Raw genomic sequence first — 49,071 nt, 5'->3', positions numbered from 1 at the left:
GGCTCACACCGCCCACCCCCGGCTCACACCGCCCGGCCCAGCCGCGCCAGCAGCCGCGTCCAGTCGTCCGCGCCGGGCGGCGCCGGAACCGGGGCCGCGAACAGACCGGTGGGCGACAGATCCTCGCCGTACGCGCCGAACGCCCGCTCCGCCGCCCTGACCAGCGGCTCCGGCGGACGCTCCGCCGCCGCTCCGACGGCACGCGCCAGGTCCCAGGCGTGCACCACCGCGTCGGCCGTCATCTCCGCGCAGTAGTCCTCCGCGCTCGTCTCGCCGTAGGACAGCCGCACCGTGCGCCCCAGCGCGCCCCGCGCCCCGAACGCCGCGACGGCGGCCTCCGCCGCCGCGTCCCACACGGCCGGCGGATCGTCGCCGAGCACGTCACCGTCCAGCTCGTCGCCGACGTCCTCGACCGACGCGCCGTCCAGCAGGCGCGGCACCCACAGCTGCTCGGCCGTGAGGTGGTTCACCAGGTCCCGCACCGTCCACTCCGAGCACGGCGTCGGCGCGTCCCACTGGCGCGGCCGGACCGCGTGCACCCGCTCCCCGAACCGTTCAAGCGCCTGCCGGTGCCGGGCCCGCAGCGCGCTCTTCGCCTCGTTCGTCATCCCTCCATGCTCGGCGCGCCCGCCGCTCCGCGCGAGCCCGCCCCCCGGGTCGGCCGAACGGCCCAGCCGCCGCTCGCGCCCAACCCCCGGCGGTGCGAGGGTGCGGAAAAGGGGTGCCGGAGCGCGGACCGCGCGGTGCGGAGGTGACGGACGGTGGAGCTCCCCCTGGTCGTGGGCGTCGACGGATCCACGGGCAGCCTGCGGGCCCTGGACTGGGCCGTGGACGAGGCGGCCCGCCACGACGCGCGGCTGCGCGTGCTGTACGCGTCACTGTGGGAGCGCTACGAAGGACGCCTCCCGCCCCCGGACGGACCCTCCCCCGAAGCGCGCGCCGAGGAGGCCGTCGCCCCCGCCGCGGCCCGGCACGCCCAGGAGCGCGACCCGTCCGTGCGCGTGCACGCCGAGACCGTCCCCGAGGAGGCCGTCAACGCCCTCGTCGAGGCGAGCCGGCACGCCGCCGCGGTGATCACCGGCCCCTCCGGCCGGGGCACCCTCACCGGACTGCTGCTCGGCTCGGTCAGTCTCGCGGTGGCGGCCCGTGCCCACTGCCCGGTGATCGTCGTGCGCGGCTCCGAGGACGGCCTGCGCGGCTCCCGGGGCCGGGTCCTGGTCGGCGTCGGGGACAGCGAGGAGGCGCCCGCCGCCGTCCGCTTCGCCTTCCGCGAGGCCGCCGCCCGGGGCTGCGAGCTGTACGCCGTCCACTCCTGGCGGCACCCCGCCCGGCAGTCCGTGACCCACTACCCGCTGCCCAGCGACGAGCCCCTCGACCACGAGGAGCGGGCCGGCCGGGAGCTGCACGAGGCGCTGCGCGCGGCCGAGGCCGCGTACCCGGACGTCACCGTACGCGCCGTGACCGTCGAGGGCCCGGCCCACCGGACCCTCGTCGCCGCCTCCGACGAGGCCGACCTGCTGGTGGTCGGCGCCGTCCGGCGGCACCACGGGCGCGGCCTCCAGCTCGGGCGGGTCAGCCACACCGCGCTGCACCGGGCGGACTGCCCGGTCGCGGTGGTCCCGGCGGACCCGCAGCCGGCCGGCGGCTCCTGACCGTCCGCGCGGGACCACCCGCCCGTACGCCCGGGGCCGTGGGGCGGCGATCCGTCCGGCCCTCAGTCCGGCGTCCGCCAGTCCAGCCGGAGGATCGCCAGGTCGTCGGCGTGCCGCTCGGCGTTGAGCTCCCGCACGGTCGTGACGAGCCGGTCGAGCTGACGCTCCGGCGGCTCCCACGACGGCACCCCGTTGACCAGGTCCACGAGGCCCTCCGTGCCCAGCCGGTCCGAGCCCGGCCCGGCGTGCCCCTCGATCAGCCCGTCCGTGTACAGCGTCAGCGCCCCGGAGCGCGGCAGCGCGAGCCGGGTGGCCGGCCAGTGGCACAGGCCCGGCGCGAGGCCGAGGGCCACCCCGTGCTCCGCCACCACCGGCCGGGTCGTCCCCTCCGCCGTGAGCAGCGGCTCGTGGTGCCCGGCCAAGTGCAGGACGGCGGTGGGCTCCCGCAGGTCCAGCGTCAGCAGTGAGCACGTGGCGAACATCTCCTGCCGCGTGCGCTCGGCCACCAGCATGCGCTCCAGCAGGTCCAGCAGCCGCTCGCCCCGGTGCCCGGCCAGGGTCAGGGCCCGCCATGTGATGCGCAGCGCGACGCCGAGCGCGGCCTCGTCGGGGCCGTGCCCGCTCACATCGCCTATCAGCGCGTGCACGACGTGGTCGTCGGTCTGGACGACGTCCAGGAAGTCACCGGCCAGCAGGGCGCTCTCACGGCCCGGCAGATAGCGGGTGGTGGCCGTCACGGCGGGCGACTCCAGCAGTGGCGTCGGCAGCAGGCCGCGCTCCAGCCGGGTGTTCTCCTGCGCCCGCAACTGGGTCGCCTGGAGCTCCGCCTTGGCCCGCTCGGCCTGCTTGCGGTGCACCGCGTAGTGCACGGCGCGCTGCAGCAGCTCCGGCTCCACCTGCCCCTTGACGAGGTAGTCCTGGGCGCCCGCGGTCACCGCCCGTACCCCGGCGTGCGACTCCGCGAGACCGGTCAGCACGATGACCGCCACGTGCGGGTCCGCGTGCTGCACGGCGGTGACCGCCGCCGTGCCGGAGGCGTCCGGCAGGTGCAGGTCCAGCAGCACGCAGTCGGCGCCGTCCGTGACCAGCTCCGCGCGGGCCTCGGCCAGCGTCTTGCGCCAGACCAGCGTGTGGTCCAGCCCGGTGTCGGCCAGCAACTCCTCCACCAGGAGGGCGTCCCCCGCGTCGTCCTCGACGAGCAGGACGCGGTAGCGCGGCGGCACGGCGGACCCCGGCCCCGGGAGGACGCCGCCGGTCAGACGCCCGGGGACGTCGGAAGTCTGCGCGGTCACGAGGCGGGCCGTCCGTTCCCCGCCGCGGCGCCCTCCAGGGCGCTCCGCGCGGCAGCGGCGGCCGGCCGGTCCGGCCCGGCCTCCTCCGCCCCCGCCGCGCCGTCCGCCGGCACCGCGTCGGCGGACCCGGAGGCCGGCAGCGTGAAGACGACGCGGGCGCCGCCCTCGTGCTCCGGATCGACGGCGATCGTGCCCCCGTGGAACTCGACGATCTTGCGGCACATCGCCAGGCCGATGCCGGTGCCCGGATAGGCCTCCCGGGTGTGCAGCCGCTGGAAGAGGGCGAACACCTTCTCCGTGTACTCCGGGCCGATCCCGATGCCGTTGTCGGTGACGGCGAACCGCCAGACGTCACCGTCCCGCTCGGCCGACACGTGGACGGCCGGACGGCGGTCCGGCGAACGGAACTTCACCGCGTTCGAGACCAGGTTCTGCCAGAGCATGCCCAACTGCGTCCGGTCGCCCACCACCGTGGGCAGCGGATCGTGGGTGACCTCCGCCCCGGACTCCTCCAGCGGCACGCTCAGCGCGTCCAGCGTGGTCTCCAGGACGGCCTCCAGGTCCACGGTGTCGTGGTCGTTGTGCACCCGGCCGACGCGCGAGAAGGCCAGCAGGTCGTTGATGAGCACCTGCATGCGGTTGGCGCCGTCCACCGCGAAGCCGATGTACTGATGCGCCCGCTCGTCCAGGCCGTCGCCGTACCGGCGTTGGAGGAGCTGGCAGAAGCTCGCCACCTTCCGCAGCGGCTCCTGGAGGTCGTGCGAGGCGACGTAAGCGAACTGCTCCAGCTCGGCGTTGGAACGGCGCAGGTCGGCGGCCTGCTCGTCGAGCAGGGTACGGGCCTTCTCGCTGAACTCCAGCTGCCCCACCATCCGCCGGCGCATCGCCTCCACGTCGCCGCTCAGCCGGCGCAGGTCGGCGGGGCCGGTCGCCGCGATGGAGTGCCCGAAGTGCCCCTGGGCCACCAGCCGGGCGTCCGCGCCCAGCCGCTCCAGCGGGCCGGTGACGCCCCGCCGCAGTCCCTCGAAGACCAGGACCGCCACCAGGACGATCACCACCGCGATGGCCGCGAAGACCCCGTTGCGGAGCCGACGGGTATCGGCCAGGTCGGCACTCGTCCCGGCCCGCTCCTCCGCGAGGTGCCGCTGCTGCTCGCGGAGCGCCTCGCGGACGGAGTCGAAGGCGCTCTTCCCGGCGCCCACCCGTTCGACGGCGCGGGCCGCCTCCGGGCCCGGGGCCGCCGCGACCGGCCGGGCGATCCGCGCCTGCCACGCCTCGGCCCGCTCCCGTACCTGGTCCAGATCCGCACGGGCGGCCGGCTCGTCGCCGACCAGTCCGCGCAGCCGCGCGACGGCCTTCTTCTCGTCCGCGAGGCCCCGCGTATAGGGCTCCAGGAAGTCCTGACGGCCGGTGAGGCCGTAACCCCGCACGCCCGTCTCCTGGTTGACCAGCGCGTTCTCCAGCCGCACCGCCTCGACGAGCGCCGGGGACCGGACGTCCACCAGATGGTCGCTGATCGACGCGGTCCGGGCGAGCGCCCACGCCCCCAGGGCGCCGAGCACGGTGAGCACGACGAGCGTCGTGCTCACGCCGACGCGCAGCCACTGACGCGTCGTCCAGCCCTGCCGGCCGGCCGCGCCCGGCGTCCCGCCGGCCCGTCCCGTCCCGGTGGGGTCCCCGGACGGGGATCTCCCGGAACCGCCCTGTCGAGGAGCAGTCTCGACCACCACGTTGCCCGCCTTCCGTCTCCGTTCCCCCGGGCTGCTTCCCCGGCACCTCGGCAACCACACCGTACTGGTGGCATACCGGTGCCGTGACAACCGTAGTTGTCGGGAGGGAGGCGTAGCACCTAGGGTGGGCGCCATGCCCGGCACCCACTTCTCCCCGCGCTTCGCCGAGGGCGAGATCTCCGCGATGGTGGAGGGAGCGCTCGCCGGCCTGGCCCACCGCCTGGCCCACCGGTCGTTCCGCCTGCTGCCCGCCGCCGGCGGGCCCGCGGACCCGGACGGCGCCCGGGCGGAGGCCCTGGCCTACCTCCACATGCTGATCCACATGCAACGGGCGGTACAGCGCCTCACGGACGCCGCGGCCGAGGAGGCCGCGCGGACCGGGGCCGGATACCCCCAGATCGGGCGGGCCTGCGAGATGAGCCGCCAGGGGGCCCGCAACCGCTGGCCCGGCATCGTGCACGGCACCACCCACCGTCCCCCGAAGCACACCGAGCGGAGCCGATGATGATGGCCGCCCCCGCGCGCCCCTACGACGTCCTTCTGGTCGAGGACGATCCGGCGGACGCGATGCTCATCAAGGAGGCGCTCCTGGAACACGGAGCCGCCCGCAATCTCACCCAGGTCCAGGACGGCATCGCCGCGCTGGACCACCTGCGCGACCCGGACCTGCCGCGGCCGGACCTGATCGTGCTGGACCTCAACATGCCGCGGATGAACGGCCGGGAGCTGCTGGCCGTCCTCAAGGGGGACGAGGCGCTGCGCACCATCCCGGTCGTCGTGCTGACCACGTCCTCGGCCCCGGACGATGTGACCGACGCCTACCGGCGGTACGCGAACGCGTACGTCACGAAGCCCGTCAACCTCGACGACTTCACCCGCGCCGTGCGCAGCATCGACGCCTTCTACCTGGACACGGCCACCAAACTGCCGCGGGAGTAGGCCGGTCCGGGCGGTGGCACCTTCCCGGCTTCCGGGGCGGGTGCCGCCGCTCCGTCGTTTCCGGGGGACGGTCCGTCTCCGCGTTGACGCCGGCTCCGGGAAGGCTCCGGGAAGGGGGCCCGGACCGCCGGCCGGGAGGCGCGGGGACGACACCGTTCGGGAGTCGCGGGGGACGCCCGCCGGGAGCCGTGCGGGACGCCGGCCGGATCGTCCGCGCGATTCCCGCACAAATATCGTTTTTCCCAGGAACCGCGGCGGTGCCCACGTCATCTGTACAGAGTGGCGGGGGGGTTGTTCGACTTGCTTGGCTTTCTCGGACCGGCAGCGGAGCCGGGCCCGCCGCGGACACGCTGTCTTTGGAGGTTTTCACGTGCACGTCGGGAAGGGCCGTCGCCCCGTCCTGCTGATATCCGCCCTCATGGGGTCGCTGGTGCTGTCCGCCTGTTCCGGGGGGTCCGACGGAGGGTCCTCGGACGAAGCGGGCCCCGCGGCCAAGGTGACCGTGAGCCCGGCGGCCGGCACCAAGGAGGTCAAGCTGGGCTCGCCGATCTCGGTCAAGGCCGACGGCGGCAAGCTGACCTCGGTGGAGGTGAAGGACGACAAGGGGGAGAAGGTCGAGGGGAAGCTGTCCGGTGACGGGGTCACCTGGCAGTCGGCCGGCAAGGTCAAGCCGAAGACCACCTACACGGTGAAGACCGCGGCCGAGTCGGCCAAGGGCCGGAAGTCCACCGCGACCGCGACCTTCAGCACCCAGCAGGCGCCGAAGGTGAACAAGCTGACCAACACCCCGCAGAACGGGCAGACCGTCGGCACGGGCATGCCCGTCTCGATCCTCTTCGACCACAAGATAGACAAGGACAAGCGGGCCGAGATCGAGAAGAACTTCAAGGTCACCTCCACTCCGCAGGTCGAGGGGGCCTGGGGCTGGGTGACCGACTACTCCGGCCAGGACCGGCTGGACTGGCGGCCCAAGACGTACTGGCCCAGCGGCACCAAGGTGTCCGTCAAGGGCTCGCTCGCCGGTGTGGACAGCGGCGAGGGCGGCTGGTTCGTCCGGGACTACGACTACGGCTTCACCATAGGCGCCGACCACAAGGCCGTCATCGACGTCCCCGGTCACACGCTGACCATGTACGAGAACGGCAAGCCGGTCGGCAGCGTCAAGGGCTCCGCCGGTTCCCCGGAGGCCCCGACGCGCGGCGGCATCCACACGGTCCGCAGCAAGAACGCGGACGAGACCATGGACTCGTCCACCATCGGCTACGGCAACCAGTGGATGCTGGACGCCAAGTGGGTCACCCACATGACCGCCTCCGGCACCTTCCTGCACTCCGCCCCCTGGAACAACCAGATCGGCGTGGTCAACAACAGCCACGGCTGCTTCGGCATGACCACCGCGGACGCCAAGCGCGTCTACGACTTCCTGCCCATCGGCTCCACCGTGGAGGTCAAGGGCACCTCCAGCACCGTCAAGACCGACGTGGGCAACGGCCTGGAGGTCTGGCAGGAGAGCTGGGAGCAGTGGCAGAAGCGCAGCGCCCTGAAGAACTGACGCCGCGCTCCGGGGAACCGGCGCGGTGACGCGAGCGGACACACGCCCGACGGGGCGGCCGGGAGGGAGACCTCCGGGCCGCCCCGTCGGGCGTTCGGGGGCATGGGCGGCGGTGAGGATGCGGAATGCGGGCTTCCGTCGGCATGGAATCCGTACTGCTCGTCACTTCCCTCACACTGCACGTCATTTCCCTCGCGGGACTCGTCCCTCCCGTAACGGGACTTGCCCGAGGACCCCGCCTTCCCGCAGGGCACGGACGGCGCCGGGAGACAGCGGGCGGAGCGCTTCGCGCAGGGTGTAGCCGTCGCGGTAGCGGTCGATGGCGTCGGCGACTCGCAGGGAGACGTAAGAGCAGGCGCCCGTCCGCAGGTTGACGGCCAGTGCCCGGTCGGCGCGGGCGCTCCGCCGGCCGACGACGACGTCCGGATCCAGGCCGCGTACGGAGTCCGGATGCGGCCCCGGGGGCGGCAGATAGGCGCCCGCGACCCGGCCGGGCGCGAGCCGGCCGGCCCGGGCCAGCGGGCGGCCGAGCGACGCGGCGAGGGCGGCCAGCCGCTCGGGGGACGGGGGCACCGGATCCAGCAGGGGACGCCGCAGGGCCAGCTCGGGGCCGGCATCCGCCGTCGTCACCGGGCGGGAGGCCCAGGACGGGGCGGTCCAGTCGGCCGGCCAGTCGAAGCGGCGGAGCCCGATCACCCGGTCCACCACGTCCTCCAGCCGCCCGAGCGCCTCCTCCGCCGCCTCGGGCGGGATCCCGGGCGCGCCCAGCCAGAGTTCGGCGACGACCGTGGTGCCCCGGTCGCGTGCCGCGCCGACGGCGGAGGCGAGCCGGTCCCAGGACAGCTCCGTGCCGCCGCGGCCCACCGCCCGGTCGGCGGCGCCGCAGACGCCGACGACGATGAGCCGGGGCTGCCGGCCGGGGTCGTCGGGGCGGCCGGTGGTCGGCGGGGGCCCGGCACCGGCCGCTCCGGCCGCTGCTGCCGAGCCGGGCCCGGCAGGCGGCCCCGGCTCGGGGTCGTACACCGGCACCACGCCGCCCACCAGCTCCCGCAACCCGACCCGGCCGGCCCAGGGGCCCGCCGGGATTGGGTCGGCCGGGCGCTCACGCCAGCGGAGGCCGTCGTCCGGGGCCGGACCGAACGGGTCCGCGAGCTCCCAGGGCATCCCCCGGGGCGCGGGCACCAGGGCGACGCCGGCGAACGGCGGCAGATGGGCCAGCGCGGGGCCGTGGGCCGTCGCCCAACGGCCCGTCAGTTCAAGGCGGCGCACTCGGGGGCGCAGGGCCCGGGCGAGGGCCACGGCCGCCGGCACCTGCTGCTCCCGCTCGACCACCAGCCGTACGGCCGCCCCCCGCGGCACGTCCGCGCAGGCCCCGGCCAGGGCTCCGTCGTACGGGGCCGGGGCCGCGGCGGCGCGGAGGACGTCGGCGGCGGACTCAAGGCTCCCGTCGGCCGGTTCGAGGTCGTCCAGGCGCAGCCGTACCCCGTTCCCCGGCTCGTGGAGCGCGCCCAGCACCGCGCCGAGCCCGCGCAGCCGGTGCAGTCTGGGCCGCGAGGCGTCTCCCAGGGCCCGGGTGCCGGCCGTCGCCATGAGCCGGTCCCCGGGGGACCGGGAGCGAGTGCGGAGCACACCGCGCGTGGCCTGGCGGACCAGCTCCGCGACGAAGCGGCGGCCGACGTCGACGACCGTGGCGCCGTCGGGCACGGCGGCGAGCCGCAGGGTGGGGTCGCCGCCGGGCGGGACGATGAGGATCATGTCTCCTCCGCGGGGCACGCCGCCCTCGGGGGACGGACCGCCGCCGCGGGGCGCGCCGTGGGGCCGTCACCGCCGCCCCGGCCGCTTCGGATCCCCTTGTCGTGCGCGTCGCGCACCGCCATGACCGCCCCCGTGATCCCCGGCGTCGCGTGTGGCGGGCCCGGGCCGACGACGCCGGTCGGCGGGCCGCCGCATACCGTGAACTCCCCGGGCCGATCGCCGAACTGACGCGACGTTCATACGACATTGACGCGACTTACACCAGACACCTCCACCATATCAGTGTGAAGTAGGACCTGTCCGGTCTTCGTCCCGACAGCGTGCGCCCAGGGCCCGCCAAGGTGCCTCCCCAGGAATGCGAGAAGTAGGCCGGAGACCCGTCGGCCACCCGCCGGCGACCGTCACGCCGAGGGTGCGAGAGGATGCCGGCCCGGCCGCGCGGCCGCGGATGGCGCTGCCGTGGACCGCGCCTACTCCCGGCGGAGCGCCGTCAGCCCGGGCAGCCGGCGGGCCGTCTCCCTGTCGTCGTCGAAGTCGAAATCCCGGGCCGGGTCCGGCTCCGGGTACCGGATGACGCACGCGTCGTCGGGAAGCCGTCGGCCGGTCGCCATGAGGTGCGCGGTCGCGGCGATGTTCAGCGCCTCCTCACCGTCGAGGTCGAGTCCGTCGGCCACCGCCGTCCGCACGGCGGGGAGTTCGGCCAGGCCGTCGGGGTCGGCGACCGCGCGCTCGAAGGTCGCGCGCCCCTGAAGGATCAACCAGCCACGGAAATAGTCGAAGGCGTCGTCGGAACATCCTCCGTTGATCACATAGGCGGCGGCCCACAAGGGGCTGGTGTGAGCGTCCGCCAGCAGATCCCACAGCGCCTGTTCGGCGGCGACGATCTCCTCGGCGGGGTGTGTGGCCAGTCGCTCCGCCGCCCGGCGGGCGACGTCCTCTCCGTCGTCCGGGTCGGGCGCCTCGGCGCGCGCGGCCTCGACGAGCCGCCAGAACCGCTGTTTGTCCATGGTGGCGAGCATGCCACCCGGCACTGACAGCGGGCCGGTGCCGACGAACCGGCCGGGCGGTGCGGTACCTCCGCGAGCACCGCACCGCGCCGTCACGGCCACGGCGTACCCGGCCCGGACATCACTCGGCCGCGGTCCCGGAAGCGGCGGTGCCCCCGGCACCCGTCCCCGCGCCTGCGGCGACGTCCACGGCCCGAGCGGCGCTGTCGTTCCGGCCGCTCCGGGGGAGGAGCGCCGGTGTCGCCAGCAGGGCCAGGCCGGCCGCCGCGACGGCGGCGCGGGGGCCGGTGAGGCCGGCCAGCAGGCCCCAGAGGGCGGTCATGGCCGCGGTGCCGGCCTTGCTCGTGACCGACCAGGCGGACAGTGTGCGCGCGACCCGTTCCGGCGCGGTGTGTTCGAGACGGTGGGTCGCGTACACCGGGTTGAACACACCGATGCAGGTGATGAGGCCGAACTCCACGGCCACGACGAGCACCAGCCCGCTCGTGCCGGGGCCGACGAAGGCCAGCCCGAGCGGCCAGCAGGCGCGCAGGGCCCCCGCGGTCCGCAGGACGCGGTGCCGCCCGAAGCGGGCGACGAGCGGGCGGGAGAGCCGTGCGCCGAGCAGCCCGCCGGCGCACGGGAGTCCGAAGGCGAGGGTGTACTGCCAGGGGGCGAACCCCAGGGGGCCCAGCATAAGGACGGTGAGCAGCGGCATCACCGCCATGATCAGCCCGTTCACCAGCACGGTGTTGAGAAACAGCGGGCGCAGGACCGGGTCGCCCAGGATGTACCGCCAGCCGTCGAGCAGGTCCCGGGCACGGAAGCCCGCGGGGGCGGTCCGTTCCGGGCGCGGTTCCCGGCCACCGATCGCGCGGATGCCCAGGGCCGAGAGCAGATGGCTGACCGCGTTGGCCGCGGTGGTCGTCACCGGGCCGGCCACTCCGACCACCGCTCCGCCCAGCGTCGGCCCGAGCACGGTGGCCGTCCAGGTCGTGGACTCCAGACGGCTGTTGGCGGCCAGCAGTTCCGCCCGGGGCACGAGTGCCTTGAGGTACGCGCCGCTCGCCGCGGTGAAGGTGATGTCGGACGCCGCGACCACGACGGTCACCAGCACCAGCTGCGGGAGCCCGAGCAGCCCCAGCGCGTAGGCGGCGGGAACGCTCGCCAGCGCCGCGCCGCGCGTCAGGTCCATGGCGATCATCACCGGCCGTTTGCGGCGGAACTCCACCCAGGGGCCGAGCGGCAGGGCCAGCAGCGCGCCCGCCGTCGGACCCGCCGCCGCCAGCAGCGCCACCTCCGTCGGCCCGGCGCGCAGCACGAGGACCGCGATCAGGGCGAACGCGTCGAACGCCAGGTAAGTGCCGAACGTGCTGACCGCGTAGGCCCCCCAGAACCACCCGAACCGCCACCCCGGCGACCTCCCGGCCCCCGCGTCCGGTGTCTCTTCCCGCACCCGTCCGCCTCCGAACCCCGACAACCCGCCCTTGACGGCGACCATTCCACCGGGCGCCCCGCCGTCCGCTCAAACAACCGTCGTGCCCACCGGCCGACAACCGCCGGTTGTCGCCCTTAGGCTGCCCGTCATGGATCTCGACGCCGTGCGCGCTTTCGTCGCCGTGGCCGACGCGGGGCGGTTCCGGGAGGCGGCCGCCGAACTGTCGGTCACCCAGCAGGCCGTCTCCAAGCGGGTGGCCGCGCTGGAACGGCATCTCGGTGTGCGGCTGTTCGCCCGTACCGCCCGCGGCTCGGCTCCGACGATCGACGGGCAGGCGTTCCTGCCCCACGCCCGCGAGCTCCTCCGTGCCGCGGAGCGGGCGGCGGCCTCGGTGCGGCCCGGGCGGCGGGCGCTGCGCGTGGACGTGATCGGCCGCCGGCTCGCACCGGCCGACCTGCTGCGGGACTTCCACCGCGCCCACCCGGGGTACGAACTCGACGTCGTCACCCTCTTCGACGCCGAGGCGGCCGTCGACGCCGTCCGCACCGGCACGATCGACGCGTCCTTCCGCGCCGTCGCCGTGCCGCCGCGCCGGCTGCCGGCCGGGGTCCGTGCCTCGCGCGTGTACGACGAGCCGATCCAGCTCCTCACCGGGCCGGGCCACGATCTGGCCGCGGAGCGGGCGGTGCCGCCCGGCCGGCTCGCCGGGCACCGGCTCTGGATGCCGGGCCTGGTCGCGGGCACCGAGTGGGCGGCCTACTACGACGAACTGGCCGCAGCGTTCGGCCTGACCATCGAGGTGACCGGCCCGGACTTCGGCATCGAGCCGCTCCTCGACACGATCGCCGGCAGCCCGACGCTCGCGACCCTGGTGGGGGAGCGCACGCGGTTCGCCTGGCCGGCCGACCACGGCCTGCGGCGCGTCCCGTTGCGCGGCCCGACGCCGGTCTACCCGCACTCGCTGGTCCTGCGCGGCGACAACCCCCACCCGGCGCTCGCCGCGCTCCGCCGGTACCTCGCCGACGCGCCGTACGGCCACGGCGCCGCCGGGACGTGGACGCCGCGCTGGGCGGGCTGAGCGCGGGGGGTGCCGAGCGTGGTGGCGGACGCCCCTCGTGTGACGGGGCGTCCGCCGCGGTCCGGACTCAGCCGCCCAGCGGCAGGAGGTACTCGACGGCCCGCCGGTCCGTCGGGGCGAAGCCGACGGCGGTCAGGGCCGCGCCGAGGGTGTCGTCGTCGGGCGCCGCGTAGGCCTCGGCCGCGCGGACGGAGGGGTGGTCCTCGCGCACCCGCCGCACGACGGCGGAGACGAGGGCCGTCAGCTCGCCGGGGGTGTGCTCCTCCTCCCGGTCGTGCACCAGCACGGCGGTGTCGTCCTCCAGCTCGACGTCGAACACCGCGTCGTCCAGGCCGATCCGGAACACCGCGCCCTCGCCCGCCGGCCGCTCCTCCACCCGGCCGGCTCCGGTGTCCTCGGCACGGGCGGCGGACAGGTCCAGCTGCCACCAGCGGTAGACGTCGCCGTCCTCGGCGGCGCCGAGCTCCGCCGGGACGGACGACGGCATCTCGTCGGACTCGGCCACCCACCGCAGGGCGGTGCCTCCCGACGAGCGGACCAGCCCGGCCGCCTCGCGCAGCATGGGGACGAGCGCCTCGAAGGCCCCCTCGGGCACGGCGACGAAGCGGAGGGCCGGGTCGTCGGCCCCCAGGTCGAGTACGACGACGGAACCGATGACCGCGCCGTCCTCGCGGGCCAGGACGACCGCGGTGGTGCGTTCGTCCTCCCAGTGACCGGTGGCGTCGGCGCGGTCACGACAAACCTCAAGAGAAACAGACATACCCTGATCATCTCCCATTTCGCCCGCCGGTGCCGACGGGGCGGCCCACCCCCGGTCCCCGGCCCCGGGCCACCCGTTACGATCATGATCCTCACCGGCCTCACACCGGTTTCTTCGCCGACGCACACGGGGGACAGGGGACCGGCCATGGACGGCACGTACCGCATCCGCAACGTCCACAGCGGACTGCTGCTCCGCGTCGCCGGCGGGAGGGCGGGCGGCGGGGCCCCCGTAGTGCAGGGCGCGGGCGACGGCACGCCCGCCGAACTCTGGCGCGTCTCGCCGGTGCACGAGGGCGGCGGCCTGCACCACGTGGTGAACGCCGGCAGCGGCAAACGGCTGGACGTGGCCAACGCGTCGGTCGAGAACGGCGCCACCGTCCAGCAGTGGAAGGCCAACGGCTACGGCGCCCAGGAGTGGCTGATCGAGGAACTGGTCGAGGAGCCGGGCACGGTCGTCCTCGTCGCCCACATCAGCGGGCTCCTGCTGGAGGCCGCCGACGCGCCCGACCCCGAGGGGGCGCCCGTCCGGCAGTGGGAGGACCGCGACAGCCCCGCCCAGTGGTGGCGCCTGGAGCCGGCCGGCTGAGATCCGGGCCGGGACGCGGCGTTCCCGGGGGCGCCGGGCGAGCGGAGGGGAGGCGGCCCCGGCGTCCCGCGTGAAGCGCGTGAACTACGGGCTCCAAAGCCGGCACCGGCGCGCGAGGCGAGGATCCGCCCCCGCCGCTCATTCCCCGGGCTCCGCCGCCACGATGTCCAGCAGCCCAGGGAACCGCTGTTCGATGTCGGCCCGGCGCAGCCGGGCCATCCTGCTGTTGCCCCGGTTCACCTGCCGGATCAGGCCGGCCTCGCGCAGGGCGCGGAAGTGGTGGGTGACGGTCGCCTTGGAGACCGGCAGCGCGAACGAGCTGCACGTCCGGGCCGTCCCCTCGGGCGCGCGCGCCAGCTCGCGCACCACCCGGCGGCGCAGCGGGTCGGCCAGCGCGGCGAGCACCGCGCCGAGCTCGATCTCCTCGACGGCCGGGTGGCCCTCGTCGTCGGGCATCGTGGGTCTTCTCCCTGGTCAGGGCCGGTAGGTATGACTTGCATCGTACCCAAGGGGTTGGTTAGCGTGCCGTAGGTACGAGATTGGTCGTACCTTCTGTGTCGTCCCACTGAGGAGAAGAGTCGATGACCCAGCCGTTCACCCTCGTCGGCATCGCCCGCCCCAGACCCGAGCGGGCCGCGGAGCTGAAGGAGTTGCTGCTGTCCTTCGTCGAACCCACCCGACGCGAGCCGGGGTGTCTGGAGTACCACTTCCACGAGGACCGCGACGAGCCCGGCGTCTTCGTCTTCTACGAGGCCTGGCGCTCCCGGGAGGATCTCGACGCCCACCTGGCCCTGCCCCGCATGCGGGACTTCTGGGAGCGGCGCATGGACTACCTGGCGTCCGACCTGGAGATCCGGTTCCTGACCATGCACAGTCCCTATGCGGCGGCCGAGGGTCTCGGCCGGCGGTGAACCACGAGGATTGCGAGGAGCGGTATGAAGGACGTTCTGGTCACCGGCGCGAGCAAGGGCATCGGGTGGGCGGTTTCCCGGCGGCTGGCGGAGGCGGGGTACGGGGTCATCGGCGTGGCCCGGAGCGCGCCCGAGGGGGAGTTCCCCGGCACGTTCCTGCGCTGTGACCTCTCCGACGTCGAGGACACCGCGCGCATGCTGGAGGAGGCGACCCGCGGGCGTACGGTCTGCCGGGTGGTCAACAACGCGGGCATCGCCCTGCCCCAGCCCATCGAGGACCTGGACTTGGCGTCGATGCAGCAGGTCATGGACCTCAGCCTGCGCGCGTCGGTGCAGATCGTCCAGGCGCTGGTGCCGGGCATGCGCGCGGAGCGGTTCGGCCGGATCGTGAACGTCACCTCGCGGGCGACGTACGGGGCCCGGGACCGTACGTCCTACTCGGCGGCCAAGAGCGCGCTGGTGGGCTGCACCCGGTCCTGGGCGCTGGAACTGGCCCCGGACGGCATCACGTCCAACGCGGTGTCGCCCGGCCCGACGGCGACGGAACTGTTCCGCCGCGCGCGGCCGGCCGGCAGCGAGGGCGAGCGCAGGGCGATCGCGTCGATTCCGGTGGGCCGGCTGGGCACTCCCGACGACATCGCCGCGGCCGTGGCGTTCCTGCTCTCGGACGAGGCGGGGTTCATCACCGGTCACGTGCTCGACGTCGACGGCGGGAGCAGCCTGGGCGGACGCTGAAGCGCGCCGGGGGCCGCTCTCGGCCTCCCGGCCTCAAGCCCCCGCTTCCGGTGTCGCCGCCGCCCCGAACCCCGCGATCAGCGCCTCCACGGCGAAGGCGAACCGCTCGGCGTCGTCCGTGCCCGCGCCCGTCCGGGCGGTCTCGACGGTCAGGGGGTACCGGCCGGGGTCGCGCGCGGCGAGGTCCGCGGCCGAGCCGGGGCCGTCTGCGGTGGTGAGGGCGCACTCGGCGGTGGCGTGGGCCACGACCAGCAGGGTCAGCGAGTTGAGCGCGTGGAGGGCGCGGCCCAGCGGGAAGCCGGCGGAGGTGAGCACGCGGAGCCCGCGCTCGACGGCGTCCAGGGCCGCCGGGGTCACGGCGGGCCGCGCCGCGGCGACCGGCAGGACGCCCGGGTGCCTCAGCAGCGCCGCGCGCAGGGCGCCGGCGTAGGCCCGCAGCCAGGGCCGCCAGCCGTCGGCGGCGTCGTCGACGGGGGCGGCGCCGGCGAAGACGCGCTCCACCAGGCCGTCCAGCAGCGCGTCCTTGTTGGGGACGTGGTGGTAGAGCGTCATGGCCTCGACGCCGAGCGCCGCGCCGAGCCGGCGCATCGTCAGGGCCTTGAGCCCCTCCCGGTCCACGAGTTCCACCGCGGCGTCCAGGATGCGTTCCCTGGTCAGTCCCGCCCGTTCCCCGCGCGCCCTCCTGGGCTCGGCCGGCATGCGTCCTCCCGCTCTCCTTGACTTTCTTACATCGTAAGTCCACCCTGATGGCGGCGCGACACTTACGGTGTAAGAATCGGTTTGAGAGCAGGAGTGGACATGGATACGGCCCGGCACCCCGGCAAGCGGCTCGTCGCGGACTTCCTCCGCGCGGTCGGCGAACGTCGGCTCGGTGATCTGCCCCGGTACCTCGCCCCCGACGTCGTCGACCACAACAAGATCATCTTCGGGGAGCCGGACGAGCCGGGTGCGGCCTTCGAGGGGATCCGTCGGCAGCTCGACGCGTTCGGCGAGTTCGCTGTCCGGACGGACGGGCTCGTCGCCGAGGGCGGCACGATCGTGGCCCGGCTCACCGTCAGCGGCCGGCACACCGGCGAGCACCCCCGCATGCCCCGCCCGACCGGACGGACCTTCGCGGTGGAGCAGATCTGGGTGTTCACGGTGGCGGACGGGCGCATCACCGAGATCCGGGCCGTCAGCGACCGGCTGGGCATGTTCCTCCAGCTCGGCTGGGACTGGCCGGAGGCGGGCTGACGTCCGGCGTCAGCGGGCCGGCGTCTCCCGCGCCCGGTCGACGTCCGGGCTCCGGTACCACCGTTCGGGGATGCTCGCCAGCCGCGACCCGTGCACCCGCGGCCCGAGCCCGTAGAACTGCTGAAAGCTCATGACCAGCGGCCGCCAGGCGTCCGGGTCCACATGGTCGTCCGTCCCCGGCAGCCGGATGTCGTCATGGACGAACACCCGCCGCACCCGCACCTCGAAGGCCACGATCGAGCTCCGCTGCCGCTCGTCGTCCTCGCCGATCGGGTGCGTCGCCTCCAGGACCGCCTCCATCGCCACCGGGCACTCCGCCACCCGCGGCGGGGCCACGGTCTCGGACGGCACCGGGGTGAGCCCCGCCCGGCCGAACTTGTCCGGCTCGTACCGGTAACCGCGCTCCGCCTTGCGCGGCGGCACCGGGTTCCGCCCGGTGGTGAGCGCGAGCCGGTCGACGTGCGGAACCAGGGCGTCGGACGGCAGGTTGAGGACGCACTCCCGGGTCCGCGTGAGGTTCCGGCTGGTCTGCGCCCGGGCGGAGAGGCCCAGTACGGCCCGCCAGCCGAGCCAGAAGACCGAGGACATAGGGGCGAGATTGGGCGTGCCGTCCTCGTTCTCGGTGGAGAGCAGCACCACGGGAGTGCCGAAGTACAGGATGTTCGGTTCGATGCGCGTGTGCGTGGGGTCGATCGTGGTCACGGAGCCAGCCTGGTGCGGGCGGGCGGCGCTGTCCGGCGGAGATCGGACGTCGTGTTCGGGACAACCGTGCCCCGCTCGGGATGCCGCCGGGTACCGCTGTGCGCCGGCCGCCCCCGTCGCGGTCTCCGGACCGCCGGGCCGGTGAACTCCGTCGCTCCGAACGTCCCGACGCCGTACCGGTACCGGTACCCGGAGACACCTCCCGGCCGGACGGCGGACGTGGCAAGGTGGCCCCCGGCACGGGAGGAACCCATGAACCATGAAGAGCTCACCCACCGCTTCGCCGCGCTGACCACCGCTCATGTGGCCGACGCCTGCGTACGCGCCGGAGTCCCGGTGCGCGCCGCGCCGCCGGGCCTCCGCCCCCTCGCCCCCGCCGGCCGCGTGTCCGGCCGGGCGTGCCCGGCACGCCACGTGGGGAGCGTGGACGTCTTCCTGGAGGCGTACGCCACGGCCGCCCCCGGCGACGTGCTCGTCGTCGACAACGACGGGCGGCTCGACGAGGCGTGCGTCGGCGACCTGGCCGTCCTGGAGGCCCAAAAGGCCGGGCTGAGCGGCGTGGTGGTCTGGGGACTGCACCGCGACACGGCGGACCTGCGGGCCATCGGCCTGCCCGTCTTCAGTCTGGGCGCCACGCCGCCGGGACCCCGCCGCCTCGATCCCCGACCGCCGGAGGCGCTGCGCTCCGCCGTGGTGGGGGAGTGGACGGTGGACCGGACGGACCTTGTCCTGGGCGACGACGACGGCGTGCTCTTCGTCCCCGCCGCCCGCGCCGGCGAACTCCTCGCCCTCGCCGAGACGATCCGCGACACCGAACGGGACCAGGCCGCGCGGATGCGCTCCGGGGTCTCCCTCCGCGAACAGGTCCGCTTCGACGCCTACCTCGCCCGCCGCCGGGACGAGCCCGAGCTGACCTTCCGCGAACACCTGCGGACGGTGGGCGGCGCCATCGAGGAGTGAGACGGGCGGGGCGCGCGAGGGCGGCGGCGGTGGCGGCGTGGGGGTGTACGGGGCTTGGGCCCGGGCCAGTGCGCCATCCTCGTCCACCGGCGCGCCGGCCCCCGGCCGTTACGCCTCGTCATCCCCCGGCGGCAGTTCGTCCACCGTCGGATACGACGGCTGCGCCCCCGGCTTCGTCACCGACGCCGCCCCGACCCGTACCGCGAACCGGACCGCCTCCGTCAGCGGCGCGCCCACGGCCAGCCGGGCGGCGAGCGCGCCGGTGAAGGCGTCCCCGGCGCCCGTGGTGTCCACCGGGCGGACGGCGACGCCGGGGACGGTCACCGGATCGGCGTCGTCCGCGGCCAGGGCCAGGGCACCGGCGCCGCCCAGGGTGACGACGACGGAACGGGCGCCGCGCTCGCGCAGGGACCGTGCCCAGACCGTCGGGTCGTCGCCGTCCGGTGTTCCGGAGAGGTGCCGGGCCTCGTGTTCGTTCACCACCAAGGGGTCGGCCGCCGCGAGCAGTTCGCGGTCGAGCTCCGGCGGCACCGGGGACGGGTTGAGCACGACCCGCGTCCCGGTCTCCAGGGCGAGGGCGGCGGCGGCCCGGACGGTCTCCGCGGGTACCTCCCACTGGAGCGAGACGACCGACGCCGCGGCGACGAGCGGCCCGGCCGCCGCCACGTCGTCCGGCGAGAGCAGGGAGTTGGCGCCGGGCGAGACGATGATGGTGTTGTCGCCGTCCGGGCCGACGACGATCATCGCCGTGCCCGTCCTGGCCCCCGGGATCACGCGGACGGGAGAGGTGTCGGCGCCGGCCGACCGCTGGGCGTCCAGCAGCAGCCGGCCGTACGCGTCGTCGCCGACCCCGGCCAGCAGGGCCGTCCGGGCGCCGAGGCGGGCCGCCGCCGCGGCCTGGTTGGCGCCCTTGCCGCCGGCCGACTCCACAAGGTCCGTGCCGAGCACGGTCTCGCCGGGGCCGGGGCGCCGGTCCACCCGGACCGTCAGATCGGCGTTGGCCGAACCGATCACCAGGACGTCGTACGTGCGGTCGCCGTCGTCGCTGTCGTTCCTCATCACGTCTCCGCTGTCCGTTCCTTCGTGTTCTCGCGTGCCCCGCGCGTCCATGGTCGCCTGCCCGCTTTCGTCCCTCTTCCCGGCTGCGGCGGGATCAGGCAAGTTAGGGCAGATCAGGCCGGTTCATACTCGTTCGTACTGGTTCGGGCGGTATCAGCCGCCGAACTCCGCCGCGTTCTTCCGTGTCACCAGCACCACCGGCACCTTCACCGTGGCCGGCAGCCGCTCGCCCCGCGCCGCGCGGAGCGCCCGGTCCACCGCCTGCCGGCCCAGCAGCTCCGGCTGCTGGGCGACGGTCGCCGTCAGCGTGCCGTCGCGCACCGCCGCGATCCCGTCGGGGGTGCCGTCGAACCCGACGACCCGCACGCTCCGGCCGGCGGCGGAGCCCAGCGCCTTGGCCGCGCCGAGCGCCATCTCGTCGTTGGCGGCGAAGACGCCGGACACTCCCCGGTGCGCCTGGAGGAGGTTGGTCATCACGTCCATGCCCTTGGCGCGGTCGAAGTCGGCGGGCTGCCGGGCGACGACCTCGATCCCCGGGAACTCCCGGACGCCCTCCTCGAACCCCTTGCTCCGCTCGCGGGCGGCGGACGTGCCGGGCTGCCCCTCCAGGACGACGACGCGGCCCTTGCCGCCGAGCGCCGCGGCCAGCGCCCGCGCCGCCATCCGGCCGCCCTCGACATTGTCGGAGGCGATGGTGGTGCCCACCCGGCCGCCGTTCACCCCGCGGTCGATGGAGACGACCGGGACGTCCGCCCGGTTGGCGACGCCCACCGCGGGCACGGCCGCGTCGGAGTCCACCGGGTTGATGATGGCGGCCTTGACGTTCTGGCTGGTGAACGTCTCCATCTGGTTGATCTGCTGGGTCGGGTCGTTCTGCGCGTCCGTGATGTTGATCTTCAGTCCGCGGGCTCTCGCCTCCGCCTGGGCGCCCTTCTTGATACCGACGAAGAACGGGTTGTTCATCGTCGACAGGGCCAGGCCGAGGTCGGTGTTCCCGGCCCGGTCGCAGCCGGTGGTCCCCAGGCCCAGCCCCACGACCAGCAGCACGGCCGCTACGCCCCGCCCCCTCACCGGGCGCTCCGCCGGCGCAGCGTGTCCAGCAGCACGGCCACCGCGATGACCACGCCGGTCGCCACCTGCTGCCAGAACGCCGAGACGCTCAGCAGGTTGAGGCCGTTGCGCAGCACCGCCAGGATCAGGGCGCCGATCAGCGTTCCGGACGCCTTGCCCGACCCGCCCGACAGGCTCGCCCCGCCGATCACGACGGCGGCGATGGCGTCGAGCTCGTACCCCGTCGCCGCCTGCGGCTGCGCGGACGTCAGCCGGGCGGCCAGCACGATCCCGGCCACCGCGGCGAACAGCCCCGACAGCGCGTAGACGGCGAGCTTGCGGCGCTTGACGTCGATGCCCGACAGCCGCGCGGCCTCCTCGTTGCCGCCGATCGCGAACATCGCCCGGCCCGTGTACGTCCGCGCCAGCACCAGCGCCGCCAGCAGCCCCATGGCCACCGTCACCAGCACCGGGACCGGCAGCCACCCGCCGAGCTCGTCCCCGAGGTGGTTCACCGCCGACGGGAAGGCGATCGGCGAGCCGCCCGATATCACCAGCGACAGCCCGCGCGCCACCGACAGCATGGCCAGCGTCGCGATGAACGCGGGCAGCCGCCCGTACGCCACCAGCGCGCCCGACACCAGGCCCGCCACCACCCCGACGGCCAGGCCCAGCACCAGCGCCACCGCCACGGGCAGCCCCTGAGAGGTGGCCGCCCAGGCGGTCACCGTCGCGGAGAGCGCCGCCACCGACCCCACCGACAGGTCGATGCCCGCCGACACGATCACGAACGTCACACCGAACGCCAGGATCGCCGTCACCGACGCCTGCACGCCCACGTTCAGCAGGTTCCGCCCGTGCAGGAAGTCACGGGACAGCACCGCCATCACCGCCACCAGGGCCACCAGCCCGCCCAGCGGGCCGTTGCGCAGCACCGCCCTCGTGAACCACTCCGCCGGGGCCGTCCCCGGCGCCCGCACCGCCTCAGCCGACATCGGAGCCCTCCATCGCGCTCTCGTTGCCCGTTTCCACGCCGCCCGGGTGCCGGACGGCAAGCTCCATCACCGCGTCCTGGGCGGCCGGCCCCTGGTCACCGCCCGGCACCTCGCCCACCACCCGGCCCTGCGCCATCACCAGCACCCGGTCGCTCATCCCCAGCACCTCGGGCAGGTCGCTGGAGATCATCAGCACCCCGCAGCCCGCCGCCGTCAGCTCGTTGACGAGCCGGTAGATCTCCACCTTGGCGCCGACGTCGACACCGCGCGTCGGCTCGTCCAGGATCAGCAGCCGCACCCCGGCCAGCAGCCACTTGCCGATGACGATCTTCTGCTGGTTGCCGCCGGACAGCGTCCGCGCCGGCTGTTCCAGCCCGCTCATCCGCACCTTCAGCCGGCCGGCCATCGCCGCCGCCTCCCGGCGCTGCGCCCGCCGGTCGACGAACCCCGCCCGGGTGTCCCGGCGCAGCCGCGCCAGGGTCAGGTTGTCGTGCAGCGGCGCGTCCAGCAGCAGGCCCTGTGCCTTGCGGTCCTCGGGGACGAGCCCGACGCCCGCCCGCATCGCGGCCCGTACGTCGCCCGGGCGCAGCACCCGGCCGTCCACCTCCACCGAACCCGCCTCGTACCGGTCGACGCCGAACACCGCCCGCGCGACCTCCGTGCGGCCCGCGCCCACCAGTCCGGCCAGGCCCACGACCTCCCCGGCGCGTACCTCGAACCCGACGTCGGCGAAGCCCGGACCACCGTCCCCGCTGTGCCGGGTCAGCCCGCGCACCCGCAGCAGCGGCGCGCCGACGGGAGGACGGCGGCGCGGGTACTGCTCGCTGATGTCCCGGCCCACCATCAGCCGGATCAGCTCCTCCTCCGGCGTGGACGCCGGCACCCCGGCCACGCTCCGGCCGTCCCGCAGGACGGTCACCCGGTCGCCGAGGGCCGCGATCTCCTCCAAGTGGTGGGTGATGAAGACGACGCCGACGCCGCCGTCACGCAGTTCGCGGACGATGCCGAAGAGGGTCGCCACCTCCTCCGAGGTGAGGACGGCGGTCGGCTCGTCCATGACCAGCACCCGGGCGTCCAGGCTCAGCGCCTTGGCGATCTCCACCATCTGCAAGGCGGCGATGCCCAGTCCGGCGACGGGTGCCGTCGGCGGGACGCGCAGCCGCACCCGGTCCAGGAGGCGCGCCGCGCGCTCGTTCATCGTCCGCCGGTCGACCAGGCCGAGGCGGGTGCGCGGCTGCCGGCCCAGGAAGAGGTTCTCGGCGACGGTCAGCCCCGGCACCAGGTTGAACTCCTGGTGGATGGTGGCGATCCCCAGCCGCTCGGCGTCCTGCGCCGAACGGATCGCCACCTCGCGGCCGCCGACGACGATCCGGCCGGTGTCGGGGCGGTGGGCGCCGGCGAGCATCTTGATCAGCGTGCTCTTGCCGGCGCCGTTCTCCCCGAGCAGGACGTGCACCTCGCCGGCGAGGAGGCGCAGGTCCACGCCGTCCAGCGCCTTCACGCCGGGGAACGCCTTGGTCACCCCCTCCACACGGAGCAACTCCGCGCGCTCGGGCGGTTCTTCACGGCCGGGCCGTACGTCGTCGTTGACGCCGGTCATACGCCTCTCCTCGTTCTGTCGGCTGTTCCGTGGGGATGTCGGGCGGCGGGTCACACGCGTTCGCCGCAGGAGCGGCGCACCACCAGCCGGGAGGGCAGCAGCACCGACTCCGCCGGGCGGCCCTCGACGCGCTCCAGCAGGGTGTGCACCGCCGCCCGCCCCAGCTCCCGCGTCGGCTGGGCCACCGCCGTCAACGGCGGATCGGTGTGCGCGAACCAGGCGACGTCGTCGAACGACACCAGCGCCACGTCCTCCGGGATCCGCAGGCCGCGGGCCCGGACCTCGCCCAGCGCGCCGAGCGCCATCAGGTTGTCGGCGGCCAGTACGGCGTCCGGCGGCTCCGGCAGGCCGAGCAGGTCCCGCATCACCCGGCGGCCCCCGGCCGGTGTCATGTCGGGCGACGCGACGGCGTACTCCGGCGGCAGCGCGACGCCGTGCGCGGCCAGGGCGGACCGGAAGCACTCCAGCCGCTCGTCCCCGACGGGCGTACCGGCCGGCGCGACGATCACGGCCGGGCGGCGGCGCCCCAACGCCGCGAGGTGGGCGGCGAGTTCGGTGAGCGCGGCCTGGCCTTCGGCGCGGACGCAGGGCGCCGCCACGCCGGGCACCGACCGGTCCAGCAGGACGAGCGGGGTGTCGGAGGCGACGATCTCGCGCAGCACCTCCGAACCGGTGCCGGCGGAACTGACCATCAGTCCGTCGATGCGGCGGTCGAGGAGCGTGCGCAACTGGTCGTCCTGCTGCTCCGGGCTCTCCCCGGCGTTGCCGATGATCAGGCTGTATCCGAGCCGTCGGGCCTCCTGCTCGACGGCGTCGGCCAGTTCGGTGAAGAAGGGGTTCCGCAGATCGCTGATCACCAGCCCCAGCGTCCTCGTACGCGCCGTACGCAGCGCCCGCGCCACCACGTTGGGCCGGTAGCCGAGCTCGGCGACGGCGGCGAGCACGCGGTCGCGCGTGGCGGCCACGGGGGAGCGGCCGTTGAGCACCCGCGACACGGTGGCGACGGACACACCGGCCCGGTCGGCCACGTCCTTGATGGTCGCCATGGCGGGGAGCCTCCGTCGTGTAATCGTTTTCTCGGGTTCGGCGGAGCCAGGAAATCGATTACACGGTGGTCGCGTCAAGGTGCCGGGGGAGTGGCCCGGGTCACGCCCCGAAGGGTGACGGGGTGTCGGGGCGCCGGGATGCGGGGCGACGGCGGCGGCCTTGCTCGGGTACGCGGCGGTGGCGGTCCCGGGCGGAAGAGGAAGCGGAACGGTGCGGTCGCGATCGGTTCCGGTCAGTTGTCCGGACCGGCAACGGCCCCGCCACCGCCGCGTTCCGGAGAGCGCCCGCGGCTTCCGCGCGGCGTCCCGGGGCGGGCCCGCGAACCGTGCGCGCGCTTTCTCCGACCTGCGTGCGAACGAGCGGGCGGGGTGGCGTCGCACCGGCAGCCGCGTACGGTCCGCCCGCCGGGTAACGCGGCGTCCGGGCGGGGGGCCCGAGGCGCCGCCCGGCTGGCGTGAATTCGGCGACCGTCATATCCGGGCAAGCCGGCGGGTTGACAGGGGGATTGGCCAATCCTAGAGTCGAAAATCTGTGAATGCTAAATGAAGTAGTTTGTCGGTATTGCGGACCGGTCGATGTGCCGCCATGCCCGGAAAAGCTGTTCACAGAAGAGCGCTTTTCGTCGAGGCGAAGGGGAACGACGGATGAAGAAAGTGCTCCTCACGACCGCTCCGAAGGAAGCCTTGATCGAGACCGACGGCGTCGGCGGGAACTGGTACGACAGAACCGACACCTATATGGCCTGGACCTGCGCGGTGGACCTGGAGGACCGGCTCTCCGTCACCTGCCCGCCGACCGGCCTCAGATTCATCAAGCACAACGTGCCGGACGTCGAGATCCTCGAATACCCCACCTGGGACGAATACCTCGCCGCCCTGGAGTCCGAGACCTGGGACATGGTCGGCATCAGCTTCTACACCTGGTCGACGCCGGTCGCGATCGAGATGGCCAAGGTCGCCCGTGAAGCCGGCGTACAGGAGATATGGGCCGGCAACTACGGCGTCCTCTCGCCCGGCATCGACGAGTACTTCACCAGGAAGGTCAAAGGGGCGGGCGAGGCGCCGATCCACCAGTACGTGTACGACGCGCCGCTGCCCCGCGTGCGGCACCCCGCCATGCTCGGCGAGAGCGGCTTCCGCGGGATGAAGTCCCCGGTCGGCTACTTGTACTCGAAGCGCGGCTGCAATATCGGATGCACTTTCTGCTCGACCCCCATCTTCAATCCCAAAGAAGAAGCCATCTTCATGGAGGACACGTACGCGGCGCTGGACGCGTACCGGGAGGCGAAAGTCGCCCACGTCATCATCTACGACGAGAGTTTCTTCCTCACCAACAAGCTGGCCGAGCAGGTCGTGGACGCGCTCGCGGAGCGCGAACTCCCCTGGATCTGTCTGACCCGCGCCGACCTCATCCGGGGCCGGATACCCGAGCTGACCGACCGCTATATGGACGGTGCGATCGTCGGCATCGAGTCCTACCGGGACAAGAACGTCGCCGACGTGAAGAAACGCGACGACGTCTACAACGTACGCCAGACGGTCCGCGAGCTGATCGACAACGGCCGCCGCGCGCTCGGCACGTTCATGGTCGGATTCGCGGAGGACAGCATCGAGGACATGAAGTACGACATCGAGCAGCTGAGCGAGGAGGGGCTGTTCGCCTGTCAGCTGACGCTCCTCACCCCCTTCCACGGCACCCGCCTCTACCGGCAGATGGAGCACCTCATCGACGAGCCGGACCTCAGCAAGCACGACCTGTACAACCTGGTGTGGAAGCACCCGAAGATGAACCGCAGCGAGGCCCGCGACCTGCTCGCCTGGGCACAGCGCCGGGTCAACGACCCGGAGCGCATCGCCGCCACGCTCAAGCGGGAGATGAAGGCCAAGGTCCGCAAGGAGCTCGCCCGCCGCCGAGCCACGGCACCGCTGAGCCCCTCGGGGTCCCCCTCATGAGGAGCCTCCGCATCCTCTGCGTCCAACTGGGCTTCCACGAGGCGTATCCCGACGCGTCCACCCTGGCGACCACCTACAACGACGGCATCTATTACGTCGCGTCCTTCGTCCAGCGGGAATTCCCGGACGCGGAGGTCGAGATGTGCCAGATGTTCTGGGGGGAGAAGCCGGAGGACTTCCCCCTGGGCAGCTACGACTACATCATGATCTCGGCGCTGGCCACCCACTTCTGGTCCAACATCGAGACGCTCGAATCGATCCGGCGTGGCAAACGCCCCGACTGCGTGGTCATCATGGGCGGCCCGCACGCCGCGTTCGCGCCCTACGAGGCACTCCGCTACGCGGACTACGCGGTGACCGCCGAGGGCGAGATCCCCGCCGTCCAGCTGATCAAGGCGCTGGAGGCCGGCGACCCCGTCACCGACGTGGACAACCTGGCCTACATCGGCGCCGGCGGCGAGCTCACCCTGAACAGGATCGCCCGTTACGGGAGCCTCGACACCGCCATCAACCCGAAATTCCTGAAGAACGCGCCGAAACTGCACTGGGCCACCGTCTCGATGTCACGCGGCTGCCCGTTCGCCTGCTCCTTCTGCTACGCGATCCGGCTGCTCGGACGGCGCTTCCGCACCAAGACGGCGGAGGACGTCCGCAGCGAACTGGACGCCATCTACCGGCAGACCGGCTGCAACCGCTTCTACGTCACGGACCTGAACTTCACGACCCGCAAGGACTACTGCCGCGAGATCGCCGAGACGTTCCGGGACCGCGACTACAAATTCATCGCCATGAGCCGGGTCAACCACGCCGACGACATGGAGCTGGTCCTCGATCTCAAGCGGTCCGGATTCGAGGAGTACTGCCTGGGTGTGGAATCCGAGGACGCGAGCGTCCTCCAGGCCTTCAACAAGCGGGTCGACCCCTCCGAACAGACCCGGCGGCTGCTGCGCTTCGCCGAGAACGACATAGCCATCCACTCCGCCATCATCTTCGGACTCGACGTCCAGGACCGGCAGGCGATCGAGGCCACCGCGTACTGGTGCGCCGAAGCGCGCATCATGCACCCGGTGTTCGTGTGCCTCGCCGAATACCCCTTCCAGAACCTGCTCTACGGGGCGCGCCAGGACGTCGAGGACCACCGGATCATCATGGAGGTACCGACCTACCAGCACTACTCGTTCGTCGGTATCTTCCCGCGCCATATGCGCCCCAGCGACCTGCAGCGCGGCATCCTCGACAGCTACGAGATCTTCTTCAAGCGGGCGTTCGAGGTCGAGACGCGACCGCAGCGGCGGGCCCGCCTCAAGGCGTACGCGCGCAGCGTCGACCGCGGTCGCGAGGGGATGCGGCAGCACATCCGCTTCCTCGAACGGCTGGAGAAGCCGTACTACACCGCCGCCGGGACCCTGCGGGAGGACGCCCTGAAGGCGGACTTCGACGCGCGCCACGGAGAGCTCCGGGACTGGCTGGCGCGCTCCGCCAAGGGGTCCGACGTGGAATTCGTGAAGAGATACGCCCGATGACGGGGGACCTGGGGGAGCACCGGGCGGGGACGGTCGTCGACGCGTTGCTCGACAGTGCCGCGCGGACCCCCGGCCGGCCGGCGTTCCATGTGATCGAGAGGTCCGGGGAAGAGTTCGCGCTCACGTACGCGGACGTCCGCCGCCTCGTCGGCCGGACCGTGGCCGGACTGCGGGCCCACGGCATCGAGGAGGGGGACCGCGTCGTCGTGGTGCTGCCCACCTCACGCGACTTCCTCTCGGTCTACCTGGGCTGCCTCCACGCCGGCGTCGTGCCGGTCGTCGCGGCGGAACCGGCCGGTGACCGCCGGCAGGACGCGACGCAGGTGCGCGACCTCGCCGTACAGGCCCGAGCCACCAGGGTCGTCGCGGCCCCCGAACGGGCGGACGCGCTCGCGGCGTTCCTTCCGGTGCCCGTCATCACCCCCGAGGCCCTGCGCGGAACCTCCCTCGCGCTCGGCCCGCCGCGGGCGGCGCCCGCCTCGCTCGCCCACCTCCAGGCGACCTCCGGCTCGACCGGAACCCCCAAGCTCGCCGTGGTCCGGCACGGCAACATCGTCGCCAACGTCCGGGCGATCGCCGAGGCGATCCGAGCGCGCCCCACCGACTCGCTGGTGAGCTGGCTCCCCCTCTTCCACGACATGGGCCTCATCGGCATCTCCTACGCGCTCCACGCCCGCATCCCGATGGTGCTCGCGGACCCGCTCAACTTCCTCCGGAACCCGATGTCGTGGCTGCACTGGATCAGCCGCCACCGGGGCACCCTCTCTCCCGCGCCCAGCTCCGCGTTCCACATCTGCGCGCGCGTGGCCGAGCGGCGGCCCCCCGCCGACCTCGACCTGTCCTCCTGGCGCGTCGCGCTGTGCGGTGCCGAACCGGTGCACGAGGCCACGCTGCGCGCGTTCCAGGCGGCCTTCGGCCCGTTCGGGCTGCCCGAGACGACACTGCGGCCCGTGTACGGGCTCGCCGAGGCGACGCTCGCCGCCACCATCTCGGACGTGACCCGTCCGTACACCGTCGACCGGGTGGACGCGCGGGCCGTCGCGGCCGGGGAACGCGCCGAGCCCCGCCCGGCCGGCGACCCCCGCGGCGTGAGCATGATGTGCGTGGGCCCGGCGGTCCCCGGCCACCGGCTGCGGGTGGTGGACCCGGACGGAACGCCGCTGCCCGACCGCGCCATCGGCGAGATAGAGGTGGCCGGCCCCAGCCTCATCGACGGATATCTCGCCGGCCCGGACGACCCGGGAACCGTCGCGGCCGACGACCGGCTCAAACGGCCGGACGGCTATCTCCGCACCGGCGACCTTGGCTATCTGCTCGACGGGGAGCTGTATGTCACCGGCCGCCGCAAGGAAATCGTGATCATCTCCGGGCGCAACTACATTCCCGACCAGATCGAGAGGTTCGTCGAGACCGTCGTGGAAAGCCCGCGCGTTCCCGCGGTCGTGGCGGTCGGCGTCCCCGATCCGACGCTGCTCACCGAGCGGTTGCACCTCCTCCTCGACGAGCGGATCGGTGAGGGCCGCGACCGGCGGGCCCTCGCCGAGCGGGTGCGCGGCGCACTGGCCGACACGTTCGGCATCGGTGGCGTCACCGTGCACTGGATCCGCCGGGCCCGGTTGCCCCGGACCACCAGCGGCAAGGTCCGGCGCCACCTCTGCCGGGAGATCGTCGAGGAACTCTCCGCCCACGCACCCGCCCCCACGGCCGGCCCCGACAGCACCCGTTCCGACGTACCGACGAGCCGCCGAGCATGACCTCTGGAGGAGTACAGCCCATGCAGGACGAGAAGCAGGACCAGGAGCTTTTCGAGAAAATCGTCGGGCACATCGGGGAGTTCGTCGAAACCGACGTGTCCCACCTGACCCCGCAGTCCAACATCGCCACCTCCATCGAAGGCATGAGCTCCCTCAAGATGGTCGAGCTGCTCCTCTTCCTGGAGGACTGCTTCGGCGTCGACTTCGACGAGTCCGTCATGGACCGCTTGCAGACCATGCGGGATCTCGAACAGTACATACGGCAGGCGATGGAATCGTCGGGGCAGCAGGTCTGACGCGCCGCGACGTGATGCGGCACCGCGTGGTGGTCACCGGGATGGGTGTGGTCTGCCCGCTCGGCTCGACGGCCGACCAGTTGTGGGAGGGGCTCGTCGCCGGACGTTCGGGCATCGTTCCGCTGTCACGCTTCGACCCCGGCCGTTTCGACCGTGCCCACGCCGGCGAGATCGACGACTCGGCGGTCACCTTCGCCCCCGGGCCCTTGCGGTTCGAGATCACCCGCATGAGCGCCTTTGTACGGTACGCGTTGTTCGCCGCCGACCGAGCGCTGGAAGACAGCGGCCTCGCCATGGCCACGGAGCAGGCGACAGAGGAACACGAGGCAGGGGGCGAGAGGGTAGGGGACGACGAGGCAGGGGATCACACGGCGGGCGGGGAGGCGGCGCACCGCCGGTATCCGGCGGGCGGCGGCGTGTACGTCGGCGTGGCCATGGGCGGACTGCCCAGCATCGAAGCGGGTGTGCTGCGGCAGGAGCGGCAGGGGGTGCGCAAGACCAGCCCTTTCCTGATTCCCTCCCTCATCCCCAATATGGCGGCGAGCGTGATCGTGCTGCGCCACGGCATCGAGGAGGAACAGATCACGATCGCCGGAGCCTGCGCGAGCGGTAGCCAGGCGGTGGGGCAGGCGATGCGCGCGATCCGGTCCGGTGCCCGCACCTGGGCGATCGCCGGCGGGACCGAGGCGGTCATCACTCCGATCACGTACTCGGGCTTCCGGGCGATGAGGGTGCTCAGCCGCCACGACGATCCGGAGACCGCCTCCCGCCCGTTCGACCGCTCACGGGACGGGATCGTCGTCGGCGAAGCGGCCGCCTTCTTCGTCCTGGAGGACCGCGCCCACGCCGAAGCCCGCGGCGCGGTGATCCACGGCGAACTGACCGGCTTCGACGCCGGCAGCGGTGGCGACGGCCTCACCGGCATCTCGACGCCCCACGTCATACGGTGCATGACCGGCGCCGTCGCCGACGCGGGGGTACGACCGGACGCGATCGACTGCGTGTTCGCGCAGGCGTCCGGCATGGTGCGGGGCGATGCCGCCGAACTGGAGGCGTTGCGTGCGCTCGCCGACGACGGCGGTCGGCGTCCGGTCGTCACATCGATCAAGGGGCATATGGGGTACACGTTCGCCGCGAACGGCCCGCTGAATCTCGCCGCTGCCCTGATGGCCCTTCGCCACCAAGCGGTCACTCCCACGCTGAACTTCCGGGAGGCGGACCCGGAGTTCGCGAAGGTCGACATCCCCGGTGAGGTCCGCGAGACGGGGCTGCGCCACTGTCTGATCAACGCCTTCGGATTCGGCGGCATCAATGCCAGCCTTGTGGTGTCCACGGCATGACGCAGGACCATGCCGACGTGCGCAGAGGAGAACTGTGTCCACGCACTTCGAGAAGCTCGTCCGTTGCTGTATGCACTGCAAGATCTCCCGGTTCCTCGACAAGACCATCGAGATCGAGAAGGCCGGGGTCGCGCGGGTGGCCATCCCGTTCCACAGCGACCTCACCCAGAACGCGGACTTCCTGCACGCCGCCATGATGTTCGAAGTCGGGGACACGGCCGGGTTCGTGGCGGCCAACTCGATGGAGGAGACCTTCAGCGTCCTCACGGTCGACTACCACATCAACCTGATCCGACCGGTCCGGAAGCAAGGCATCCACGCGGTCGGCACGGTGGTGACCGCCGGCAAGACGATCTACGTCGCGCGCAGCGACATCTACAGCGAAGACGGCAAGTTGGTGGCCGCCGGGCAGGGCACGTACACGGTGTCCAGGATCCCGCTCACCGACTTGGAGGGGTATGAGGACTGATCGGCGCCGATGCATGGGGCCGGGCCGTGCCTAGCTGATGCAACGTCAACTCCGGAACCAGAAAGCCCGGTCGGCGCACCCGTGACCCCTGAGCGGCTTCCCGGTGCCGCGTCGGCAAGGGCGCCGTACCGGCCGAACAGACAAGGACCGACGAGTGATCGACGTCTCCGACCACGAAGGCATCGCCATCCTCACCCTGAACCACGGGCCGGTGAACGCCCTGGACCGGGAGCTGCTCACGCGGATCCCCGACACACTGGCGGCCGTCGGCGAGGCCCGCGCGGTCGTACTGACCGGGAGCGGGCGGTCGTTCTCGGCGGGGGTGGATCTCAAACGGGTGATCGACGGCGGGGCGGTCTACGCCGAGAGCTTCCTCCCCGCTCTGCATCGCGCGACCCTCGCCCTGTTCGACCACCCGAGGCCGGTGGTCGGTGCGGTCAACGGGCATGCTTTGGCCGGCGGGTGCGTCCTCGCCGCCGCCTGTGACATGCGGCTGATGTCCGGCGGCTCCATCGGGCTCACCGAACTCGCCGCGGGCGTGCCCTTCCCCACGGTGTGCCTGGAGGTCGTACGCCACGCCGTCGGCCCGGCACTCGACGCGATGGTGCTGGCCGCCGGCCGCCTGACGCCCGCGAAGGCCCTGTCGATCGGCTTGGTGCACGAACTCGTGGAGCCGGAACAGCTGCTCCCCGCCGCACTGCTGCGGGCCGAGGAGCTGTGCCGCGCTCCCTCGGACGTCTACGCCCTCGCCAAGCGGCAGCTCCACCGGCCCACCCACGAGCGCATCGACGCCGCCCGCTCGTCGGACGACGGTGAGGTGCTGAGGATCTGGGGATCCGAGCGCACGGGCCGGATCCTGCGGGACTACCTGGCGTCCCTGCGACGGGGCTGACAGCGGGCGGGGAACCAGACCGGGCTCACCCCCTCCGGCTCCCGGAAGGAACTTTTCACAGGAGAGGGAGTGACTCAGGCCACGGTGATCTTTGGTCCGGGATCACGCCCTCTGCCCGACTTGCCGACTTCCCGCGCGAACGATCTCCGTTACGCTCCGCGTCGTCGGCCACTTTGGGTAACCGAGGAGGCCGGCTTTCCTGTCCCTCAGAGGCCACGGATCCCCCACGAAGGGGCCCGGACCGGAAGTTGGAGAAACACATGCGACGACGCATAGCCGCATTCGCCGTGAGCGCGCTGCTGGCGGGCGGCACGGCCGCCATGACCCTGCCCGCGCAGACCGCCGTTGCGGCGGGACACGTCACCTGCCACCCGGACGAGCTGAGCCGGCAGATCGCCGAGCTGAAGAACAAGGCGGCCGAGCAGAAGCGCCACGGCCAGCGCGAGGCGGCCAGGCGGACCCTCGCCCAGGCGGACGCCCTGCAGCGCAAGCTCCACATGTGCGTCAAGTCGGACGAGGACGCGTCCAAGCCCTTCCCGCGCTAAGGACGGCCCCTCCGCGGTGACGGACACCGTCACCGTGTGACGTGGTTGTGCAGGGTCCGGCCGCCGCGCGTCGCGTGCGGCGGCCGGGCCCGCCCGCCCTTGCGAGTGGCGGCCTCCCCCCACAGGCTTGCGGGCGAACGCTCCCTCTCCGCTCTTTCGCGCCGTGCGAGCGGGCTCCGCGCGCCGGGCGCGGCGCCGCCCGGCGCGCGCCGGAAGCCGTCCGTGTGCTCCGTCCGCCCGGAACCGCCGGTGCCGCGCATGTCTGACCGGGTGTCCGGCGGGTAGCGCAGACGTGTCCGGTATCCGCGCGAGCGCGCACCGCGCGTCGGGGGAAACTCATGAACGGCATCAGCGGCGTCAGCGACACCAATGGCGTCAGCGGCACCAGTGGCACGAGTGGCACGACGGCGTGAGCGGCATGACGGGTGCCGCGCCGCGCGGCACGTCCCCCTCCGCCGCCGCCGACGGCCCGGACACCGCGACACCGCCGGGCCTCGACGGCCTCATGCGGATCGCCACGGGCTTCATGGCCTCCAAGGTCCTGCTCGTCGCGGCCCGACTCGGCCTCTTCACCGTTCTGTCGACCCACGGCCCCCTCGACGCGGACGCGCTGGGCACCCGGCTCGGACTCCACCCGCGGTCCTCCCGTGACTTCCTCGACGCCCTGGTCGCCCTCGGAATGCTGGACCGCACCGCCGGCGTCTACGCCAACTCCCCGAGCGCCGAACGCCACTTGGCGCACGGCGGACCGGACTGCGTCGCCGGGTTCCTGGAGGCGGCCGACCGCACGGCGTACGGCCTGTGGGGCCGCCTGGAGTCGGCGCTGCGCACGGGCGCCCCGCAGGACGGCGCCCCCGGCGGAGAGGACGGCACGTACGCCGCCCGCTCCCAGCGCCCCGACCACCTCGCCTCGTTCGGGCAGGTCACGCCCGGGCCGCCCACCGGATCCGCCTCCGCGCTCGCCGAGGCGGTCGACTGGTCCCGCCACCGCACCGTCGCCGCCATCGGCCGCGCCGCCGGAGCCGCGCTGACCGACCTGCTCCGGCGCCACCCCCACCTCCGGGGGACCGGCTTCGACCTGCCGTCCGCCGGGGCGGCGTTCCGGCGCCGGGCGGCTGCGGCCGGCCTCACGGACCGGCTGTCCTTCACCCCCGGTGACTTCCGCACGGACCCCCTGCCCCGGACGGACGTCCTCGTCCTCGGCCACACCCCGAGCGGCTGCGCCCCCGCTCCCGCCGGGACGCTGCTGCGCAAGGCGTACGAGGCACTGCCGGACGGCGGAATGGTCGTCGTCCACGAGACGCCGCTCGGCGACGACCGACGGGAGAACCTCCCAGAGCTCCTCATGAGCCTCACCCTGCTCCTGGAGACGCCCGGCGCGAGCGCGTCCGCCGGCGCCGCGTGCCGGCGCCGGCTGTCCGAGGCCGGCTTCCGGAACGTCCGGGTCCGGCGTCCGGCCGGCTCCGCGTCGACGGCGGTGGGTGTCAAGTGAGCCCGTGGACGGCCGGGCGGCGGTCCGGCGGGGAGGCCGACGGGCGGACGAGCGGGGCGGAACCGCGTCCCGTACCGGTGAGGCGGGTCTCCCGCCGGGGAAGAGGAGGACCATGATCTCCGCATCCGCAGTGGCCGCCGCCCTCCTGGCGGTGGTTCCCGTCATCGGCGCCGGCTCCGGGCACGACGCCGTCACCGTGACCGACACCTTCCGTACGCGCTCGGGCGCTGCCGCCGTCACCTACGCGCCCGACGCCGTGCCCGGGGGCGCGCGGGTCAGGGTGACGGAACGCCCGGCGCCCGGCGGGGGCACCCGGTTCGCACTGCGACTGGAGGGGCTGCCGGCCGGCAGGACGTTCGGGGCGCACGTGCACCGCCAGGCCTGCGGCCCGAAGCCCGAGGACGCGGGCCCGCACTACCAGAACGTCAAGGACCCGGTGCAGCCCTCGGTGGACCCCGCCTACGCCAACCCCCGGAACGAGGTGTGGCTCGACCTCACCACCGGCGCCCGCGGCACGGCCCGCGCCCAGGCGACGGTGGCCTGGCGTGTCCGCCCGGGCGAGGCCCGTTCGCTCGTCCTCCACGAACACGCCACCGACACCCGCGCCGGGCACGCCGGAACGGCGGGAGCACGGCTGGCCTGTGTCACGGTGCCCTTCGGGACGGCGCGCTGACCCGGCCGGGCCGCGCGGGCCGGGTACGGGATCCGGCCGACGGCGGACGGTCACGGCCCGGAGCCCGCCCGGCCGGACGGCTGAGACGCCGGACGGGCTCCGGACCGCGCGTCACGCGGCGTGCCGGCGGTGGCGACCGCCGCGCTCGCCGGAGGCGCCGGACGAGCCCGGCGCCTCGGAGGGGAGGTTCGGTACGACGCTGAGGTGGCGCTTCGCCGACGCCCGTTCGGGCGTACCCGCGCCGGGCGTATCCGTGCCGGGCGTATCCGTGCCGGGCGCACGCACCCCACCCAGCACACGGTCCTCGTACCCCGCGAGAGCGAAGATGAGGCCCAGGAGCAGGGGAGGGATGAGCAGGGCGGTGAAAACCACGGGGAACTCCTTCCCGGAAGGCCGTCCCTGCCCGTGTTGCCGCCCTGGACGCCCGGAAACCCCACACCCCCCGTACCGCGCACACCCGTCCGCCGGACGGACGGAACGCCCTTCGCCCGCTCGGGTACTCCGCGTATACCCGCAGGGTCCGGACCGTCGACGGTGACCTGGACCGACGGGGCCGGGCCGCCGTGCCGGACCGTCCGGAGTCCGCGGCTCGTACGGCTAACCGGCCAACTAGCGTGGCGTGGTGTCATCGGCTTCGAACGGGCCGCCGTGGCCGGGCACGATCAGGTCCGCCGTGGCCAGTACCCGTAGCCGGGAGGCGCGCAGCACCTCGCGGTCGGGGGCCACCGGGTCGTCCGCCGGACCGTTCGCGTGCCACCACAGGTCACCGGCGAAGGCCACGAAGCCCGAGTCCGTGCCCGCCGGCAGAGTGATGTCCTCGGGGCTGTGGCCGGGGGTGCGGATCAGCCGCAGCGAGGGCGTGAGCGCGTGGCCTTCCGCGTCGCGGTTCGTCCAGTGGTCGCCCTGGTACTCGACCCGGTGGTCGTGCAGTGCCGCTCTCCATCGCCCACGGGCTGGACCGGCTCGCGGACGCGGATCTGCTCATCGCCCTGCCCGGGGCCGGATTCCGTACGCCGCCCGCTCCCGCCGTCCTCGACCTCCTGCGGGCCGCGCACGGGCGCGGGGCGCTGGTTACGGCCCACTGTGTCGGCACGTTCGCGCTCGCCGCCGCCGGGCCACCACACACTGGCGGTTCGCCGAACTCCTCGCCGGCCGCGACCCGGACGTCCTCATGGAACCCGACGCGCTCTACATCGACGAGGGGAGCGTGGTCACGGGCGCCGGGGCCGCCGCGGGCTTCGACCTCTGCCTCCACCTGCTGCGGCGCGAACACGGCGCCGCGCCGGCCAACTCCGTCGCCTGGGACATGGTGCTGCCCTCCCACCGCGACGGAGGGCAGGCCCAGTTCGTGGCCGCGCCGGTGCCCGAGGACGGGCAGGACGAGCGGCTCGCCGAAGTCCTCGGCGGCCCCGGCGCCCGTGACCACGCTCCTTCGCCCGCCGCTTCGCCGCCGCCACCCCCACGCCTGGGTACGGAACCTGCGACTCGGCAGAGGCGAGGAACTCCTGGAGACCACGGACCTGCCTGCCGAGGAGATCGCCCGCCGGGTCGGCTACGGCAGCGCCGCCGTGCTGCGCGAACAGTTCGTACGGCGCCGGGGCGTTCCGCCCCGCTCCTACCGCCGCGCCTTCACCGGTACGCCGTAGCGGACCGGGCGGGCAGCCGTCGCCTACCGGGCCGTCACCTCACGGAGGCCACTGATCGCGACCGGCGGCGGTGGCGGGCGTTCCGTCTCCCGCCTTCGGCTCGGCTAGGGCCCGCCGACCGCGCAGATGGCGTCGACCGAGACGATCGCGTCGGCGGTGCCGGTGTTCCTGCCGTCGACGTTCCAGCTTCTGTCGAGCGGATAGGACTGCCCGACCACGAATTGGGCCTCGCTTCCCCCTTGCGCGGTCCAGCCTCCGCCGGTCACGGTCCTGCCTGCGGGGCAGGTCACGTCCACGGTGCGGAACTGCCCCGGCGGAATGGTCGTCGTGGCGTGTACGTGGACGAATTCCGCCGCCTGACGGCGGGCCGCCTCGCGCGGTCGCCCGCCGCTGTCGTGCTGCGCCGCCACGGCGATGCCGGTGGTGGTGAGGGCAACCATGCTCAGTACGGCCACAAGTCGCATGCGCTTCATCTCGAGCCCCTGGGACGGTATGGCCGGGGGCCGGCCCGGCCATAAGCGGAGGTGGTCTCTCCACACGCTAGGGAGGCACGACGGATCGCCACAGGGCGTGAAGGGCGCACGAGCGGGGAGCGCGGGGAGACTCGTCGCCCACTCGGGCCGCCTACGAGGCGGCGTGCCCGGCGGCAACCATCCTGCGGGGGAGGGACGTTCCGGGGCGCCGTCGCTCCAAGCCGGCCGGTTCCGCGCCGTCGGCAGCTTTTCGCTTCCCTTTCTTGAGCGGGCGATCCAGATAAGTTACGGTGCCATCATGGCGAGGACGCGGGAGTTCGACACCGAGGCGGCGGTGAGCCGCGCGATGGAACTGTTCTGGACGCGCGGCTACGAGGCCACTTCGGTGCGGGACCTGACCAAGCATCTCGGGATCGGGCAGGGGTCCTTGTACGCGGCGTTCGGCGACAAGGACGGCCTGTACCGGGCCGCTTTGGAGTATTACCGCACCACCCTCGCGGCGGCCGCCTTGCGCCGGCTGGAGGAGGAGGCGGACGCCCGTGCGGCGATCCGCGCGCTGCTGGTCGAGCGGGTCCGGGTCGCCGTCGAGCAGGACGGCCGGGGCTGCCTGGCCGTCAACGCCGCCTGCGAGCGCTTGCCGGAGGATCCGTCGGTCAGGCGCATTGTGCGCGACATGCAGGACGCCGGCCGGGAAGCGCTCGCCGAGGTGCTGCGGGTCGCGGTCGAGCGGGGTGAGATCGCCGAGCGGCACGACCCGCACACCCTCGCCGCCTTCCTCGTCACTTTCCTCAACGGGTTGCTGGTCTCCTCGAAGATCACACCCGACGTCCGCGCCCTCGAACCGCTCGTGGAGATCGCGCTTTCCGCCGTCGGCTGACTTTTCGTGCCCGCAAACTGTAACGGGCGATCCATATAGCGGTCTGAGTCCGGGGGCGGGACGGGGGGCGGGGGCGTCGCGGAACGGCGCCGCCCCGTCGATCCGGAGCGCCACGCAGACCTCACAGATCGGAGAAACCGCAGATGATGTACGACCACGACGCGATACCCGTCCGCACCGGCCGGGCCACCGTCAACGGAACGAGCCTCCACTACCGGACGGCCGGGGCCGGTCCCGCGCTGGTGCTCCTCCACGGCGTGCCCAAAACCGGTTACCACTGGCGCCACCTCGTACCGAAACTGACGGCCCGTCACACCGTCGTCGTACCGGACCTCCGCGGTTTCGGTGACTCCGCCCGCCCCGCTGAGGGGTACGACTCCGCGACGATGAGCGACGACATCGCCGCGTTGATGCACCACCTCGGGCATGACCGGTACACCGTGGCCGGCGAGGACTGGGGTGCGGTGATCGGTTACCAGCTCGCCGCCCGCCACCGAGGCAGCGTCGAGTCCCTGATCTTCATCGAGGCCCTGCTCCCCGGATTCGGCTTCGAAGACCACGCCGCGCTCACCGTCGAGAACGTCTCACGTGGCAAGCACATGTGGCACCTGGGCTTCTACTTCCAGCCGGACGTCCCCGAGATGCTGATCGCCGGACACGAACGCGAGTTGATCACCTACATGATCAAGTCCGAGCGCAGCCGCCCCGACAGCGCCACTCCCGACGCGATCGACGAATACGTGCGCTGCTACTCCATGCCCGGCGGCATCCGCGCCATGCTCGCCGTCTACCGCGCGATGCTGGTCGACGCCGAGCAGAACAGGCGGGCCGCGCGGGAGCGACTCGACATCCCGGTCCTGGCCCTCGGCGGCTCGGCCTTCATCGGCGACCGCAATGAGTCGCAGATGCGCCTTGTGGCCCACGATGTCACCGGCCACGTCTTCGACGCCGGCCACGACCTCGCCGAGGAAGTGCCCGACGAGATGGCCGACGTGGTGCTGTCGTTCCTGGCTGCCCGCCGGTAGACCCACGTCGTGGGTGACGTGTCGTCAGCCCGCCGGAGCCTCGGATCATGAGGGGGGAAGCGCATGCTCGCGTGGTTCGGGAAGCGGTTACGAGGCGCGGCCGCGTCGCCCGTCGTGCTCGCCCTTTCCGTGGCGGCGGTCACCGGCTGTACATCGGACCGTGCGGCAGACACCCCACCGGCCACCGCGTCCGGTACAAGGGGGCCGACGGTTGCGCCGAGCCGGGGCGGGCCCGAGGCCACGCCTCCGGGCCCTCCGGTTCCGCCGGGTACGCCAGGTTCATCCGGCGCACCCGGCGCGTCGCCGGCATCCGGAAAGCCGCATTACGCGCCTGACTTCTGCAAGGAGAAGCTGATCGACGGCAGTGTGCATCAGGTGCTCCAAGTGAACGGCGGTGAAGTCCAGCCGAACGGCCTCCGCGTGGTCGGGGCGCGCGAGACGCAGCTCACGTGCGGACCCGATGTCGACAACGGAGGCTACTTCGAGGCACTAGAGCCTCTCGGGCCTTACTACGTCGCCGCCAACGCCACCGTCAGGTTGCTGGCCTCCGACCCGGCAACGCATCGGCTCGTCTTGAAATCCGCGGACTGGCGAACTCTTTTGGAGCTTCTCCGGGAGTGCCGGAAGGGGCAGGCGTCCGGACCGTACGTGTGCAGCCCGTTCTTCTACGTCACCATCGACGACGAGAAGGGCGGTGTGATCACCGATTTCACCGCCCTCTTCCAGTCCTGAGGCGCCGAGGGGTGAAGGCGGCGTCCAGAGGCCGGACGATCCGGGTTGAGTACGGTCGTCCGGTGGCGTGATCGGAGCGCGCCGGGAGGGGAGAGTGGCGGTGGATGTCGTCGCGGTCATGGAAGCGCTGGCGCGGCAGGGGGTAACGGTGCTGTTCAAAGCCGATGCCGAGCGCATGGCGGAGGGGCGCGGGCCGTGGACCTTCGTCGCCAGTGGGGCTCCGTTCGGCGAGGACGTCCTCGTGCGGACCGATGCCGCGCCGGTGGAGCGATGCCTCGCGGTGTGCCTGCCCCGCCTGCGCGAGCTGGGCTTGTCGATCCCCGAGTGAGAGCGTCACGGTGATTCTCCGGCGCTCTGTCTGCCGTCGGGCATCCCGGATCCGTCGTGGGGCGGCGGAGCCGGCGGCTCGGTGAGGTCTGCCGACCGGGCCGCCCGCCCCGCCCTTCACGTCGCCGGCGCCGACCCCGGCCAGTGCCGCGGTGTGGAGGCCGTACCGGTCACGGGTGCGCCTTGGGGCGCCACGTCCGGTCGCCGTCCTCCGCGGGCTCGGCGCGTTCGGCGGCGCCCGCTTCGGCCGTTTCCACGAATTCCCGGTGCCGCGCGTTGCCGTAGCGCGGGGCAGTCCAGCGGGCACCGTTGAATTCCTCGTGAGCGCTCCACCCGGCGGCGGCCTGGCACAAGTGCCGCCAGCCGAAGTAGATCTCCTGCGCGAGCTGTTGCTCCGGTACGGGGTACTCGTGCCGGTGCTCGACGTCACACCAGGCGATCACGTAATCCTGGAGTTGCAGGCCGTCCATGGCGACGAGGTGGGCGAAGCCGATCGCGGCCGCGTGCTCGTCGGTGCCCTCCGGATGGCGTTCGGCCACGTCCCGCAATCGTCGGCCGAGGAACTCCTTGAGCGCGACCACGTCCGCCTCGGTCAAGTCGTCGGTGTAGACGAGCGCCTCGCTGGGCGCGGTGCTGACGTCCCGCGTCATGATGGTCCCCTCCTTCGCCGGCGGCGCCGCCGCTCCGTCGTGGTCTCGCCGCGGCGCGAGCTGCTTGCCCCGCGCATCCTGCCACCGTCGACCGGGCTGTGCGGGGCGAACCGTGGCCAAAGCTCTGTCGGTGTCCGCGTCCGGCGCGGAGCGGCGGATCGTCAGCCGCCGGTCGGGGAGGGTGCAGAAGGCCGGCGAAGGCGCGTCCGGCATGAGCCCGACGGCCCAGGGGAGGACAATATCCAAAGCCGATACGTCATCGATCAACCGGCAAAGGTCTGAAATGAGCAAGAAGAGTATGCGCGCAATCACCCAGGACACCCTCGGTGGACCGGACGTCCTGCGGGTGAGCGAGGTCGAGAGGCCGGAGCCGGGGATCGGGGAGATCCTGGTCCGGGTCCGAGCGGCCGGTGTCAACCCCATCGACCTCAAGACCCGCGAAGCCGGCATGTTCCTCGGCGAGCCCCCGTTCGTCCTCGGCTGGGACGTGTCCGGGGTGGTGGAGGCGGTCGGCACCGGCGTGCGCCTCTTCGAGGTCGGCGACGAGGTGTACGGAATGCCGTCGTTCCCGGCGCAGGCGGGCGCCTACGCCGAATACGTGGCCGCCCCGGCCCGGCACTTCGCCCACAAGCCGGCGCGCCTCGACCACGTTCAGGCCGCCGCCCTGCCGCTCGCCGCCCTGACCGCCCGACAGGCCCTGACGGACGCGGGCCGGGTCGGCCGGGGCCGGCGGGTGCTGATCCACGCCGCGGCCGGGGGCGTCGGCCACTTCGCCGTCCAGATCGCGAAGGCGCACGGCGCCCACGTCATCGGCACCGCCCGTGCCGCCCGGCACGACGCACTCCGCGAGCTGGGTGCGGACGAACTGGTCGACTACACCCGGACGGACGTCAACGCCACCGTCCGGGACGTCGAATTCGTCCTCGACACCCTCGGCGGCCGGAACACGTCCGCCACCCTGGCCACCCTGCGGGACGGCGGCACGCTCGTCTCGCTGCCCGGGCCCGAGGCGGACGAGGTGGTGCCCGAAGCCGCCGAGCGCGGCATCAAGGCGGGCTTCATGCTCGTGGAGCCGGACCGCGCCGGGCTCCTGGCGATCACCGAGATGGTGGAGGCCGGTTCCCTCCGCCCGGTCGTGGAGAAGGAGCTTCCGCTGGAAGAGGCAGCCGAGGCCCACCGGCTGGCCGAGCGCGGCGGCAACCTCGGGAAGATCGTCCTCACCGTCGACTGAACCCGCGTCGGCGGAGCCCGCCGTTCCCCCGCCCACGGGGGACCGGCGGGCGGACATCACACGGCCGTGGGGGGGCGGAAGGCCGGCCGCCCGGACCCGTACCGGCCGCGCGCGACCGTCGGCACACCGGCCGGCCGCGCACGCCGCGCGCCACCCACCCCCGGCGCACACGCCTCCCGCTTCGATGTCAGGCTGCCGACAGCGAGCCCGCCACCTCGCCCAGCGCCTCCAGCACCGGGCGGACCAGCGGATGCCGCTCCGCGCCCCGGCGGACCGCCGCGAAGACGCGGCGGGTCGGGGTGACGCCCTCGACGGGGCGGACCGCCACGTTCTTGAGGGCCTCGACGTTCATGCCGGACAGCGCCGACCGCGGGACGAGGGCCACGCCCGCGCCGGCGCCGGCGAGAGCCGCGACCGCCCGGAAGTCGTCGGAGGAGTGGGCCAACCGCGGCTGGAAACCGGCCAGTTCGCAGGCGAGGACGGTCATGTCGTGGCAGGGGTTGCCGGGGTAGGGGGCGATCCAGTCGCTGTCGGCGAGCTCGTCCAGGCGGACGTGCGGCTCGCCGGCCAGCGGGTGGGAGGTGTGCAGCACCGCGTCGAACGGCTCGGCGTAGAGCGGGACGCGGACGAGCCGCAGGTCGTCCTCGCGCGGCGCGCCCCGGTACTCGACGGCCAGGGCGACGTCCGCCACCCCGTCCATGACCAGCGGCAGGCTCTCGTCGCCCTCGGCGTCGCGCACGCGGAGGCGGATGCCCGGGTGGCGCCCGGCGAGGAGGGTGATCACCGGGGCCAGGACCTCCGCGATGCCGGTGGCGAAGGCGGCGACGGTGAGTTCGCCGGCGGTGCCGTCCGCGTAGGCGGCCAGCTCGGCCTCGGCCCGTTCCAGCTGGGCCACCACCCGGTGGGCGTGGCCGAGCAGGATCTCACCCGCGGGAGTGAGCCGTACGCCCCGGCCGCTGCGGGTGAGCAGTACGTGGCCGGTCTCCTGCTCCAGGGCGGCCAGCTGCTGGGAGACGGCGGACGGGGTGAGGTACAGCGCCGCGGCCGCGGCGGTCACCGTACGGTGGTCCGCCACGGCCCGCAGGACGCGCAGTCGCCGGGGGTCGATCACCTGGCCATTTTGCCAGGGCCCGGCCGTACCCCCGGCCCGGCGGTCAGCCCTTGAGCGCCGCGCGCGCGTCGACGAACGCGGTGACGGCGCGCTCGACATCCTCCGTCGAGTGCGCGGCCGACAGCTGGACGCGGATCCGGGCCGCGCCCATCGGGACCACCGGGTACGAGAAGCCGATCACGTACACGCCGCGCTCCAGCAGGAGCTCGGCCATCCGGCCGGCCTGGGCCGCGTCGCCGATCATCACCGGGGCGATGGGGTGGTCGCCGGGCAGGATCTCGAAGCCCTCCTCGGTCATCCGCCGGCGGAACAGGGCCGTGTTGGCGTTCAGCCGCTCGCGCAGGTCGCCGGCGGACTCCAGCAGGTCCAGGACCTTGAGGGAGGCGGCGGCGATGACCGGGGCGAGGGAGTTCGAGAACAGGTACGGGCGCGAGCGCTGCCGCAGCAGGGCGACGATCTCGGCGCGCGCCGCGACGTAGCCGCCGGACGCGCCGCCCAGGGCCTTGCCGAGGGTGCCGGTGATGATGTCGACGCGGTCCATGATGCCGTGCAGCTCGGGCGTGCCGCGCCCGCCGGGGCCGACGAAGCCGACGGCGTGCGAGTCGTCGACCATGACCATGGCGTCGTAGCGGTCGGCCAGGTCGCAGATCTCGCGGAGCGGCGCGACGTAGCCGTCCATGGAGAACACGCCGTCCGTGACGATCAGGCGGCGGCGGGCGTCCTGGGTGTCCTGGAGCTGCTTCTCCAGGTCGGCCAGGTCGCGGTTGGCGTAGCGGTGGCGGCGGGCCTTGGAGAGGCGGATGCCGTCGATGATGCTGGCGTGGTTGAGGGCGTCGGAGATGACGGCGTCCTCGGGGCCGAGCAGGGTCTCGAAGACACCGCCGTTGGCGTCGAAGCAGGAGGAGTAGAGGATCGTGTCCTCTTGGCCGAGGAACGCCGACAGCCGCGCCTCCAGCTCCTTGTGGACGTCCTGCGTGCCGCAGATGAAGCGCACCGACGCCATGCCGTAGCCCCAGCGGTCGAGGGCGTCCTTGGCGGCGGCGACGACCTCGGGGTGGTCGGCGAGGCCGAGGTAGTTGTTGGCGCAGAAGTTGAGGACGTCGCCCGGGGCGCCGCCGGCGGTGACGCTGACGGAGGCGCTCTGCGGCGTGCCGATCACCCGCTCCGGCTTGAAGAGACCGGCTTCGCGGATCTCGTCGAGCGTGGCGCGGAGGTCGTCGCGGACGGAGTCGAACATCTGGGGGAAGCTCCTTGGGAGAGACGGGCGAGGCGGGCGGGACGGGGCGAGGCGGAAGGGGCCGGCGGTCAGGCGGTCCAGTCGAGGATGATCTTGCCACTGCGGGCGGTGGCGGCCTCGTCGAAGGCCGCGTCGAAGTCCCGGTACCCGTACCGGCCCGTGATCACCGGGCTGAGGTCGAGGCCGGCCTCCAGCAGCACGGTCATCGCGTACCAGGTCTCGAACATCTCCCGGCCGTAGATGCCCTTGATGGTGATCATCGAGGTGACGAGCTTCGCCCAGTCGACGGGGAACTCCTGCGCGGGCAGGCCCAGCATGGCGATCCGGCCGCCGTGCGTCATGTTGGCGATCATGTCCTGGAGCGCCTCGGGGCGGCCGGACATCTCCAGACCGACGTCGAAGCCCTCGCGCAGGCCCAGCGTGCGCTGCGCCTCGGCGATCGAGGATTCGGCCACGTTGCAGGCCAGGGTGGCGCCCACCTTGCGGGCCAGGTCCAGGCGCGGCTCGCTGACGTCGGTGATCACGACGTTGCGGGCGCCCGCGTGCTTGGCCACGGCCGCGGCCATGATGCCGATCGGTCCCGCGCCGGTGATCAGGACGTCCTCGCCGATCAGCGGGAAGGACAGCGCGGTGTGCACGGCGTTGCCGAACGGGTCGAAGATCGCGGCGATGTCCAGGTCGACCTCGGTCCGGTGCACCCAGACGTTGGAGGCCGGCAGTGCGACGTACTCGGCGAACGCGCCGTCCCGCCCGACCCCGAGGCCGACGGTGCTGCGGCAGAGGTGACGACGGCCGGCCAGGCAGTTGCGGCACTTGCCGCAGACCAGGTGGCCCTCACCGCTCACCAGGTCGCCGACGGCGATGTCCCGGACGTCCGCCCCGACCTCGGCCACCTCGCCGACGAACTCGTGCCCGAGCACCAGCGGCGTCTTGACGGCACCCTGGGCCCACCCGTCCCAGGAGCGGATGTGCAGGTCCGTCCCGCAGATGCCCGTACGCAGCACTCGGATCAGCACGTCGTCGGGGCCGGTCTCCGGCTCGGGGACGTCCATGAGCCACAGACCCGGCTCGGCCTTGTGCTTGACGAGTGCCTTCATGGGCGGTGGCTCCTAGGGGGTGGGGGCGGGCCGGCGTCGGGGTGACGGCCGAGGGGTGTTCTGCGTGCGCACCGATGGGTTCGCGCGCACCAATGTGCCGAGTGATGTCCTCGGCGTCCATCGAGGTTTTCTTAAGCGGGGCAACAGAAGAACTTCACGCCCGCTCGCGGCGGGGCGGGGCGGGCCACGGTCTCGGTCCGGAACGCCCCCGGGCCGTTCCGCCGGCGGAAGCCGCCGGTCACCTGCCGGCCGCCCGGACGTCATCCGAGGACGCTTCGCTGTGCCGCGACGGATCCGACGCCCCACGCGGATTCCGCGTTCCCGTACGCCGCTGCCGCGTACACCCCGCCCCCGCCGTTTTGTCGCCCCACCGTTCAGGAGACCCCCGTGCAGCTCCCCCGGCCCGCCCGCGCCGCGACCGCCCTCGCCGTCACCCTGCTGACCGCCGCCGCCCTGGCCCACCCGGCGGTCGCCGTGGGCCCGGCCGCAGCCGCTACGGAGCCGACCGTCCCGGCGGCGGCCGGCCGGGCCGTGCCCGCCCTGAAGATGCTCACCTACAACACCTTCCTCATGAGCACGAACCTCTACCCGAACTGGGGACAGCGACACCGGGCCGAGGCGATCCCCGCCGCCGGCTTCTTCTCCGGGCAGGACGTCGTCGTCCTCCAAGAGGCGTTCGACAACGACGCCTCGGACGCGCTCAAGGCCCGGGCCGCCGCCCGGTACCCGTACCAGACGCCCGTCGTCGGCCGGTCGAAGGCCGGCTGGGACGCCACGGGCGGGGCCTACTCCGCCCTCACCCCCGAGGACGGCGGGGTGACCGTGCTCAGCAAGTGGCCGATCGTCCGCAAGGAGCAGGTGATCTTCAAGGACGCGTGCGGCTCGGACAAGTGGTCCAACAAGGGCTTCGCGTACGTCGTCCTGGACGTCGGCGGCACCCGGGCGCACCTCGTCGGCACCCACACGCAGTCCACCGACGGCGGCTGCGCGGCGGGGGAGGCGGCGGCCGACCGCGCCCGGCAGTTCCGGCAGATCGACGCCTTCCTGGACGCCAAGCGCATCCCGGCCGACGAGCAGGTCATCGTCGCGGGCGACCTCAACGTCGACTCCCGCGGCGGCGAGTTCGCCTCCCTGCTCGCCGACGCGGACCTCGACCCGGCGGAGGCCCGCACCGGCCACCCGTACTCCTTCGACACCCGGGAGAACTCCGTCGCCGCCTACCGCTACCCGGACGACGCCCGCGAGGACCTGGACCACATCCTGCACCGCAAGGGCCACGCCCGGCCCGCCGGATGGACGAACGAGGTGGTCAAGGAGCGGTCCGCGCCCTGGACCGTGTCCAGCCTGGGCAAGGAGTACACCTACACCGACCTGTCCGACCACTACCCGGTCGTCGCCGGAGGCCGCTGACCGCCCGGTACGCGGGCGGGCAGGCGCTGTTGACGACGGCGCGGCGGCTCTGTGAGGGTGGCGGATCATGTGCGGGCGCGAACGGCCCCGGTGATCCGGCCCGGCGCAGGAGGTGCCATGAACAGACAGGACGGCCCCCGACGGCCTTACGACGTCGTCCTCTTCGGCGCGACCGGATTCGTCGGCGAGCTGACCGCCGCCCACCTCCTGGCCCATGCGCCACAGGGCTGCCGTCTGGCACTCGCCGGGCGGAGCCGGGCCAAACTGGAGCGGCTGGGGGAGCGCCTGGCCGGCGGTCCGGGACCCGCGCCCGCGCTGCTCACCGCCGCCGCCGACGACCCGGACGCGCTGCGCGAACTCGCCGAGTCCGCCCACGTCGTCGCCACCACCGTCGGCCCCTACCTCCACCACGGAGAGCCGCTGGTGGCCGCCTGCGCGGCGGCGGGCACCGACTACCTCGACCTCACCGGCGAAACGGAATTCGTCGACTCCATGTACGTGCGGTACGACGCCCGGGCCCGCGAGACCGGCGCGCGGCTCGTGCACAGCTGCGGCTTCGACTCGGTCCCGTACGACCTCGGTGTGTACTACACCGTCCGGCGGCTGCCGGAAGGGGTGCCGCTGCGCGTCGACGGCTTCGTCCAGGCCCGGGGCGCGATCTCCGGCGGCACCCTGGCCTCCGCCCTGACGATCGCGGGGCGCGGCCGGCAGGCGCTGGCCGCCGCGCGGGAACGCCGGCGGTACGAGCCGCGCCCCGCGGCCGGCCGCCGGGCCGAAGCGCCGCTGGGCGCGCCGAGGTTCAGCCGGGAGACGGGCACCTGGGCGCTGCCGATGCCCACCGTCGACCCCCAGGTCGTCCGGCGCTCGGCCGCCGCGCTGGAGCGGTACGGGCCCGACTTCCGCTACCGGCACTACGCGTCGGTGCGCACCCTCCCCGCGGCGCTCGCCGCCCCGGCCGGGGCCGCGGCCCTGCTCGCCGCCGCCCAAGTCCCCGCGCTGCGCACGTGGTTGTCCGGTCTGCATCCCGCCGGCCGGGGGCCGACGGCGGAGCGCCGGGCCCGGAGCTGGTTCCGCGTCCGGTTCGTCGGCGAGGGCGGCGGGCGGCGGGTGCTCACCGAGGTCGCGGGCGGCGATCCGGGATACGGCGAGACCGCCGTGATGTTCGCCGAGGCGGCGTTGAGCCTGGCCCACGACGAACTCCCCGCCACCGCAGGGCAGGTGACGACCGCCGTGGCGATGGGGGACGCCCTGACGGAGCGGCTCACCAGGGCGGGGATCCGCTTCCGCGTCGCGGCGGCGGACTGACCACGGTGTGACGGACGGCGAGCCGGCGTCGGCGGCGTACGCGGCCGGCCGGGCCCGTGCGTGGCCGTCCGCTCCCCGTCGTCGGCGAACCTCATCCGTCACCCGCGCGTGTCCGGGGCCCGCGGATGTCAGGTTCCCGCACACGATCGGCGCTCGCCGACGCCGGGCTCTCACGGTCGCCGGGTTCCGGCGGCGCGCACCCCCGACGACGCGGGTCACCCGAAGACGGCCGCGTCGACGCCGCGTCCCGCACCCCCACCCCCGCCCGGGTCGGAGCCACGCCGTACCCCACGAAGACCGACAGACCCGGAGGAAACGCAGCATGCGCAAGCGCTCGATCATGGTGGTGGCCGGCCTGGTGGCCGCCCTGACGACCGGCGGGGCCGGTGCCGCGACGGCCGGACCCCGCGCGTCCGTCGGCGCCGCCGCCCCGGCGTCCTGCGGGCAGCAGACCCGCGTGGAGGTGTTCCGCGAGGGCGGCGTCCCGCTGCTGGACTGGCGGGAGAACCTGGAGTTCGACGGCCGGGGCACCCTCTGGGTCTCGCACCTCACCAAGAACCGGGTCGAGGGCTACGCCCCCGACGGCACCTCGCGCGGCGGCTTCCCGCTCGCCGGACCCGGCGGCATCCGGCGCGGCCCGGACGGCATGATGTACGTCAACTACGGGGTCAGCCCGCTCACTCCGCGCGGCGGCGTCGCCCGGTTCGACCCGGCCGCCGCCGAGCCAAGACCGCGCACCGTCGTGGACGGGATATCCGGCGTCAACGGCCTGGCCGTCGACTCCGCCGGCAATCTCTACCTCAGCCGCGAACTGGCCCACGGCATCCTGAAGTTCCGCCCGGACGGCACCCGGGACGAGGCGTGGACGAAGGCCGCGGACGTCTTCGGGAGCAACGGCCTCGACATCGTCGGCGACCAGCTCTACGTCAGCGTCCTCACCGACCCCACGTCC

48 protein-coding genes and 2 pseudogenes (1 of these 50 only partly in view) are annotated in these 49,071 nt (G+C 73.5%); 29 read left to right on the top strand and 21 right to left on the bottom strand.

Annotated elements, in window-relative coordinates:
- Positions 1–23 precede the first annotated feature (23 nt).
- Positions 24–608 carry a TIGR03086 family metal-binding protein gene (locus ACSNOK_RS00530; RefSeq protein ID WP_436778505.1) on the bottom strand — a complete coding sequence of 195 codons (585 nt, stop codon included), beginning with the start codon at positions 606–608 and terminating at the stop codon, positions 24–26.
- 153 nt (positions 609–761) lie between these two features.
- Between ACSNOK_RS00530 and ACSNOK_RS00525 the strand changes: the two genes are divergently transcribed.
- On the top strand, positions 762–1,652 hold the full coding sequence (locus tag ACSNOK_RS00525; protein WP_436778504.1) for a universal stress protein: 891 nt from the start codon (positions 762–764) through the stop codon (positions 1,650–1,652).
- A gap of 62 nt (positions 1,653–1,714) precedes the next feature.
- Here ACSNOK_RS00525 and ACSNOK_RS00520 read toward each other — a convergent pair whose 3' ends face one another.
- Both ACSNOK_RS00520 and ACSNOK_RS00515 read right to left on the bottom strand, forming a co-directional pair.
- Positions 1,715–2,944, bottom strand: a complete 1,230-nt coding sequence (locus tag ACSNOK_RS00520; RefSeq protein ID WP_436778503.1) for a PP2C family protein-serine/threonine phosphatase — start codon at positions 2,942–2,944, stop codon at positions 1,715–1,717.
- Positions 2,941–4,533, bottom strand: a complete 1,593-nt coding sequence (locus ACSNOK_RS00515) for a sensor histidine kinase (RefSeq protein WP_436778511.1) — start codon at positions 4,531–4,533, stop codon at positions 2,941–2,943. Before ACSNOK_RS00515 ends, ACSNOK_RS00520 begins: the two co-directional genes overlap by 4 nt.
- A gap of 274 nt (positions 4,534–4,807) precedes the next feature.
- Here ACSNOK_RS00515 and ACSNOK_RS00510 point away from each other — a divergent pair, with 274 nt between their 5' ends.
- The 3 genes from ACSNOK_RS00510 to ACSNOK_RS00500 all read left to right on the top strand — a co-directional run bounded on the left by ACSNOK_RS00510 (position 4,808) and on the right by ACSNOK_RS00500 (position 7,165).
- Positions 4,808–5,179 carry a hypothetical protein gene (locus tag ACSNOK_RS00510; RefSeq protein ID WP_436778502.1) on the top strand — a complete coding sequence of 124 codons (372 nt, stop codon included), beginning with the start codon at positions 4,808–4,810 and terminating at the stop codon, positions 5,177–5,179.
- Positions 5,179–5,613, top strand: a complete 435-nt coding sequence (locus ACSNOK_RS00505; protein ID WP_436778510.1) for a response regulator — start codon at positions 5,179–5,181, stop codon at positions 5,611–5,613. Before ACSNOK_RS00510 ends, ACSNOK_RS00505 begins: the two co-directional genes overlap by 1 nt.
- A gap of 370 nt (positions 5,614–5,983) precedes the next feature.
- On the top strand, positions 5,984–7,165 hold the full coding sequence (locus ACSNOK_RS00500) for a L,D-transpeptidase (protein WP_436778501.1): 1,182 nt from the start codon (positions 5,984–5,986) through the stop codon (positions 7,163–7,165).
- A 183-nt stretch (positions 7,166–7,348) separates the two neighbouring features.
- On the opposite strand, the gene ACSNOK_RS00495 is transcribed toward ACSNOK_RS00500, so the two are convergent.
- The 3 genes from ACSNOK_RS00495 to ACSNOK_RS00485 all read right to left on the bottom strand — a co-directional run bounded on the left by ACSNOK_RS00495 (position 7,349) and on the right by ACSNOK_RS00485 (position 11,407).
- Positions 7,349–8,920 carry a hypothetical protein gene (locus ACSNOK_RS00495; protein WP_436778500.1) on the bottom strand — a complete coding sequence of 524 codons (1,572 nt, stop codon included), beginning with the start codon at positions 8,918–8,920 and terminating at the stop codon, positions 7,349–7,351.
- A 470-nt stretch (positions 8,921–9,390) separates the two neighbouring features.
- Positions 9,391–9,927: a DUF4240 domain-containing protein gene (locus ACSNOK_RS00490; protein ID WP_436778499.1), complete on the bottom strand. Its 537-nt coding sequence runs from the start codon at positions 9,925–9,927 to the stop codon at positions 9,391–9,393.
- Between the two features lie 121 nt (positions 9,928–10,048).
- Positions 10,049–11,407 carry an MFS transporter gene (locus tag ACSNOK_RS00485; protein ID WP_436778498.1) on the bottom strand — a complete coding sequence of 453 codons (1,359 nt, stop codon included), beginning with the start codon at positions 11,405–11,407 and terminating at the stop codon, positions 10,049–10,051.
- Between the two features lie 85 nt (positions 11,408–11,492).
- On the opposite strand from ACSNOK_RS00485, the gene ACSNOK_RS00480 reads away from it, so the two are divergent.
- Positions 11,493–12,422, top strand: coding sequence for a LysR family transcriptional regulator (locus ACSNOK_RS00480; protein ID WP_436778497.1), 930 nt, complete (start codon positions 11,493–11,495; stop codon positions 12,420–12,422).
- 67 nt (positions 12,423–12,489) lie between these two features.
- Here the strand turns inward: ACSNOK_RS00480 and ACSNOK_RS00475 are convergent, their stop codons facing one another.
- Positions 12,490–13,182 (bottom strand): hypothetical protein, encoded by a 693-nt coding sequence (locus ACSNOK_RS00475; RefSeq protein ID WP_436778496.1) that lies wholly within the window; start codon positions 13,180–13,182, stop codon positions 12,490–12,492.
- A 147-nt stretch (positions 13,183–13,329) separates the two neighbouring features.
- On the opposite strand from ACSNOK_RS00475, the gene ACSNOK_RS00470 reads away from it, so the two are divergent.
- Positions 13,330–13,770, top strand: a complete 441-nt coding sequence (locus ACSNOK_RS00470; protein WP_436778495.1) for an RICIN domain-containing protein — start codon at positions 13,330–13,332, stop codon at positions 13,768–13,770.
- Between the two features lie 138 nt (positions 13,771–13,908).
- Here the strand turns inward: ACSNOK_RS00470 and ACSNOK_RS00465 are convergent, their stop codons facing one another.
- Positions 13,909–14,226, bottom strand: a complete 318-nt coding sequence (locus ACSNOK_RS00465; RefSeq protein ID WP_436778494.1) for an ArsR/SmtB family transcription factor — start codon at positions 14,224–14,226, stop codon at positions 13,909–13,911.
- A gap of 125 nt (positions 14,227–14,351) precedes the next feature.
- Between ACSNOK_RS00465 and ACSNOK_RS00460 the strand changes: the two genes are divergently transcribed.
- Entirely contained in the window at positions 14,352–14,681 is a 330-nt protein-coding gene (locus ACSNOK_RS00460) for a putative quinol monooxygenase (RefSeq protein ID WP_436778493.1), read from the top strand.
- Between the two features lie 24 nt (positions 14,682–14,705).
- Positions 14,706–15,416 carry an SDR family oxidoreductase gene (locus ACSNOK_RS00455; RefSeq protein ID WP_436778492.1) on the top strand — a complete coding sequence of 237 codons (711 nt, stop codon included), beginning with the start codon at positions 14,706–14,708 and terminating at the stop codon, positions 15,414–15,416.
- A 33-nt stretch (positions 15,417–15,449) separates the two neighbouring features.
- On the opposite strand, the gene ACSNOK_RS00450 is transcribed toward ACSNOK_RS00455, so the two are convergent.
- Entirely contained in the window at positions 15,450–16,115 is a 666-nt protein-coding gene (locus ACSNOK_RS00450) for a TetR/AcrR family transcriptional regulator C-terminal domain-containing protein (RefSeq protein ID WP_436778491.1), read from the bottom strand.
- 99 nt (positions 16,116–16,214) lie between these two features.
- Between ACSNOK_RS00450 and ACSNOK_RS00445 the strand changes: the two genes are divergently transcribed.
- Complete coding sequence (locus ACSNOK_RS00445) at positions 16,215–16,649, top strand: ester cyclase (RefSeq protein ID WP_436778490.1); 435 nt, start codon at positions 16,215–16,217, stop codon at positions 16,647–16,649.
- 9 nt (positions 16,650–16,658) lie between these two features.
- Here the strand turns inward: ACSNOK_RS00445 and ACSNOK_RS00440 are convergent, their stop codons facing one another.
- Positions 16,659–17,351: a flavin reductase family protein gene (locus tag ACSNOK_RS00440; RefSeq protein ID WP_436778489.1), complete on the bottom strand. Its 693-nt coding sequence runs from the start codon at positions 17,349–17,351 to the stop codon at positions 16,659–16,661.
- Positions 17,352–17,603: 252 nt separating this feature from the next.
- On the opposite strand from ACSNOK_RS00440, the gene ACSNOK_RS00435 reads away from it, so the two are divergent.
- Positions 17,604–18,311 carry an RraA family protein gene (locus tag ACSNOK_RS00435; protein ID WP_436778488.1) on the top strand — a complete coding sequence of 236 codons (708 nt, stop codon included), beginning with the start codon at positions 17,604–17,606 and terminating at the stop codon, positions 18,309–18,311.
- Between the two features lie 108 nt (positions 18,312–18,419).
- Here ACSNOK_RS00435 and ACSNOK_RS00430 read toward each other — a convergent pair whose 3' ends face one another.
- The 4 genes and pseudogenes from ACSNOK_RS00430 to ACSNOK_RS00415 all read right to left on the bottom strand — a co-directional run bounded on the left by ACSNOK_RS00430 (position 18,420) and on the right by ACSNOK_RS00415 (position 24,061).
- A complete protein-coding gene (locus ACSNOK_RS00430) occupies positions 18,420–19,370 on the bottom strand; it encodes a ribokinase (protein ID WP_436778487.1) in 951 nt (316 codons plus the stop codon).
- A gap of 153 nt (positions 19,371–19,523) precedes the next feature.
- Positions 19,524–21,415 (bottom strand): annotated as a pseudogene (locus ACSNOK_RS00425) (ABC transporter permease/substrate-binding protein).
- Positions 21,405–23,015 carry a sugar ABC transporter ATP-binding protein gene (locus ACSNOK_RS00420; protein ID WP_436778486.1) on the bottom strand — a complete coding sequence of 537 codons (1,611 nt, stop codon included), beginning with the start codon at positions 23,013–23,015 and terminating at the stop codon, positions 21,405–21,407. Before ACSNOK_RS00420 ends, ACSNOK_RS00425 begins: the two are co-directional and overlap by 11 nt.
- A gap of 50 nt (positions 23,016–23,065) precedes the next feature.
- Positions 23,066–24,061, bottom strand: coding sequence for a LacI family DNA-binding transcriptional regulator (locus ACSNOK_RS00415; RefSeq protein ID WP_436778485.1), 996 nt, complete (start codon positions 24,059–24,061; stop codon positions 23,066–23,068).
- Positions 24,062–24,745: 684 nt separating this feature from the next.
- Between ACSNOK_RS00415 and ACSNOK_RS00410 the strand changes: the two genes are divergently transcribed.
- From ACSNOK_RS00410 to ACSNOK_RS00365, 10 genes are all read left to right on the top strand, one after another.
- The gene (locus ACSNOK_RS00410; RefSeq protein WP_436778484.1) at positions 24,746–26,014 is read left to right on the top strand and encodes a B12-binding domain-containing radical SAM protein; all 1,269 of its coding nucleotides are present in this window, start codon (positions 24,746–24,748) and stop codon (positions 26,012–26,014) included.
- Positions 26,011–27,537, top strand: a complete 1,527-nt coding sequence (locus ACSNOK_RS00405; protein ID WP_436778483.1) for a B12-binding domain-containing radical SAM protein — start codon at positions 26,011–26,013, stop codon at positions 27,535–27,537. The genes ACSNOK_RS00410 and ACSNOK_RS00405 overlap by 4 nt, the downstream gene beginning before the upstream one ends.
- On the top strand, positions 27,534–29,291 hold the full coding sequence (locus tag ACSNOK_RS00400) for an AMP-binding protein (RefSeq protein ID WP_436778482.1): 1,758 nt from the start codon (positions 27,534–27,536) through the stop codon (positions 29,289–29,291). Before ACSNOK_RS00405 ends, ACSNOK_RS00400 begins: the two co-directional genes overlap by 4 nt.
- A gap of 20 nt (positions 29,292–29,311) precedes the next feature.
- Positions 29,312–29,587: an acyl carrier protein gene (locus ACSNOK_RS00395; RefSeq protein WP_436778481.1), complete on the top strand. Its 276-nt coding sequence runs from the start codon at positions 29,312–29,314 to the stop codon at positions 29,585–29,587.
- A gap of 14 nt (positions 29,588–29,601) precedes the next feature.
- The gene (locus ACSNOK_RS00390; RefSeq protein WP_436778509.1) at positions 29,602–30,927 is read left to right on the top strand and encodes a beta-ketoacyl-[acyl-carrier-protein] synthase family protein; all 1,326 of its coding nucleotides are present in this window, start codon (positions 29,602–29,604) and stop codon (positions 30,925–30,927) included.
- Positions 30,928–30,961: 34 nt separating this feature from the next.
- Entirely contained in the window at positions 30,962–31,396 is a 435-nt protein-coding gene (locus ACSNOK_RS00385) for a PaaI family thioesterase (RefSeq protein WP_436778480.1), read from the top strand.
- 154 nt (positions 31,397–31,550) lie between these two features.
- Positions 31,551–32,288 carry an enoyl-CoA hydratase/isomerase family protein gene (locus tag ACSNOK_RS00380; RefSeq protein ID WP_436778479.1) on the top strand — a complete coding sequence of 246 codons (738 nt, stop codon included), beginning with the start codon at positions 31,551–31,553 and terminating at the stop codon, positions 32,286–32,288.
- 260 nt (positions 32,289–32,548) lie between these two features.
- Positions 32,549–32,833: a hypothetical protein gene (locus ACSNOK_RS00375; protein WP_436778478.1), complete on the top strand. Its 285-nt coding sequence runs from the start codon at positions 32,549–32,551 to the stop codon at positions 32,831–32,833.
- Positions 32,834–33,251: 418 nt separating this feature from the next.
- The gene (locus ACSNOK_RS00370) at positions 33,252–34,325 is read left to right on the top strand and encodes a methyltransferase (protein WP_436778508.1); all 1,074 of its coding nucleotides are present in this window, start codon (positions 33,252–33,254) and stop codon (positions 34,323–34,325) included.
- 112 nt (positions 34,326–34,437) lie between these two features.
- Complete coding sequence (locus ACSNOK_RS00365; protein WP_436778477.1) at positions 34,438–34,998, top strand: superoxide dismutase family protein; 561 nt, start codon at positions 34,438–34,440, stop codon at positions 34,996–34,998.
- A 111-nt stretch (positions 34,999–35,109) separates the two neighbouring features.
- Here ACSNOK_RS00365 and ACSNOK_RS00360 read toward each other — a convergent pair whose 3' ends face one another.
- Both ACSNOK_RS00360 and ACSNOK_RS00355 read right to left on the bottom strand, forming a co-directional pair.
- Positions 35,110–35,370 (bottom strand): hypothetical protein, encoded by a 261-nt coding sequence (locus tag ACSNOK_RS00360; RefSeq protein WP_436778476.1) that lies wholly within the window; start codon positions 35,368–35,370, stop codon positions 35,110–35,112.
- Between the two features lie 237 nt (positions 35,371–35,607).
- Positions 35,608–35,937: pseudogene (locus tag ACSNOK_RS00355) on the bottom strand (MBL fold metallo-hydrolase); the annotation flags it as partial.
- Positions 35,938–36,416: 479 nt separating this feature from the next.
- On the opposite strand from ACSNOK_RS00355, the gene ACSNOK_RS00350 reads away from it, so the two are divergent.
- Entirely contained in the window at positions 36,417–36,644 is a 228-nt protein-coding gene (locus tag ACSNOK_RS00350) for a helix-turn-helix domain-containing protein (protein ID WP_436778475.1), read from the top strand.
- 104 nt (positions 36,645–36,748) lie between these two features.
- Here ACSNOK_RS00350 and ACSNOK_RS00345 read toward each other — a convergent pair whose 3' ends face one another.
- Positions 36,749–37,108, bottom strand: a complete 360-nt coding sequence (locus ACSNOK_RS00345; RefSeq protein ID WP_436778474.1) for a hypothetical protein — start codon at positions 37,106–37,108, stop codon at positions 36,749–36,751.
- Positions 37,109–37,415: 307 nt separating this feature from the next.
- On the opposite strand from ACSNOK_RS00345, the gene ACSNOK_RS00340 reads away from it, so the two are divergent.
- The 4 genes from ACSNOK_RS00340 (at position 37,416) to ACSNOK_RS00325 (ending at position 40,079) form a co-directional block, all read left to right on the top strand.
- Positions 37,416–37,994, top strand: a complete 579-nt coding sequence (locus tag ACSNOK_RS00340; protein ID WP_436778473.1) for a TetR/AcrR family transcriptional regulator — start codon at positions 37,416–37,418, stop codon at positions 37,992–37,994.
- A gap of 143 nt (positions 37,995–38,137) precedes the next feature.
- Positions 38,138–39,019 carry an alpha/beta fold hydrolase gene (locus tag ACSNOK_RS00335; RefSeq protein WP_436778472.1) on the top strand — a complete coding sequence of 294 codons (882 nt, stop codon included), beginning with the start codon at positions 38,138–38,140 and terminating at the stop codon, positions 39,017–39,019.
- A 63-nt stretch (positions 39,020–39,082) separates the two neighbouring features.
- Positions 39,083–39,751 (top strand): hypothetical protein, encoded by a 669-nt coding sequence (locus ACSNOK_RS00330; RefSeq protein ID WP_436778471.1) that lies wholly within the window; start codon positions 39,083–39,085, stop codon positions 39,749–39,751.
- Between the two features lie 94 nt (positions 39,752–39,845).
- A complete protein-coding gene (locus ACSNOK_RS00325) occupies positions 39,846–40,079 on the top strand; it encodes a hypothetical protein (RefSeq protein WP_436778470.1) in 234 nt (77 codons plus the stop codon).
- Positions 40,080–40,248: 169 nt separating this feature from the next.
- On the opposite strand, the gene ACSNOK_RS00320 is transcribed toward ACSNOK_RS00325, so the two are convergent.
- Positions 40,249–40,728, bottom strand: coding sequence for a hypothetical protein (locus ACSNOK_RS00320; RefSeq protein ID WP_436778469.1), 480 nt, complete (start codon positions 40,726–40,728; stop codon positions 40,249–40,251).
- A 283-nt stretch (positions 40,729–41,011) separates the two neighbouring features.
- Between ACSNOK_RS00320 and ACSNOK_RS00315 the strand changes: the two genes are divergently transcribed.
- Positions 41,012–41,959 (top strand): NADP-dependent oxidoreductase, encoded by a 948-nt coding sequence (locus ACSNOK_RS00315; RefSeq protein ID WP_436778468.1) that lies wholly within the window; start codon positions 41,012–41,014, stop codon positions 41,957–41,959.
- Between the two features lie 187 nt (positions 41,960–42,146).
- Here the strand turns inward: ACSNOK_RS00315 and ACSNOK_RS00310 are convergent, their stop codons facing one another.
- The 3 genes from ACSNOK_RS00310 to tdh form a co-directional block, all read right to left on the bottom strand.
- On the bottom strand, positions 42,147–43,070 hold the full coding sequence (locus tag ACSNOK_RS00310; protein ID WP_436778467.1) for a LysR substrate-binding domain-containing protein: 924 nt from the start codon (positions 43,068–43,070) through the stop codon (positions 42,147–42,149).
- A gap of 43 nt (positions 43,071–43,113) precedes the next feature.
- Positions 43,114–44,307: a glycine C-acetyltransferase gene (locus ACSNOK_RS00305; RefSeq protein ID WP_436778466.1), complete on the bottom strand. Its 1,194-nt coding sequence runs from the start codon at positions 44,305–44,307 to the stop codon at positions 43,114–43,116.
- Between the two features lie 68 nt (positions 44,308–44,375).
- Positions 44,376–45,404, bottom strand: a complete 1,029-nt coding sequence (gene tdh / locus ACSNOK_RS00300) for an L-threonine 3-dehydrogenase (protein ID WP_436778465.1) — start codon at positions 45,402–45,404, stop codon at positions 44,376–44,378.
- A 387-nt stretch (positions 45,405–45,791) separates the two neighbouring features.
- Between tdh and sph the strand changes: the two genes are divergently transcribed.
- The 3 genes from sph to ACSNOK_RS00285 form a co-directional block, all read left to right on the top strand.
- Positions 45,792–46,814 (top strand): sphingomyelin phosphodiesterase, encoded by a 1,023-nt coding sequence (sph, locus tag ACSNOK_RS00295; protein ID WP_436778464.1) that lies wholly within the window; start codon positions 45,792–45,794, stop codon positions 46,812–46,814.
- Between the two features lie 117 nt (positions 46,815–46,931).
- Entirely contained in the window at positions 46,932–48,119 is a 1,188-nt protein-coding gene (locus ACSNOK_RS00290; protein ID WP_436778463.1) for a saccharopine dehydrogenase family protein, read from the top strand.
- 322 nt (positions 48,120–48,441) lie between these two features.
- On the top strand, positions 48,442–49,071 hold the 5' portion of the coding sequence (locus ACSNOK_RS00285; protein WP_436778462.1) for an SMP-30/gluconolactonase/LRE family protein. Its footprint extends 309 nt past the window's final position; the window shows 630 of its 939 coding nt (coding positions 1–630); the start codon lies at positions 48,442–48,444; its stop codon lies beyond the right edge, outside the window.

It is taken from the genome of Streptomyces sp. URMC 126, from assembly GCF_051386555.1.
Lineage (GTDB): Bacteria > Actinomycetota > Actinomycetes > Streptomycetales > Streptomycetaceae > Streptomyces.
Note: the sequence above shows the minus strand (reverse complement) of the source record. Positions and strands in the feature narration are given on the sequence as shown.

What these genes read in the sequence shown, in the direction of transcription:
- ACSNOK_RS00475 (WP_436778496.1), bottom strand. Translation starts at nt 13,182, where the DNA reads ATGTCTGTTTCTCTTGAGGTTTGTCGTGACCGCGCCGACGCCACCGGT.
- ACSNOK_RS00430 (WP_436778487.1), bottom strand. Translation starts at nt 19,370, where the DNA reads ATGAGGAACGACAGCGACGACGGCGACCGCACGTACGACGTCCTGGTG.
- ACSNOK_RS00405 (WP_436778483.1), top strand. Translation starts at nt 26,011, where the DNA reads ATGAGGAGCCTCCGCATCCTCTGCGTCCAACTGGGCTTCCACGAGGCG.
- ACSNOK_RS00330 (WP_436778471.1), top strand. Translation starts at nt 39,083, where the DNA reads ATGCTCGCGTGGTTCGGGAAGCGGTTACGAGGCGCGGCCGCGTCGCCC.
- ACSNOK_RS00320 (WP_436778469.1), bottom strand. Translation starts at nt 40,728, where the DNA reads ATGACGCGGGACGTCAGCACCGCGCCCAGCGAGGCGCTCGTCTACACC.
- ACSNOK_RS00485 (WP_436778498.1), bottom strand. Translation starts at nt 11,407, where the DNA reads ATGGTCGCCGTCAAGGGCGGGTTGTCGGGGTTCGGAGGCGGACGGGTG.
- ACSNOK_RS00370 (WP_436778508.1), top strand. Translation starts at nt 33,252, where the DNA reads ATGACGGGTGCCGCGCCGCGCGGCACGTCCCCCTCCGCCGCCGCCGAC.
- ACSNOK_RS00335 (WP_436778472.1), top strand. Translation starts at nt 38,138, where the DNA reads ATGATGTACGACCACGACGCGATACCCGTCCGCACCGGCCGGGCCACC.
- ACSNOK_RS00420 (WP_436778486.1), bottom strand. Translation starts at nt 23,015, where the DNA reads ATGACCGGCGTCAACGACGACGTACGGCCCGGCCGTGAAGAACCGCCC.
- ACSNOK_RS00390 (WP_436778509.1), top strand. Translation starts at nt 29,602, where the DNA reads ATGCGGCACCGCGTGGTGGTCACCGGGATGGGTGTGGTCTGCCCGCTC.
- ACSNOK_RS00305 (WP_436778466.1), bottom strand. Translation starts at nt 44,307, where the DNA reads ATGTTCGACTCCGTCCGCGACGACCTCCGCGCCACGCTCGACGAGATC.
- ACSNOK_RS00505 (WP_436778510.1), top strand. Translation starts at nt 5,179, where the DNA reads ATGATGGCCGCCCCCGCGCGCCCCTACGACGTCCTTCTGGTCGAGGAC.
- ACSNOK_RS00435 (WP_436778488.1), top strand. Translation starts at nt 17,604, where the DNA reads ATGAACCATGAAGAGCTCACCCACCGCTTCGCCGCGCTGACCACCGCT.
- ACSNOK_RS00340 (WP_436778473.1), top strand. Translation starts at nt 37,416, where the DNA reads ATGGCGAGGACGCGGGAGTTCGACACCGAGGCGGCGGTGAGCCGCGCG.
- tdh (WP_436778465.1), bottom strand. Translation starts at nt 45,404, where the DNA reads ATGAAGGCACTCGTCAAGCACAAGGCCGAGCCGGGTCTGTGGCTCATG.
- ACSNOK_RS00465 (WP_436778494.1), bottom strand. Translation starts at nt 14,226, where the DNA reads ATGCCCGACGACGAGGGCCACCCGGCCGTCGAGGAGATCGAGCTCGGC.
- ACSNOK_RS00495 (WP_436778500.1), bottom strand. Translation starts at nt 8,920, where the DNA reads ATGATCCTCATCGTCCCGCCCGGCGGCGACCCCACCCTGCGGCTCGCC.
- ACSNOK_RS00290 (WP_436778463.1), top strand. Translation starts at nt 46,932, where the DNA reads ATGAACAGACAGGACGGCCCCCGACGGCCTTACGACGTCGTCCTCTTC.
- ACSNOK_RS00510 (WP_436778502.1), top strand. Translation starts at nt 4,808, where the DNA reads ATGCCCGGCACCCACTTCTCCCCGCGCTTCGCCGAGGGCGAGATCTCC.
- ACSNOK_RS00455 (WP_436778492.1), top strand. Translation starts at nt 14,706, where the DNA reads ATGAAGGACGTTCTGGTCACCGGCGCGAGCAAGGGCATCGGGTGGGCG.
- ACSNOK_RS00400 (WP_436778482.1), top strand. Translation starts at nt 27,534, where the DNA reads ATGACGGGGGACCTGGGGGAGCACCGGGCGGGGACGGTCGTCGACGCG.
- ACSNOK_RS00460 (WP_436778493.1), top strand. Translation starts at nt 14,352, where the DNA reads ATGACCCAGCCGTTCACCCTCGTCGGCATCGCCCGCCCCAGACCCGAG.
- ACSNOK_RS00345 (WP_436778474.1), bottom strand. Translation starts at nt 37,108, where the DNA reads ATGCGACTTGTGGCCGTACTGAGCATGGTTGCCCTCACCACCACCGGC.
- ACSNOK_RS00395 (WP_436778481.1), top strand. Translation starts at nt 29,312, where the DNA reads ATGCAGGACGAGAAGCAGGACCAGGAGCTTTTCGAGAAAATCGTCGGG.
- ACSNOK_RS00315 (WP_436778468.1), top strand. Translation starts at nt 41,012, where the DNA reads ATGAGCAAGAAGAGTATGCGCGCAATCACCCAGGACACCCTCGGTGGA.
- ACSNOK_RS00415 (WP_436778485.1), bottom strand. Translation starts at nt 24,061, where the DNA reads ATGGCGACCATCAAGGACGTGGCCGACCGGGCCGGTGTGTCCGTCGCC.
- ACSNOK_RS00470 (WP_436778495.1), top strand. Translation starts at nt 13,330, where the DNA reads ATGGACGGCACGTACCGCATCCGCAACGTCCACAGCGGACTGCTGCTC.
- ACSNOK_RS00490 (WP_436778499.1), bottom strand. Translation starts at nt 9,927, where the DNA reads ATGGACAAACAGCGGTTCTGGCGGCTCGTCGAGGCCGCGCGCGCCGAG.
- ACSNOK_RS00375 (WP_436778478.1), top strand. Translation starts at nt 32,549, where the DNA reads ATGCGACGACGCATAGCCGCATTCGCCGTGAGCGCGCTGCTGGCGGGC.
- ACSNOK_RS00450 (WP_436778491.1), bottom strand. Translation starts at nt 16,115, where the DNA reads ATGCCGGCCGAGCCCAGGAGGGCGCGCGGGGAACGGGCGGGACTGACC.
- ACSNOK_RS00530 (WP_436778505.1), bottom strand. Translation starts at nt 608, where the DNA reads ATGACGAACGAGGCGAAGAGCGCGCTGCGGGCCCGGCACCGGCAGGCG.
- ACSNOK_RS00365 (WP_436778477.1), top strand. Translation starts at nt 34,438, where the DNA reads ATGATCTCCGCATCCGCAGTGGCCGCCGCCCTCCTGGCGGTGGTTCCC.
- ACSNOK_RS00445 (WP_436778490.1), top strand. Translation starts at nt 16,215, where the DNA reads ATGGATACGGCCCGGCACCCCGGCAAGCGGCTCGTCGCGGACTTCCTC.
- ACSNOK_RS00480 (WP_436778497.1), top strand. Translation starts at nt 11,493, where the DNA reads ATGGATCTCGACGCCGTGCGCGCTTTCGTCGCCGTGGCCGACGCGGGG.